Annotated in this window: 50 protein-coding genes and 1 tRNA gene (1 of these 51 only partly in view); 21 read left to right on the top strand and 30 right to left on the bottom strand. The window is 61.2% G+C overall.

From position 1 onward, the window contains the following. The 7 genes from trpC to pyk all read left to right on the top strand — a co-directional run. Positions 1–488 carry the 3' portion of an indole-3-glycerol phosphate synthase TrpC gene (gene trpC, locus GVL04_RS16785; RefSeq protein ID WP_200846880.1) on the top strand. The gene continues 331 nt to the left of window position 1, outside the view, so 488 of the gene's 819 nt are visible here — the last part of the coding sequence; the start codon falls outside the window, past its left edge; its stop codon occupies positions 486–488. 114 nt (positions 489–602) lie between these two features. After that, positions 603–1,979 carry a tryptophan synthase subunit beta gene (gene trpB / locus GVL04_RS16780; RefSeq protein ID WP_159706649.1) on the top strand — a complete coding sequence of 459 codons (1,377 nt, stop codon included), beginning with the start codon at positions 603–605 and terminating at the stop codon, positions 1,977–1,979. Continuing rightward, on the top strand, positions 1,979–2,791 hold the full coding sequence (trpA, locus tag GVL04_RS16775; RefSeq protein WP_159706647.1) for a tryptophan synthase subunit alpha: 813 nt from the start codon (positions 1,979–1,981) through the stop codon (positions 2,789–2,791). The genes trpB and trpA overlap by 1 nt, the downstream gene beginning before the upstream one ends. Positions 2,792–2,812: 21 nt before the next feature. Next, complete coding sequence (gene lgt / locus GVL04_RS16770) at positions 2,813–3,967, top strand: prolipoprotein diacylglyceryl transferase (RefSeq protein ID WP_159706645.1); 1,155 nt, start codon at positions 2,813–2,815, stop codon at positions 3,965–3,967. 259 nt (positions 3,968–4,226) lie between these two features. Continuing rightward, entirely contained in the window at positions 4,227–8,840 is a 4,614-nt protein-coding gene (gene gltB / locus GVL04_RS16765) for a glutamate synthase large subunit (RefSeq protein ID WP_159706643.1), read from the top strand. After that, on the top strand, positions 8,833–10,290 hold the full coding sequence (locus GVL04_RS16760; protein ID WP_159706641.1) for a glutamate synthase subunit beta: 1,458 nt from the start codon (positions 8,833–8,835) through the stop codon (positions 10,288–10,290). The genes gltB and GVL04_RS16760 overlap by 8 nt, the downstream gene beginning before the upstream one ends. 54 nt (positions 10,291–10,344) lie before the next feature. Next, positions 10,345–11,835, top strand: coding sequence for a pyruvate kinase (gene pyk, locus GVL04_RS16755; protein WP_159706639.1), 1,491 nt, complete (start codon positions 10,345–10,347; stop codon positions 11,833–11,835). 136 nt (positions 11,836–11,971) lie between these two features. Here pyk and GVL04_RS16750 read toward each other — a convergent pair whose 3' ends face one another. Beyond that, positions 11,972–12,577 (bottom strand): ANTAR domain-containing response regulator, encoded by a 606-nt coding sequence (locus GVL04_RS16750; protein WP_011774540.1) that lies wholly within the window; start codon positions 12,575–12,577, stop codon positions 11,972–11,974. Between the two features lie 198 nt (positions 12,578–12,775). Between GVL04_RS16750 and GVL04_RS16745 the strand changes: the two genes are divergently transcribed. Then, positions 12,776–12,857: transfer RNA gene (locus tag GVL04_RS16745), tRNA-Leu, on the top strand. 773 nt (positions 12,858–13,630) lie between these two features. After that, positions 13,631–14,428, top strand: coding sequence for a hypothetical protein (locus GVL04_RS16740; protein ID WP_159706637.1), 798 nt, complete (start codon positions 13,631–13,633; stop codon positions 14,426–14,428). Between the two features lie 388 nt (positions 14,429–14,816). Here GVL04_RS16740 and GVL04_RS16735 read toward each other — a convergent pair whose 3' ends face one another. From GVL04_RS16735 to GVL04_RS16725, 3 genes are all read right to left on the bottom strand, one after another. After that, positions 14,817–15,431 (bottom strand): DUF1097 domain-containing protein, encoded by a 615-nt coding sequence (locus GVL04_RS16735; protein ID WP_159706635.1) that lies wholly within the window; start codon positions 15,429–15,431, stop codon positions 14,817–14,819. 108 nt (positions 15,432–15,539) lie between these two features. Next, positions 15,540–16,034, bottom strand: coding sequence for a RidA family protein (locus GVL04_RS16730; RefSeq protein ID WP_159706633.1), 495 nt, complete (start codon positions 16,032–16,034; stop codon positions 15,540–15,542). 45 nt (positions 16,035–16,079) lie between these two features. Next, on the bottom strand, positions 16,080–17,420 hold the full coding sequence (locus GVL04_RS16725; protein WP_159706631.1) for an MFS transporter: 1,341 nt from the start codon (positions 17,418–17,420) through the stop codon (positions 16,080–16,082). 239 nt (positions 17,421–17,659) lie between these two features. Here GVL04_RS16725 and GVL04_RS16720 point away from each other — a divergent pair, with 239 nt between their 5' ends. The 3 genes from GVL04_RS16720 to GVL04_RS16710 all read left to right on the top strand — a co-directional run bounded on the left by GVL04_RS16720 (position 17,660) and on the right by GVL04_RS16710 (position 20,791). After that, a complete protein-coding gene (locus GVL04_RS16720; protein ID WP_159706629.1) occupies positions 17,660–18,370 on the top strand; it encodes a transcriptional regulator in 711 nt (236 codons plus the stop codon). Between the two features lie 67 nt (positions 18,371–18,437). Then, the gene (locus GVL04_RS16715; protein ID WP_159706627.1) at positions 18,438–19,652 is read left to right on the top strand and encodes a M20 family metallopeptidase; all 1,215 of its coding nucleotides are present in this window, start codon (positions 18,438–18,440) and stop codon (positions 19,650–19,652) included. Continuing rightward, positions 19,649–20,791 (top strand): aminotransferase class V-fold PLP-dependent enzyme, encoded by a 1,143-nt coding sequence (locus GVL04_RS16710; protein WP_159706625.1) that lies wholly within the window; start codon positions 19,649–19,651, stop codon positions 20,789–20,791. Before GVL04_RS16715 ends, GVL04_RS16710 begins: the two co-directional genes overlap by 4 nt. Positions 20,792–20,824: 33 nt before the next feature. Here the strand turns inward: GVL04_RS16710 and GVL04_RS24545 are convergent, their stop codons facing one another. Next, on the bottom strand, positions 20,825–21,187 hold the full coding sequence (locus GVL04_RS24545) for a hypothetical protein (RefSeq protein ID WP_200846879.1): 363 nt from the start codon (positions 21,185–21,187) through the stop codon (positions 20,825–20,827). Between the two features lie 250 nt (positions 21,188–21,437). After that, positions 21,438–22,067, bottom strand: a complete 630-nt coding sequence (locus tag GVL04_RS16700; RefSeq protein ID WP_159706623.1) for a PAS and ANTAR domain-containing protein — start codon at positions 22,065–22,067, stop codon at positions 21,438–21,440. Between the two features lie 1,098 nt (positions 22,068–23,165). Here GVL04_RS16700 and GVL04_RS16695 point away from each other — a divergent pair. Further along, positions 23,166–23,369, top strand: coding sequence for a hypothetical protein (locus GVL04_RS16695; RefSeq protein WP_159706621.1), 204 nt, complete (start codon positions 23,166–23,168; stop codon positions 23,367–23,369). Here the strand turns inward: GVL04_RS16695 and GVL04_RS16690 are convergent. From GVL04_RS16690 to GVL04_RS16675, 4 genes are all read right to left on the bottom strand, one after another. Continuing rightward, positions 23,334–23,711, bottom strand: coding sequence for a hypothetical protein (locus tag GVL04_RS16690; RefSeq protein WP_159706619.1), 378 nt, complete (start codon positions 23,709–23,711; stop codon positions 23,334–23,336). The two genes, GVL04_RS16695 and GVL04_RS16690, sit on opposite strands and share 36 nt — an antisense overlap. Positions 23,712–23,808: 97 nt before the next feature. Continuing rightward, on the bottom strand, positions 23,809–25,530 hold the full coding sequence (locus GVL04_RS16685) for a thiamine pyrophosphate-dependent enzyme (RefSeq protein ID WP_159706798.1): 1,722 nt from the start codon (positions 25,528–25,530) through the stop codon (positions 23,809–23,811). A gap of 181 nt (positions 25,531–25,711) precedes the next feature. Next, positions 25,712–25,975 carry a hypothetical protein gene (locus GVL04_RS16680; RefSeq protein ID WP_159706617.1) on the bottom strand — a complete coding sequence of 88 codons (264 nt, stop codon included), beginning with the start codon at positions 25,973–25,975 and terminating at the stop codon, positions 25,712–25,714. A 99-nt stretch (positions 25,976–26,074) separates the two neighbouring features. Further along, the gene (locus GVL04_RS16675; RefSeq protein WP_159706615.1) at positions 26,075–27,391 is read right to left on the bottom strand and encodes an NAD(P)/FAD-dependent oxidoreductase; all 1,317 of its coding nucleotides are present in this window, start codon (positions 27,389–27,391) and stop codon (positions 26,075–26,077) included. Positions 27,392–27,508: 117 nt separating this feature from the next. Here GVL04_RS16675 and GVL04_RS16670 point away from each other — a divergent pair, with 117 nt between their 5' ends. After that, positions 27,509–28,441 carry a LysR family transcriptional regulator gene (locus GVL04_RS16670; RefSeq protein WP_159706613.1) on the top strand — a complete coding sequence of 311 codons (933 nt, stop codon included), beginning with the start codon at positions 27,509–27,511 and terminating at the stop codon, positions 28,439–28,441. Between the two features lie 151 nt (positions 28,442–28,592). Here the strand turns inward: GVL04_RS16670 and GVL04_RS16665 are convergent, their stop codons facing one another. Together GVL04_RS16665 and GVL04_RS16660 are read right to left on the bottom strand one after the other, a co-directional pair. Beyond that, positions 28,593–29,360, bottom strand: a complete 768-nt coding sequence (locus GVL04_RS16665; RefSeq protein WP_159706611.1) for an SDR family NAD(P)-dependent oxidoreductase — start codon at positions 29,358–29,360, stop codon at positions 28,593–28,595. Between the two features lie 81 nt (positions 29,361–29,441). After that, positions 29,442–30,845, bottom strand: coding sequence for an MFS transporter (locus GVL04_RS16660; protein WP_159706609.1), 1,404 nt, complete (start codon positions 30,843–30,845; stop codon positions 29,442–29,444). 239 nt (positions 30,846–31,084) lie between these two features. Here GVL04_RS16660 and GVL04_RS16655 point away from each other — a divergent pair, with 239 nt between their 5' ends. Then, the gene (locus tag GVL04_RS16655) at positions 31,085–32,053 is read left to right on the top strand and encodes a LysR family transcriptional regulator (RefSeq protein WP_200846878.1); all 969 of its coding nucleotides are present in this window, start codon (positions 31,085–31,087) and stop codon (positions 32,051–32,053) included. 78 nt (positions 32,054–32,131) lie between these two features. Here the strand turns inward: GVL04_RS16655 and GVL04_RS16650 are convergent, their stop codons facing one another. From GVL04_RS16650 to GVL04_RS16630, 5 genes are all read right to left on the bottom strand, one after another. Next, on the bottom strand, positions 32,132–32,512 hold the full coding sequence (locus GVL04_RS16650; protein WP_159706607.1) for a cupin domain-containing protein: 381 nt from the start codon (positions 32,510–32,512) through the stop codon (positions 32,132–32,134). A 62-nt stretch (positions 32,513–32,574) separates the two neighbouring features. Continuing rightward, on the bottom strand, positions 32,575–33,399 hold the full coding sequence (locus GVL04_RS16645; RefSeq protein WP_159706605.1) for an aspartate/glutamate racemase family protein: 825 nt from the start codon (positions 33,397–33,399) through the stop codon (positions 32,575–32,577). 27 nt (positions 33,400–33,426) lie between these two features. Beyond that, on the bottom strand, positions 33,427–34,776 hold the full coding sequence (locus tag GVL04_RS16640; RefSeq protein ID WP_200846877.1) for an MFS transporter: 1,350 nt from the start codon (positions 34,774–34,776) through the stop codon (positions 33,427–33,429). A gap of 43 nt (positions 34,777–34,819) precedes the next feature. Continuing rightward, on the bottom strand, positions 34,820–36,118 hold the full coding sequence (locus GVL04_RS16635; protein ID WP_159706603.1) for an NAD(P)/FAD-dependent oxidoreductase: 1,299 nt from the start codon (positions 36,116–36,118) through the stop codon (positions 34,820–34,822). A 28-nt stretch (positions 36,119–36,146) separates the two neighbouring features. Further along, complete coding sequence (locus tag GVL04_RS16630; protein WP_200846876.1) at positions 36,147–36,860, bottom strand: SDR family NAD(P)-dependent oxidoreductase; 714 nt, start codon at positions 36,858–36,860, stop codon at positions 36,147–36,149. 226 nt (positions 36,861–37,086) lie between these two features. On the opposite strand from GVL04_RS16630, the gene GVL04_RS16625 reads away from it, so the two are divergent. The 5 genes from GVL04_RS16625 to GVL04_RS16605 all read left to right on the top strand — a co-directional run bounded on the left by GVL04_RS16625 (position 37,087) and on the right by GVL04_RS16605 (position 41,271). Continuing rightward, on the top strand, positions 37,087–38,016 hold the full coding sequence (locus GVL04_RS16625; protein ID WP_159706599.1) for a LysR family transcriptional regulator: 930 nt from the start codon (positions 37,087–37,089) through the stop codon (positions 38,014–38,016). 253 nt (positions 38,017–38,269) lie between these two features. Further along, complete coding sequence (locus GVL04_RS16620; protein WP_159706597.1) at positions 38,270–39,151, top strand: ABC transporter substrate-binding protein; 882 nt, start codon at positions 38,270–38,272, stop codon at positions 39,149–39,151. Between the two features lie 50 nt (positions 39,152–39,201). Then, on the top strand, positions 39,202–39,987 hold the full coding sequence (locus GVL04_RS16615) for an amino acid ABC transporter ATP-binding protein (RefSeq protein ID WP_200846884.1): 786 nt from the start codon (positions 39,202–39,204) through the stop codon (positions 39,985–39,987). 1 nt (position 39,988) lies between these two features. Next, positions 39,989–40,627 carry an amino acid ABC transporter permease gene (locus GVL04_RS16610; protein ID WP_159706595.1) on the top strand — a complete coding sequence of 213 codons (639 nt, stop codon included), beginning with the start codon at positions 39,989–39,991 and terminating at the stop codon, positions 40,625–40,627. Further along, the gene (locus GVL04_RS16605; RefSeq protein ID WP_159706593.1) at positions 40,627–41,271 is read left to right on the top strand and encodes an amino acid ABC transporter permease; all 645 of its coding nucleotides are present in this window, start codon (positions 40,627–40,629) and stop codon (positions 41,269–41,271) included. The genes GVL04_RS16610 and GVL04_RS16605 overlap by 1 nt, the downstream gene beginning before the upstream one ends. A 319-nt stretch (positions 41,272–41,590) precedes the next feature. Here GVL04_RS16605 and GVL04_RS16600 read toward each other — a convergent pair whose 3' ends face one another. The 11 genes from GVL04_RS16600 to GVL04_RS16550 form a co-directional block, all read right to left on the bottom strand. After that, entirely contained in the window at positions 41,591–42,052 is a 462-nt protein-coding gene (locus GVL04_RS16600) for a hypothetical protein (protein WP_159706591.1), read from the bottom strand. Then, positions 42,003–44,123 carry a family 78 glycoside hydrolase catalytic domain gene (locus GVL04_RS16595; protein ID WP_159706589.1) on the bottom strand — a complete coding sequence of 707 codons (2,121 nt, stop codon included), beginning with the start codon at positions 44,121–44,123 and terminating at the stop codon, positions 42,003–42,005. Before GVL04_RS16595 ends, GVL04_RS16600 begins: the two co-directional genes overlap by 50 nt. After that, complete coding sequence (locus tag GVL04_RS16590) at positions 44,120–45,430, bottom strand: MFS transporter (protein WP_159706587.1); 1,311 nt, start codon at positions 45,428–45,430, stop codon at positions 44,120–44,122. The genes GVL04_RS16595 and GVL04_RS16590 overlap by 4 nt, the downstream gene beginning before the upstream one ends. Before the next feature lie 91 nt (positions 45,431–45,521). Then, positions 45,522–46,139 carry a TetR/AcrR family transcriptional regulator gene (locus GVL04_RS16585; RefSeq protein ID WP_268825386.1) on the bottom strand — a complete coding sequence of 206 codons (618 nt, stop codon included), beginning with the start codon at positions 46,137–46,139 and terminating at the stop codon, positions 45,522–45,524. Between the two features lie 1,345 nt (positions 46,140–47,484). Beyond that, positions 47,485–48,501 carry an ester cyclase gene (locus GVL04_RS16580; RefSeq protein ID WP_159706583.1) on the bottom strand — a complete coding sequence of 339 codons (1,017 nt, stop codon included), beginning with the start codon at positions 48,499–48,501 and terminating at the stop codon, positions 47,485–47,487. Between the two features lie 114 nt (positions 48,502–48,615). Continuing rightward, positions 48,616–49,404 carry a FadR/GntR family transcriptional regulator gene (locus GVL04_RS16575; protein ID WP_159706581.1) on the bottom strand — a complete coding sequence of 263 codons (789 nt, stop codon included), beginning with the start codon at positions 49,402–49,404 and terminating at the stop codon, positions 48,616–48,618. A gap of 1 nt (position 49,405) precedes the next feature. Beyond that, positions 49,406–50,197, bottom strand: a complete 792-nt coding sequence (locus GVL04_RS16570) for an HpcH/HpaI aldolase/citrate lyase family protein (protein WP_159706579.1) — start codon at positions 50,195–50,197, stop codon at positions 49,406–49,408. Positions 50,198–50,232: 35 nt separating this feature from the next. Further along, a complete protein-coding gene (locus GVL04_RS16565; protein WP_159706577.1) occupies positions 50,233–51,393 on the bottom strand; it encodes a cupin domain-containing protein in 1,161 nt (386 codons plus the stop codon). Continuing rightward, entirely contained in the window at positions 51,393–52,106 is a 714-nt protein-coding gene (locus GVL04_RS16560; protein WP_159706575.1) for an alpha/beta fold hydrolase, read from the bottom strand. Before GVL04_RS16560 ends, GVL04_RS16565 begins: the two co-directional genes overlap by 1 nt. A gap of 53 nt (positions 52,107–52,159) precedes the next feature. Next, positions 52,160–53,149, bottom strand: a complete 990-nt coding sequence (locus GVL04_RS16555; protein ID WP_200846875.1) for an aldo/keto reductase — start codon at positions 53,147–53,149, stop codon at positions 52,160–52,162. Then, complete coding sequence (locus GVL04_RS16550) at positions 53,146–54,057, bottom strand: NAD(P)-dependent oxidoreductase (RefSeq protein WP_159706573.1); 912 nt, start codon at positions 54,055–54,057, stop codon at positions 53,146–53,148. Before GVL04_RS16550 ends, GVL04_RS16555 begins: the two co-directional genes overlap by 4 nt. A gap of 251 nt (positions 54,058–54,308) precedes the next feature. Between GVL04_RS16550 and GVL04_RS16545 the strand changes: the two genes are divergently transcribed. Next, a complete protein-coding gene (locus GVL04_RS16545) occupies positions 54,309–55,697 on the top strand; it encodes an MFS transporter (protein WP_200846874.1) in 1,389 nt (462 codons plus the stop codon). 802 nt (positions 55,698–56,499) lie between these two features. Here GVL04_RS16545 and GVL04_RS16540 read toward each other — a convergent pair. Both GVL04_RS16540 and GVL04_RS16535 read right to left on the bottom strand, forming a co-directional pair. Continuing rightward, positions 56,500–56,748: a hypothetical protein gene (locus tag GVL04_RS16540; RefSeq protein ID WP_159706571.1), complete on the bottom strand. Its 249-nt coding sequence runs from the start codon at positions 56,746–56,748 to the stop codon at positions 56,500–56,502. A 69-nt stretch (positions 56,749–56,817) separates the two neighbouring features. After that, positions 56,818–57,111 (bottom strand): YciI family protein, encoded by a 294-nt coding sequence (locus GVL04_RS16535; RefSeq protein ID WP_159706569.1) that lies wholly within the window; start codon positions 57,109–57,111, stop codon positions 56,818–56,820. Positions 57,112–57,219: the final 108 nt, after the last annotated feature.

Below are 57,219 nucleotides of genomic sequence, written 5' to 3'. Positions count from 1 at the left end.
GCGCCGCCGTCGAGACGCCCTTGCTGCGCAAGGACTTTACGGTTGACGAGTACCAGATCTGGGAAGCCCGGGCCCATGGCGCCGACCTCATCCTTCTCATCGTCGCCGCACTGTCCGACGCCGAGCTTGCGGAGTTCAGCGCCTTGAGCCACGAACTCGGCATGAACGTGCTGGTGGAAACACACACCGAAGAAGAGATTGAGCGCGCCGTTGCGGCGCAGGCCAAGATCATTGGCATCAATGTCCGCAACCTGAAGACGCTCGACGTCGACCGCTCGGTTTTCGGGTCCCTGGCCGGATTGATTCCGGCCGAGGCCGTCATCGTGGCCGAATCGGGCGTCCGGGGTGCCGACGACGTATCGCATTACGCAGCGGGTGGCGCCAACGCCATCCTGGTGGGGGAGGCGCTGGTCAGCGACTCCACGCCGCGCGAACGCATCACCGAATTCAAGGCAGCTGGAGCTGCCGCCATCGCCGTCAGGAACTGAGGAAGTAACTGAATCACGGCGAACAGCCGCAAGGCAGCCCGGGCTTGAGCCTGCGGCTGCCTTGTGGCAAGTGGAACTACCCAATGAACTAACTGGAACAGGACGGTGAGACTGATGGTCGACGCGCCAACAGCCGGCTCAGAAGAGAATGCGGCCGACGCATTCCTGCAAGGTGGCCCTTCGCTGCGCAACGCCTCCGGGCCATACTTCGGCAACTACGGCGGTCGTTGGATGCCCGAGTCTCTCATCGCCGCCCTCGACGAAGTCCAGGACACGTTTGAGAAGGCCAAAGCCGACCCCGAGTTCATCGCGCAGCTCAAGGACCTCAACAAGAACTACTCCGGCAGGCCTTCCTTGCTCACCGAAGCCAAGCGCTTCTCCGAGCACGCCGGCGGAGCACGCATCTTCCTTAAGCGCGAAGACCTGAACCACACCGGGTCCCACAAGATCAACAACGTCCTTGGCCAGGCCCTCCTCGCCAAGCGCATGGGCAAGACCCGCGTGATCGCAGAGACCGGAGCCGGACAGCACGGCGTTGCCAGTGCCACGGCCGCAGCCCTGTTGGGACTCGAGTGCGTGGTGTACATGGGCGCGGAGGATTGCCGGCGCCAGGCTTTGAACGTGGCCCGCATGCAGCTGCTCGGCGCCACTGTGGTGCCGGTGACCAACGGATCCCAGACACTCAAGGACGCCATCAACGATGCCCTTCGCGACTGGGTTTCGAACGTAGAGCACACCCACTACCTTCTGGGAACCGCAGCTGGTGCCCACCCGTTCCCCGCTATGGTCCGCTACTTCCACGAAGTCATCGGAGAGGAAGCCCGCGGCCAGATCCTGGACCAGACGGGCAAGCTCCCCGATGCCATCTGCGCCTGTATCGGTGGCGGCTCGAACGCCATTGGTTTGTTCCACGCTTTCCTCGATGATGCTTCCGTGAAGATCTACGGCTTCGAAGCCGGCGGCGAAGGTGTGGAGACCGGCCGCCACGCTGCAGCCATCTCCCTCGGCCGTCCCGGAGTCCTTCACGGCGCACGGTCCTACCTCATGCAGGACGAAGATGGCCAGACCATCGAATCCCACTCCATTTCGGCGGGCCTGGACTACCCCAGCGTGGGTCCGGAGCACTCGTACCTGGCCGACATCGGTCGGGTAACGTACGAGGCCGTTACCGATACCGAAGCGATGGACGCATTCAGCCTGTTGTGCCGGACCGAAGGCATCATCCCCGCCATCGAGTCCTCGCACGCCTTGGCTGGTGCCATCAAGATCGGCAAGCGGCTCACCGAAGGCAAGGAAACCCCTTCCGACGTCACCGTGATCGTCAACCTTTCCGGTCGTGGAGACAAGGACGTGGAGACTGCCGCGGCCTGGTTCAACATGTTGGATGAGGAAGGGCACGTCAAGGGCACTACGCTGTCCACGCGAAAGCCCAAGGGACCCGCAGAGCGCACCGCCGAAGCCGCCGTGGATGTCAACGAGGACCAGAACTGATGACTGAAGAATTCGCCAGCAAATCCGCTGCCGCCATTGATCGTGCCAAGGCGGAAGGCCGTTCCGCTTTGGTTGGCTACCTCCCCGCGGGATACCCCACGGTCAAGGAAAGCATCGAGGCGGGAATCGCCTTGGCCCGCAACGGAGCCGACCTTATCGAAATTGGAATCCCGTACTCCGATCCCGTGATGGACGGCCCGGTCATCCAGGCCGCTACCACCGAAGCGATCGCCAACGGATTCCGTGTCGCCAACGTTTTCGATGTCGTTGCCGGCATCACCGCAGCCACGGACGCGGCCGTACTGGTCATGACGTACTGGAACCCGGTGATGCGCATGGGCGTCGACGAATTCTCCCGTCGCCTCGCTGAAGCCGGGGGAGCCGGCCTCATCACCCCGGACCTCATCCCTGACGAGGCAGCCGAGTGGTTTGAAGCCTCCGATAAATATGGACTGGACAGGGTGTTCCTTGTGGCACCTTCATCCACGCCGGAACGCCTCGACATGACTGTGAAAGCCAGCCGTGGGTTCGTCTACGCTGTGTCCATCATGGGAGTGACAGGCACACGCCAATCCGTCAGCAGCAGCGCGGAAGAGGTCGTCGCCCGTGCCCACGGTGCCGGTGCCGAGCGCGTGTGCGTTGGCTTGGGTGTCTCCAACCCGGACCATGTCCGCGAAATTGCCGCCTACGCTGACGGCGTGATCGTCGGAACCGCCTTGGTGGCGGCCCTCCGCGATGGCGGCGTGGACGCCGTCGGGCAACTCACCAAGAACCTCAGCGCCGGCCTGGGCCGCGCAGCTGCAGAAGCCTAGGAAAAGGAAACAGCGAAGCGAATGCAGACCGTCCTTCACGCAGCGGCAATGGTCCCCATGAGTATCCCGAGCCCTTCGTGGTCCGGTTTCGACATTCCGCTGCCGTGGGGGACGTTGCGTATCCACGCTTACGCCCTCTGCATTCTGGCGGGCATTATCGTTGGCCTGTGGCTGACATCGGCCAGGTGGAAGCGCCGCGGTGCTCCCGAGGGAAGCCTGTGGGACATTGCCATCTGGGCGATTCCCTTCGGCATTATCGGCGGCCGCCTCTACCACGTGTTCTCTTCGCCTGACGCGTACTTTGGTCCGGGCTTTGACGGCACCGGCGACCTCTCGCTGATTCCACAGATCCAGCGCGGCGGTTTGGGCATTTGGGGTGCCGTCATCCTCGGTGCGGTAGGTGCATGGATTGGTTGCCGGCGTGCGGGCGTCAAGCTGACAGCCTTCCTGGACGCAGCGGCGCCCGGACTCCTGCTGGCCCAGGCAATCGGCCGTTTGGGGAACTGGTTCAACCAGGAACTCTTCGGGGCTCCGACCACCCTGCCGTGGGGACTTGAGATTGATCCCGCCAACGCTAATTTCCCGGCGGACATGGCTGCGGATACCCTCTTCCACCCCACGTTCCTTTACGAGATGCTGTGGAACCTCGCAGGCGTGGCCATCCTGCTGATGCTGGACAAGAAGTTCAACTTCCGGTGGGGACGGCTCTTCTGGCTCTACGCGGTGTACTACACCCTTGGCCGCGTATGGATCGAGGCCCTGCGCATCGATGATGCCGAACAGATCAATCTGTTTGGCATTACCACCAGGCTCAACGTTTGGACCAGCATCTTTGTCTTCATAGCGGCACTGGCCATCTTCTTCATCCTGGGCCGGCGAGGCCGGCCCGTGCCCGATACCCCTTATTTGGCGGGGCGGGAGCCGGAAGAGAAGAAGGAAAATGAGCCTGTTCCGGTGACGAGCGTCACCAGTCATGATGTGGACGCATCTGTCTCAGATACTGGTTCGCGTGGTAATCTCCCTGATAACCAAAGCGATTCGGGCCACGTTGACGAGCCGCAGGAAACAGCAGGGAAACCGGAGAAGGACACTGCGTCCACCACGGATTCCACACCTGCTGCAACTGCCGCAAGGAAGGCCCCCGGATCCACACCGGATGCAGGCGACACCAAGTAGTCGCATCCGGTAAAGGGGCAACAGAGTCACCGCTCGTAGGGCCCAGTCCACAGCGTCGTGGCACCCCGGAAACCGGACCTCAGCATACCGATGTTCACTGGTCAAGCCGGGGCCAGAGGTCTGCGTAACTGTTCGTTGCGCTGGATCGGCTGGCCTACAATTCCAATTACTAGCGCTTTGTTGTGCCCGTCACAGGGCAGGCAAGGTGGGGCCAACGTTGTCCCTTCCATACGCACGATCTCGAGGAAGGACGTCTCCCATGACCCATCTTCATAACCCCGGTTGGTCCGAAAATATCGAACCTCAGGGTGCCATGTCTCCGTTCAAGCGCTTTGCCGCGCTCCCGGAGGCCCAGGGTCTTTACAACCCTGATAAGGAGAAGGACGCCTGCGGCCTGGCTATTATTGCCACGCTCCGCGGGGAACCGGGATACGACATCGTGGAAGCGGCGCTGACTGCCCTCCGCAATCTCGAACACCGCGGCGCCGTGGGCGCCGATGAAGGCACTGGCGACGGTGCGGGCCTGCTCATGCAGGTTCCGGACGAGTTCTTCAGGGCCGTCACAGAATTCGAACTGCCCGCTCCCGGCCAGTACGTAGTGGGCACTGCATTCCTTCCGGCTGAGTCCCGCGAAGCAGAAACCGCCAAGGCCGGCATTGAAGCCCTTGCAGCTGATGAGGGCCTGACAGTCCTGGGCTGGCGCGAGGTTCCCGTGGTCGCTGACCTCGTGGGTGCCATGGCCCGGGCGTGTATGCCCTACTTCTCCCAGCCGTTCTTTGCCTCCGCCACCGGCGAGCAGCTCGAACACAACGAGCTGGACTCCCGCGCTTGGCGAATCCGCAAGCGTGCCCAGAACAAATTCGGCGTGTACTTCCCGTCGCTGTCCTCGCGCACCATTGTGTACAAGGGCATGCTGACCACTGCGCAGCTGGAGCCGTTCTATCCGGACCTCTCGGACAATCGCTTCAAGACCAAGCTTGCAATCGTCCACTCGCGCTTTTCCACCAACACGTTCCCTTCATGGCCTTTGGCGCAGCCTTTCCGCACCATCGCCCACAACGGCGAGATCAACACGGTCAAGGGCAACCGCAACTGGATGCGTGCCCGCCAGTCGCAGCTGGCCAGCCCACTGCTGGGCTCGGTCCCCGAAGAGCTGTACCCGATCTGCACCCCCGGTGCCTCGGACTCCGCGTCTTTCGATGAGGTAGCGGAACTGCTCTGGCTGTCGGGGCGTCCGATCACGCACTCGATCATGATGATGATCCCGGAAGCGTGGGAGAACCACGCCACCATGGATCCTGCCCGCCGTGCTTTTTACGAGTACCACTCGCTGCTCATGGAGCCGTGGGACGGTCCCGCTGCTGTCTCCTTCACCGACGGCAACCTCGTCGGAGCAACGCTGGACCGCAACGGCCTGCGCCCGGGACGCTACTGGATCACCGAAGACGGATTGATCATCTTCGCATCCGAAGTTGGCGTGATCGAAGTAGAGCCTTCCAACGTGGTCAAGAAGGGCCGCGTCGCCCCGGGCAAGATGTTCCTGGTGGACACCGAGGCCGGCCGCATCATCGACGACGCCGAGGTCAAGGCCGAGGTAGCTGCTGCCAACCCGTGGGCCGAATGGCTCAAGGACAACCTGATCGACATCAACGAGCTGCCTGAGCGCGAGCACGTGGTCCACACTGCTGCGTCGGTTAATATCCGCCAGCGCACGTTCGGGTACACCACCGAAGAATTGAAGATCCTGCTGGGACCGATGTCCCGCACGGGTGCCGAGCCCCTGGGCGCCATGGGTTCTGACACGCCGGTTGCAGTTCTCTCCAAGCGTCCGCGCCTGCTGTTCGACTACTTTGTGCAGTCCTTCGCCCAGGTCACCAACCCTCCGCTGGATGCCATCCGCGAGGAGCTGGTCACCTCCCTGAAGTGCGCCATCGGCCCCAACGGCAACCTCTTGGACGGCAAGCAGGTCCGCCAGCCGCAGATCTCCCTTCCGTTCCCCGTGATCAACAACGACCAGCTGGCCAAGATCGCGAACATTGAAAGCCCCGACGGCGACCGCATCGCCATGAAGGTCCGCGGCCTGTACCGCCCCGAGGGCGGAGAAGCGGCACTGCGGGCACGCCTGACCGAGATCTGCGAGCAGGTTTCGGGTGCGATCAACCGTGGCGTGCAGTACGTTGTGCTGTCCGACCGTGACTCGAACGCCCAGTGGGCGCCGATTCCTTCTCTGCTGCTGGTCAGCGCCGTGCACCACCACTTGCTCCGCAGCGCCAACCGCACCAAGACGGCACTTGTGGTTGAGGCCGGCGACGTCCGCGAGACGCACCACGTGGCAGTACTCATCGGCTACGGCGCTTCCGCAGTCAACCCGTACCTGGCCATGGAGTCGGTGGAACAGCTGATCTCCAACGGCGACGTCACAGGCGTCACGGCCGAGGACGGTGTCTACAACCTCATCAAGGGCCTCGGCAAGGGTGTCCTGAAGATCATGTCCAAGATGGGCATCTCCACGGTTGCTTCCTACACGGGCGCACAGACCTTCGAGGCACTGGGCCTGTCCCAGGAACTCGTTGACGAATTCTTCTCCGGCACGCACTCCCAGCTGGGCGGCGTCGGCTTGGATGTCATTGCTGCCGAAGTCTCTGCGCGCCACCAGATGGCGTACCCGGAAGGCGGCATTGAGCACCCGCACCAGCCGTTGCTCGGCGGTGGCGAGTACCAGTGGCGTCGCGACGGTGAACCGCACCTCTTCAACCCGGAGACGGTTTTCCGCCTGCAGCACGCTACCCGCGAACGCCGGTACGACATCTTCAAGTCCTACACCAAGGGCATTGACGATCAGTCCGAGAACCTGATGACTCTGCGTGGCCTCCTCAAGTTCAAAGACGGAGTACGCCCGGCAGTTCCGCTTGAGGAAGTGGAACCCGTCTCCAGCATCGTCAAGCGGTTCTCCACTGGCGCCATGAGCTATGGCTCCATCTCCAAGGAAGCCCACGAAACCCTGGCGATCGCCATGAACCGTTTGGGCGCCAAGTCCAACACAGGTGAGGGTGGCGAGGACGTTGATCGCCTGCTGGATCCGGAGCGCCGCTCTGCCATCAAGCAGATCGCCTCCGGCCGCTTTGGTGTGACCAGCCTGTACCTGACCAACGCCGATGACATCCAGATCAAGATGGCACAGGGCGCCAAGCCTGGTGAAGGCGGCCAGTTGATGGCCCAGAAGGTCTACCCCTGGGTTGCCCGAACGCGCCACTCGACTCCCGGCGTCGGGCTTATTTCCCCGCCCCCGCACCACGACATCTACTCGATCGAAGACCTCGCTCAGCTCATCTACGATGCCAAGCGCGCCAACCCTTCGGCCCGGGTCCACGTGAAGCTGGTTTCGGAAGTCGGGATCGGCACTGTGGCGTCCGGCGTCACCAAGGCGAAGGCCGACGTCGTGCTCGTTTCAGGTCACGACGGCGGTACCGGCGCCTCGCCGCTGAACTCGCTCAAGCACGCGGGTGTGCCGTGGGAACTCGGCCTCGCCGAGACCCAGCAGACCCTGATGCTCAACGGTCTCCGTGACCGCGTGGTGGTTCAGGTTGATGGCCAGCTCAAGACTGGCCGCGACGTGGTTATCGCTGCCCTGCTGGGTGGCGAGGAATACGGTTTCGCAACCGCCCCGTTGGTGGTGTCCGGCTGCATCATGATGCGCGTCTGCCACCTGGATACCTGCCCCGTTGGCGTTGCCACCCAGAACCCCGAGCTTCGTTCGCGGTTCAACGGCAAGCCCGAGTTCGTAGTCAACTTCTTCGAGTTCCTCGCAGAAGAAGTCCGGGAAATCCTTGCTGAGCTCGGTTTCCGTAGCCTGGAAGAGGCCATCGGCCACGCCGAGGTGCTGGACACCCGTGAAGCGATCGACCACTGGAAGGCCGAAGGGCTGGACCTGGACCCCATCCTGCACGGGCTGGAGTTCGACGACGACGTGCCGCTGCGCAACATGACCAGCCAGAACCATGAGCTGGACAAGCACTTTGACCAGCGACTGATCACCATGGCGCAGGAAGCACTCAGCGACCGGATGCCGGTCAAGATCACCCTGGACGTCATCAACACAGACCGTTCCGTCGGTACGATGCTTGGCCACGTGGTCACTAAGACCTTCGGCATCGATGTTCTGGCGACGGACACCATCGACGTGACGCTCCATGGCACCGCGGGCCAATCCCTCGGCGCGTTCCTGCCCGCGGGCATCACGCTGCGCATGTTCGGCGATTCCAACGACTACGTTGGCAAGGGACTCTCCGGCGGCCGCATTATCGTCCGTCCTGACCGCACCAACGTGTTCCAGGCTGAACGCAATGTCATTGCCGGCAACGTCATCGGCTACGGTGCCACCAGCGGCGAAATGTTCCTGCGTGGCCAGGTTGGCGAACGGTTCCTGGTCCGCAACTCCGGTGCGACCGCCGTCGTCGAAGGTATTGGCGATCATGGTTGCGAGTACATGACCGGTGGCCAGACCCTGATCATCGGCCGCACCGGCCGCAACTTCGGTGCCGGCATGTCCGGTGGAACCGCCTATGTGTTGGACCTGCAGCCCGAACGGGTCAACAAGATGGCCCTCGATACCGGCGAACTCCAGCTCCTGGAGCTCGACGCCGAGGACCGCGACATCGTTCACGGCCTGCTCACCAAGCATGTCGAGGAAACCGAATCCGTCCTGGCCGGCCGTCTGCTCGAGAACTTCGACGACACCGCCGCCCGCATCACCAAAGTACTGCCGCGCGACTACGCCGCAGTCCTGCAAACCCGTCTCGACGCCATCGAAGAGGGCCTTGACCCCGATGGCGAAGAAGTATGGTCTCGAATCCTGGAGGTAACCGGTGGCTGATCCACGCGGATTTCTGAAAGTCCGGCAGCGCGAGACGCAGCCACGCCGTCCCGTTCCGGTCCGCATCATGGACTGGAAAGAAGTGTACGAAGCGCAGGAGAAGGGCGTCCTGAAGAGCCAGGCCGGCCGCTGCATGGACTGCGGCGTTCCGTTCTGCCACCAGGGCTGCCCCTTGGGCAACCTCATTCCTGAGTGGAACGACCTCGTGTGGCGGGATAAGGGTGAAGAAGCGATTGAGCGCCTCCACGCCACGAACAACTTCCCCGAGTTCACGGGTCGCCTGTGTCCTGCACCCTGTGAAGCGTCCTGCGTACTGGGTATTAACCAGCCCGCCGTGACCATCAAGCAGGTGGAGGTCTCCATCATTGATCAGGCCTTCGACAACGACTGGGTCCAGCCCCTGCCGCCGACGCGCCTTACGGGCAAGACCGTTGCGGTGGTCGGCTCCGGCCCCGCCGGCCTTGCAGTGGCACAGCAGCTGACCCGCGTGGGCCACACTGTTGCTGTCTACGAACGCGACGACAAGATCGGCGGCCTGCTCCGCTACGGCATCCCCGACTTCAAAATGGAGAAGGAACAGGTTGACCGCCGCCTGGAGCAGATGAAGGCCGAAGGTACCCGCTTCCGCACCGGCGTCGCAGTTGGTACGGACGTGACGTGGGAACAGCTGCGCCGCCGTTACGACGCTGTGGTTGTTGCTACCGGTGCTACCGTTCCGCGCGACCTGCCCATCCCGGGCCGTGACTTTGAGGGTGTTCACTTCGCCATGGACTACTTGGTTCCTTCGAACCGCGTAGTGGCGGGGGAGAACCCCGAGAACCACATCGATGCCCGTGGCAAGCACGTTGTCATCCTGGGCGGCGGCGACACCGGAGCGGACTGCATCGGTACCGCCCACCGCCACCAGGCTGCGTCGGTGACCACGCTGGCGATCGGCAAGCAGCCGCCCGCCGAGCGTGCCGCCCACCAGCCGTGGCCGACGTTCCCTACCCTGTTCGAGGTCGCCAGCGCCCACGAAGAAGGCGGCGAACGTACGTACCTCGCTTCAACTGTTGAGTTCGTTGGAGAAGACGGCAAACTCACCGGCGTAAAAGTTGCTGAAACCGAGTTCGTGGACGGCCGACGCCTTCCCAAGGCCGGTACAGAACGGATCATCCCAGCTGACCTTGTCTTCCTGAGCCTTGGCTTTACCGGTGCTGAACCGGCGGGCATCACGGAGCAAGTCAGTGCAGAGTTCGACGGTCGGGGCAACGTTGCCCGCGACGGCTACTACATGACAAACACCGAGGGTGTGTTTGTTGCCGGCGATGCCGGTCGTGGCCAGTCACTGATTGTGTGGGCCATTGCGGAAGGCCGTGCATGTGCGGCCGCAGTGGACAAGTTCCTGATGGGAAGCACCATTCTCCCGGCACCGGTCGCCCCCACCGACCGGGCGATAGCGGTCTTATAGCGCCGGCAGGAACAATCTTTTACTCAATCAGCATGAACTACTTAGGGTAGGTATATGAGACGCGCGAAAATTGTGGCAACTTTCGGCCCGGCTATCTCCAGCTTCGACAACACCCTCGCGGTGCTGGAGGCCGGCGTCGACGTTGCTCGCATGAACATGAGCCACGGCGACTACTCCGTGCATGACATCACCTACGAAAACGTCCGCAAGGCTGCGGCGCAGCTGGGCAAGCCTGTTGCGATCATGGCTGACCTCCAGGGACCCAAGATCCGTCTTGGCCGTTTTGTTGACGGACCCCACGAGCTGGCCGTTGGCGACACCTTCACCATCACCACCGAAGACGTCCCCGGCACCAAGGACATCTGCTCCACCACGCTCAAGAGCCTCACCGAAGACGTCAACGTGGGCGACGCCCTGTTGATCGACGACGGAAAGGTGGCGCTGCGCGCCATCGAGGTTGACGACGTCAAGGTTGTCACCACCGTGACGGTTGGCGGCAAAGTGTCCAACAACAAGGGCATCAACCTGCCCGGTGTTGCCGTCAACGTCCCCGCCCTGAGCGAAAAGGACGAGGACGACCTCCGTTGGGCCCTCAAGCGCGGGGCCGACCTCATCGCCCTCTCGTTCGTGCGTGATGCCTCAGACATCAAGCGCGTCCACGAGATCATGGACGAAGAAGGCCGCCGGGTGCCGGTGATCGCCAAGATCGAAAAGCCGCAGGCCGTGGAGCAGCTCCACGAAATCATCGACGCATTCGACGCGATCATGGTTGCCCGTGGCGACCTCGGCGTCGAGCTGCCGCTCGAAGAGGTGCCGATCGTCCAGAAGCGCGCCATTGAACTGGCACGCCGTTGGGCCAAGCCCGTCATCGTGGCCACGCAGGTCCTGGAATCCATGATCGACAACCCGCGTCCGACGCGCGCCGAGGCTTCCGACTGCGCCAACGCAGTTCTCGACGGCGCCGACGCAGTCATGCTGTCCGGCGAAACTTCCGTGGGCCAGTACCCCATCGAAACCGTCAAGGTCATGGCCCGGATCATCGAGTCCACCGAAGTGCACGGCCTTGAGCGCGTACCCCCGCTGGGTACCAAGCCCAAGACCCGTGGTGGCGCCATCACGCGTGCCGCCGTCGAGATCGCCGACCAGCTGGACGCAAAGTACATCTGTACTTTCACCCAGTCCGGTGACTCCGCACGACGCCTCTCGCGCCTGCGCCCGGTCAAGCCGGTCTTCGCCTTCACCCCGGTGGAGCACGTCTGGAACCAGCTCGCCCTCACCTGGGGCATCCAGCCGGTACTGGTGCCCACAGTGGGCCACACCGACGAGATGACCGCACAGGTTGACCGCAGCCTCCTGGACATGAAGCTCGTGGACGAAGGTGACCTTGTGGTCATCGCCGCCGGTTCCCCTCCCGGACAGGCCGGTTCCACGAACTCCCTGAAGGTTCACAAGGTAGGCGACCTCGCCGACACGTCCACAGTGGACGCATCGCGCAAGGAGCCTGTTGGCCCGTGGCCTGAAAAGAAGTCCAAGGCCAAGGCCTAGTTCTTCGGATTTGCTTGGTGAAGTGGGTCCCGCCGGTTGGTGGGGCCCACTTTTCTTTGTTTAGGGTGCGTACGACGGCGGCCGCCCACCTCATGTGAGGTGCGCGGCCGCCGTCGTGCGTTTACTGCTTGTGGCGCTAGTTGACCTGGTTGATGATGGTTTCTGCAACCTCACGCATGCTGAGGCGACGGTCCATGGAGGTCTTCTGGATCCAACGGAACGCTTCCGGCTCCGTCAGGCCCATCTTGGTGGTCAGGAGGCTCTTGGCGCGCTCTACAAGCTTGCGCGTGGCGAACTGCTCCTGGAGGTCGGACACCTCGTTCTCAAGCGCCTTGATTTCCTCGTGGCGGGAAAGGGCGATCTCGATGGCAGGAATGAGGTCCGCGGGGGAGAACGGCTTCACGACATACGCCATGGCACCGGCGTCGCGTGCGCGCTCCACCAATTCCTTCTGGCTGAAAGCAGTCAAAAGGACAACCGGTGCAATGCGGGCCTTGACGATCTTCTCAGCCGCCGAGATGCCGTCCATGACGGGCATCTTCACATCCATGAGGACGAGGTCAGGCTTAAGTTCCTCGGCCAGCTGCACAGCTTTCTCGCCGTTGTCTGCCTCGCCGACGACGTCGTACCCCTCGCCCTTCAGAATCTCGATAATGTCCAGGCGGATGAGGGTCTCATCCTCGGCTACGACAACGCGTCGGGCCGGCTGGGCTGTGGACGTGGACTCCGTCTGTTCGGTCACGGGATCTCCTTGAAAAGGTTCGGCGGGTTCATGTCCATCTTAGTGTGGACCGTTGCGGAGCATGATTTTGTTGCACTCGCGCGCCCGGTTCTTTGAATCAGCCTATCTGCATGTAGAGTAGTTTCGCGTGCTGGGAAAGGATCGCGTTGCTCACAGAAATGAGAGCAGTCAGCGAGATTTAACTTCCCGGTAATCCGCGCCCGAGTGGCGGAATTGGCAGACGCGCTGCACTCAAAATGCAGTATCGAAAGGTGTGTGGGTTCGAGTCCCACCTCGGGCACGGCATACCCCCTCGTCAGAGGGGGTTTTTGCTTTAACGTGTGTACATTCTGGTCGGTCAGGTCCCTCTGACACTGGCCGCGGGGTGTGCCTGGCGCCGCGGGTCGCCTGTGAAGTTATGGGAGCGGGTTCAGGGTCTTGGCTGGTGGGCCCTCCGCTGGCTTTGATCTGGGGCTATGTGTGTCTCTTGGTTCGTCCGGTAGGTCGTGGTTGGCTTACGCCTCTTCATGGGTAGGTGTGCTGGGCACGACATGACTCCGAGAACCTGCGAAGATGCGGTCTCGCTTCGGCATGTTCTTGGCGTGACAAGTCGGGGCTGGCCGGTTCTTTGTCAGGCCAAAGGGTGTGTGGACATTGTCCACACTTAAATCTTCTTTATAGTGACTGATCGCAGCCATTGGCTTTTCCCTCCTTGGGCCTTCATCTACTCATGCCTGTGAGTGGCAGTACCGACATGACGCGGATCCGGAAGCGCTCTACATGTGCAGGGTGAGTCCGAGGTGAGAGTTCGGCGGTCACGGTCGGCCGAGTGCTATCAACTGGGTCCTGGCCGTGTCATCGAAGCGCACTGCGAAATCAAACGGGAAGCGGTCCCGACACGGATGACCGCTCCCAGTTGTGCCGCAGGAACACTGCACCTCACGCGAAAGTCGGCTGAGCACGTCGACCCGGACCAGTCTGCCGATGAGCGCCCATATGTCGTCCCTGCGGTTGTAAGCGAATCGCCGCTACAGGTCCAGGAATTCTGTCAGTGCCATCGAGAATACTTAGAACATGGATCTTTTCCGCGATTCCCACCCCGATCTGTCGCCATTTCGCGTGGAGCGCGACGGAACCTGCTGGTGGTGCGGTGCCGTAGCTGACAGCAGAGAACACAAGTACAAGCGAACGGACCTGGCACGTTTGCAGGGCGACGGTCCGAACCTTGTATGGGGTGGTGATGAAGGGAGACTTCACAACATCCAGAGCATAAGGAAATCGCCGGCCGTGAGGTTTGAGATGGACCTTTGCCGACGGTGCAACGATACCCGCAGTCAGCCTTTCGATCGGGCCTACGACACCTACTCCGCCTACATATGGGAGAACGCAGACAGTCTGTGGGGCGCACCAGGTCTGGACATGCAGGCCATATTTGGTATCGATTGGGAACGAAAGCAACTCGACCTCGGCCGGTACTTTGCCAAACACTTTGCATCACGCATGGTTCTCGACGGCCTTCCCGTCCCGGCGGGCTTGCTCGACTTTCTGAACGGCGCCGTCGTCGCCAAGAACGTAAGGTTCTGCTTTACCGTGGATGAAGGGTTGTGGCTCCTGCGCAAATATGGTGCCTCGCAAGGGTCACCAATTCACGGGCTTTGGCTCCGCCCAACCTTGGCTTGGGTTAGCTCAGATGGCAGGGAGTTGCGCGCGTATGAGACGCAGTCGTACCTAGGGTACGTAGGAGTCTCCTTACTCTGGTCTGCAGAGCAGGAGCACATGGATTCATTCTTCCCCCACGTTCGCCCGGTTCTGAACGTCGTGAAAGCCACGGAAGAGATGATGAAAATCATCGCCGACTTGGAGAGAAAATAGAGTCCCTCAGACTTCACGGGACCAAGGTTAGCGTCGTATCAACGGATCCTTTGATGGAACCGCGAGGCTGGGGCTGGTTGACGATTCTAAGGCGCGGATTTCCGGTACATCACCTGTCCCAACAATGTGTCTCACTAGCGTATTCTCGACATCGCGCATATTTGCCCTTAAATAAGATCAGGAGAAATGATGGCACGCCTTGGATACGTGTCATTTTCAGAAGTCGTCTGCACGGAATGGCCGAAGTTGTCTGCACGACTTCCGGCTGCCGCCAGGCGGACAACTCGGGCGCATTGCCCGAGGCTGATTTTGGCCTTCACGTTCCGCGCGGCGGTGTATGTCGAGGAGGAGTCCAATGAGCACGCTTCAGTTAGGGCAAGGTGTGGTTTCACATGTCGTCCTTGGAGAAGAGGCCTTGGCGTTGCTGCTTGGATGGGCGAGGAATCAGGACGGCGGGGTTGCTGGCCATCGCCTCTCTCAGCCGGGCCAGGGTGCCGCGCGGCCCGGTGAGGGGTTTCGAGATGGCCGCGGCCAGAGTCGCCAGGCACAGTCCGAGAAGGTTCGCGGCCAGGGAGCTGACGGCCGTTGCAAACAAAGCGGCATGACTGTGTTCGCCGGTGGCGGTGGGCAGTGTCGATGTGTACGTTGCGAAGCCTACGAACATGCCCGGTATGAGTGACAGGGAGGGCAGCCGTCCCAAAGCGATCATGCAGGGATTTATCAGGAGGATCGCCAGGACTGCCGAAACCCACGACGGTGATGAAAGGCCTGCGAAGGCAGTGAGCCACTGCCGGAGCGCTGTGGCCAGAAGTGCGAAACCGGTCCCCAGCGCCGTGGTGCGCCCGAGCATGCCCAACGTGGCGGAACTTGGTCCTCCAACGAAGAAAACGGAGGCCCACCCGAGAAACACACCCCAAACTGGGAGCCCGGTGCTAAGTCCGACGAAGACAGCCAGCCCCGCCACCACGGAGGCGGTAACTTCAAGGGGAAGACGTATGGCCATGAAGTCCTTCAAAGGTTGCGTATTGCGTTGGTCCGCGCATGTCACAGTCCGATCTGCCGACAGTGGGCGGGGCCGGCGCTCTCGTCCGGCCCCGCCCATCGTTGGAAACTAGTCCTTGACTGAGACGAACAGCTCAACTTCGACGGGGGCGTCCAGCGGGAGTACCGCTACGCCCACCGCGGAGCGTGCGTGTGTGCCGCGGTCCCCGAAGATGGACCCGAGCAGTTCGGACGCGCCGTTGAGTACAAGGTGCTGCTGTGTGAACGACGGGTCTGAGGCGACGAATCCCGTGACTTTCACGATTCGTTCAATCCGGTCCAGGGAACCAACGAGGGCCTTGATTGCAGCCAGGCCGTTCAGGACGCACTGGCGGGCCAAGGCGGCTGCTTCTTCGGTGGTCACGTAGCCAGCCTGGGCACCGACTTTTCCGGACTTTTCGAGTTTTCCCTCGATGAGAGGGAGCTGTCCGGACGTGTAGGCGTAGTCACCAGTCTGGACTGCCGGCACATAGGTGGCCAAGGCCGGCGCAACTGCGGGGAGATCCAGTCCCAGCTCGCGGAGTCGGTCCTCGACGGTGAGCAGGGCTTCTTGTTGTTCAAGCATTGGCTTTTCCTAGTCTCAGTGGTGGTTCAGGTTGAAAGGGTGTGTCTATTCGAGGTCTTTGCCCCGGGTTTCAGGAATGGTCCGGACGGTCAGTACCGAACACACCAGGAGCACAACGATGTAGATCGGGAAGAAGTTGAAGGTGTTCAACGATGCTGCAAGCTGCTGCAGGTAAGGCGCGGTTCCGCCGAAGATCGCGACGGCCAGGGCGTAAGGAACTCCAATGCCGGTTGCCCGGACTTCGGTGGGGAAAAGTTCGGCCAGGGTAGCCGGGAAGATGGCTGCGGGGCCGCCCATGAAGATTGAGAAGACCACCAACGCCCCGATCATGTGGTTGATCGACAGGGACATCAGTGCGACGCCCGGGATGTAGAGAACGGCCATGGAAATGAAGCTGATGTAGAGGACGGGCTTGCGGCCGATCTTGTCAGAGAGCTTGCCCCACAACGGGAGCGAAACAATCAGGACGAGGTTGCCGATGACGCTGGCCCACAGGGTGGCCTGCCGATCGTAGCCCAGGGCGACGCTTCCGTAAGTAGGGGTGTTGATGATGAGTGCGTAGTAGGAGGTGGTGAATCCAACGGTGAGGCCGACGACCATCAGGAGGGCTTTGCGGTGCTTGATGGCGTTGGCAAAGATCTTGGTCTTTCCGGCCTTGGCGTTCTCCGCGTAGACTTCCGGTTCTTTCATCGTGCGGCGCATCCAGAGCGTGTACAGGCCCAGTACGGCTGCGACGGCGAACGGGATGCGCCAGGCAAAGTCGTGCATTTGCTCGGCTGTGAAGAAGAAGTTCATGAGCACGTTGACCAGCACGGTTGCCAGCACTCCGATGGTTCCGGAAACGTATATCAGGCTCGACCACAGGCCGCGGCGCTCGGCCGGTGCGAGTTCTGCAAGGAATGCCTGCGAGGCCGGAGTTTCGCCGCCTTGGGAAACGCCCTGGATGATTCGTGCGAGGAGCAGGACGATGGGAGCCGCGAGGCCAATGGATTCATAGGTCGGGGTCAGTGCGATCATGGCCAAGCCCACCGACATCAGGGCAACTGCGAGGGTGAGGCCGAACTTGCGGCCGAAACGGTCCGTCAGCCAGCCGAAGAGGAATCCGCCGAACGGCCTGGCGAGGAATCCGACGGCAAAGACCGCCAGGGTGGCCAGCAGGCTGGCCGCAGGATTGCTTGAGTCGAAGTATGCGGCGGAGACGTAGACCGCGAGGGTGGCGTACAGGGTTCCGTCGAACCACTCCAGGCCGTTGCCCAGCCCGATTCCGAGGAGGCTCCGGCGGGTGTCCTTGTCGATCTTCTGCTTGGGGCGTCCGAGGAGCGGCGTTGCTCCTGCAGTGAACGGTGGTGGTTGGCTGGCCACGAGTTGGGGGTCCTGGGGTGACATTGGTGCTCCTACACGGTGGGGCGCGGTGGCCCGCGCTGAAAAGCGATGATGAAAACGTAACCCCCGCCACATCGTGACGTCAACCATAAGTTGAAATATTTTCAAATAATTCAACAAACGATGGTCAGTTTGGGAACTTTGAACTACAGTTGAAGACATTCCGCACAACGTGGCGTGTTCTTCAACACAACGTTGAGTAGACTGTTGAGGAGGACAACGACGATGCAGTGGAGTGGAGAATGAGCATGGAACAGCCGGACGAAGTAGCCGTGAACACCGTTGTGGAGCCGCGGAGATCGTTGGACGGCGAACGGCTGATTGCCTTGTTCACCGACATGGTGGATCTGCTGGCTTCGGTGTTGCCGCCGGACAGCGAAGTCATTCTTCACGACTTCAGCAAAATGCCGAACTCGATCGTGGCGATCAAGGGTGACGTCACTGGGCGGAGGCCTGGCGGGCCAGCAACGAACTACCTCATATCGAAGGTCCGTTCGGGGGATTTTGAGCACGAATTTGGCTACACCGGCAACACGTCCGATGGGCGCGCGCTGAAGTCCTCCACCATGATCATTCGGGATGTGGCCGGGACGCCGGTGGGTGCGCTGTGCATCAACGTCGATCTTTCGGCCTGGGATGCGATGAAGAAGATTGTCGACAGGATGACGTCATCAGCCCTGACCGCAGCCGGCCAGGAACAGGGTCCCAGTGAAAGATTTGCCGCAAGTGTTGATGAGCTCGCCACGGGCCTGATTGACCAGGCGCTTGTCGAGTGTCCCGTCCCCCTTGAAGACATGAAGAAGCGGCACAAGCTGAACGTCGTAAAGGCCCTCGACGAACGCGGCTTCTTCCTGATCAAGGACGGCGTGGAAATGATCGCGGCCAAACTCGGCGTCACGCGGTTCACCATCTACAACTACCTCAACGAAGCAACTGCCCATGATGCAGAATAATCCGGTGCGGTGAGCTAGCTCGCCCGGCCGCAGAGGCCTGCCAATACTTTCCTACCAAGGAGCCGAAGTGAACTATGTCGAAAAGTCCGATGCAATCGCGGACGAAATTGTCTCGTTGCGCCGGAGGCTGCACCAGGTCCCCGAAATCGGCCTCGTGCTGCCTGAGACGCTGAAGATCGTCGAAGAGAAACTGCAGGCCTTGGGGATTCCCTTGGAGCGCCACAAGAACTCCGATTCAGTCACCGCCGTGATCCGCGGCACCGGCACTCCGGAGGCCGGGCAGAAACAGTCCGTGCTGCTGCGGGGCGACATGGACGGCCTCCCCGTCACGGAAGCCACCGGCCTGCCCTTTGCTGCCCAGACCGGATCAATGCATGCCTGCGGCCACGACCTTCACACCGCCATGCTGCTGGGTGCGGCCGAGCTGCTGGTCAACGATCTGGAATCGCTTCAAGGTGACGTCATTTTGATGTTTCAGGCCGGCGAAGAAGGCTTCGACGGGGCGAAGCTCATGATCGAGGAAGGTGTCTTGAACGCCGCTGGCGTTCCCCTGGTCGGTGCCTACGCCCTGCACGTCTTCTCCGGGGGATTCCCGGCTGGACAGTTTGCCGTCAAGAGCGGCCCCATCATGTCCGCCTCAGACAGGCTCACGGTGACGGTCAACGGCAAGGGCGGGCACGGATCCACACCGCATCACGGTGTCGATCCGATCGTCATCGCGGCAGAAATGATTGTTGCCCTGCAAACCATGGTCACCCGACGCTTCGACATCTTCGATCCTGTCGTGCTGACCGTGACTCAATTCGCAGGCGGCCAGGCATCCAGCGTTCTGCCCGAAAACGCTACATTCCAGGCAACGGTCCGCAGCTTCAGCGAAGCGAGCCAGCAGCAGCTCGAGGTGGGCTGCCAACGGCTTCTGACAGGCATCGCCGAAGCACACGGGGCCACCGTGGACCTGGAGTACGAACGGCTGTACCCGGTAACGGTCAATGACGAACGCGAAACCGAACGCGTCCTGGCCACCGCGAGGCACATGTTCGGCGAGGACTCCATTGAGGAACTGTCCAACTCGCTCACGGCCTCCGAAGATTTCTCCCGGATTCTAGCGGAAGTTCCCGGTGCCTTCATCGCACTCGGCGCCACGCCGCGTTCCCTGGACCCACGGGAAGCGCCGTTCAACCACTCCGCCGAAGCCGTCTTCGACGAATCGTGCCTGACGCGGGGTGCCGCTCTCCTCGCCGAACTGGCCCGGGATCGACTCAGCGAGGGACCGCAGCAATGACAGACCTTTCAGCATCAGCCATGAAAGCCCTGTACCCGGGCACCGGGAAGCAGATCTATCTTGATGCGGCCGCGGTCGGCATCATCTCCGAACGTGTTTCCGAAGCCATGCGCCGCGTCGTTGACGAGCACCAGGAACTCGGCATAGCAGCAACCGGGCGCTGGAGGGCGGACATAGGTAAGACGCGCGAAAGCGTGGCCCGCCTGGTCGGCAGTGCACCCGAGCGCATTTCGTTTACTCAAAATACCAGTACAGGCATCGCCCTGGTCCGCAACGGGATCCAGTGGCGTGAAGGGGACAATGTTGTTCTTCCCCGGGGAGAGTTCCCCTCAAATTCCTACCCATGGCTGGAACTGCGCCAACGTGGCGTGGAAGTCCGCCAGGTGGACACCAAGGATCTTTCGGATCCCGAAACGGAACTCCTGCGGCACGTTGACCAGAATACCCGGGTCCTGGCCATCAGTGCCGTGCAGTATTCCACCGGCTACAGGTACAAGCTGGAGAAGCTCGGTTCCGCTTGCCGGTCCCGTGAAACGCTCTTGGTCGTCGATGGCACCCAGGCCGTCGGCGCCCTCGAAATCCGCTGTGACGAACTGGGAGTCGACGCCCTCTGCGTCAGCGCACACAAATGGCTGCTCGGACCATTCGGCATCGGTTTCGTGAGTTTCTCTGACAAGGCCATGAAATCCCTGCAGCCATCGGTGACTGGCTGGCTCAGCGTGGAAGACCCCTTCGCGTTCACACCCGAGCCACAGCTGGCCAACGACGGACGCCGCTTCGAATCCGGCACCGAGAACATCGTGGGAATCGCTGCCCTGGAGGCAACCATTTCAATCATCCACGAATACGGGACCGAAACCATCGAACGCGACGTGATCCAGAAAACCGAACGCCTCGATGCCGTCTGCCAAGCCAACGGGCTCCGGTCGCTTCGCTCGACCGACCGATCCACCTGGTCCGGGATACTCCTGGTAACAAGCGACAGGAATGATCAGGAGATCTTCGAGTATCTAAGCGGGTCCGGAGTGAAGTGTTCCCTGCGCAAGGGTGCCATCCGGCTGTCACCGCACTACTACAACTCATCGGACGACATCGACGAGTTCGGACGAATCCTGGCGAAGTTCACCGCCGGCCAGTAGCTGGACGGTGGCCGAGGTCAGCGCGGGTATATTTCATGTTGCGTAGCCTGCGGCATACTTTGAAGCCGTGCAGGTAATCGCGTACTCGCCCGCCTCGTCCGGGGCCTCGAAGATGACTGTGGCACCGGCGGGCACGTCCACATCGAACCCTCCTTTGTCTTTTGCCGTGAGGGTGTGCGGGGCGCTGTCCGTGTTCGTGACCGCGATCATCGCTCCCGGCCGTACCGAAGCCGGAACCTCAAACCCGAAGTTCTTGATGCCTATGCTTGCCTCCCACGCCGTCGGAGCGGATGCAGGGGCAGGAGACGACGACGGCCCGTTGGGTGCAGTGCAACCGGTGATGGCGGCCATTCCGGCTGCCGCGGCAAGGATCGTGATCCGATGGGTGTTTCTCATGACATGGCCCCTTCATCCAGGGATGTCCTTTACGTCGCCGGACGGCGCACGTCATCGGGAGCTACCCTGCACCCACTCTTCGTAGCGAAGAGGCAGAAGGACTGCCCACCACCAAAGTACGAGCAACGGGAGAGGGCAATGAGCGCCCGTCGGATTCTGGCTTTACGACGGTTTCAGGTGGATGCGAGGTCATAGGTGGTTCATGATTGACGTAGAAAGTCAGTCTGTGGCGGAGGGCGTGTTCCCGGTCTTAAGCGGATCTAGCTTGCCACTGCCGCAGCTTTGACAGTGTCTCACCGGCAACGACGGAGTCAATAAGTTCGGCAGCTACGACTGCCAGCTTGCTGTTGGTCCGCTGACTGCGATCGGTGAGAACTTTAAATGCCTGGTCACTGTCGGTCTGGAGACAACACATGATGACGCCTTTGGCCTGTTCAATGAGAGCTTTTGTTGCATAGGCGCCGCGGACAGCTGCAGCGGATTCCTGACGTGTCTGGACGGCTACGGTCTGGGTCAAATCCACCATGAGTCCTTGGAAACCAACAATTGTTCTGGAGTCGTCAGAAAGGGTCTCCACTATCGTCAAAACGCGATGTTCGCGGCCGGCGCTGTCCAGGATTCGATGGAACACCGCTCCATGACCGCCCTCCTTGCGGAGGCCATCCAAGAGACCGACGATGGGGCCGCGGTCCTCAGGGTGTTTATGGGCCAGGACGAGACCCAGGGTTGGAACTACCTCTCCTCGTACATAACCGTGAATCGTGAACATCCCATCCGACCATTGCGCCTGGTGTCTTTTGAAATCGATGCGGAAACTGCCGACCGTACACCGTTCTTGGGCACCTAGGGGATAGGAATAGCTTTCAAGCCTTTCCGTCATCGGGCCCGCTCCTAATCTTTCGTCGCCGCCGATCTGGCCAAGATGGCACTTGCCGAAGTCTCTCCCGGTAAGGTTAGGCGCCATCACCCTTGAAGCCGGCCAGGAACAAAGAGCAGCCCTACGCGACAAGCAGGCCGACGACATGTGTGAACTGTACCCAATTACCGATTCGGGCGGGAAGACGTGCAGCCGCTCAGGATGTTCCGGCGACTCTCATCCCGGATGCTTGGTTGTGTCCGCGTGAGTTCGCTTCAGGCTTTACCCACCTTTTCCAGGACCATGAACAGGCTCTTAGGGACTGAGGCGATCTGCAGAGTCTGCGGGCACCCGATTATTGGCATCGATCCCAGCGTGCAGAGATGCATCGGGTCCTTGTTCTTCGGTGGTTGATCGAGCAAAAGACAGTGTGGACAATGTCCACACTGTCCGCCTCGGACTGCTTCGTTCAGCCTCCGGACTACCCGGGATTTCGCATGTTTCCGCCGCTTCCCCGTGTTCACAAGGCCTGGAATCCCGTTTGAGTCCCACCTCGGGCACGGCATACCCCCTCGTCAGAGGGGGTTTTTGCTTTAACGTGTGTACATTCTGGGTGGTCAGGTCCCTCTGACACTGGCCGCGGGGTGCGCCTGGCGCCGCGAGTCGCCTGTTTGGTTGTGGGGGAGCGGATTCAGGGCCTTGACTGGTTGGCCCTCCGCTTGCTCTGAACTGGGGTTATGCGATTCTTTCCTGGTTCGTTCGGGGGGTCGTGATTGGCCTACACCTCTTTAAGGGTAGGAGCACTGAGTGCAACATGACTTCGAGATCCTGCGTCAAAGTTCTTGGTTTTGGCTCGTTCTTTAAGTGAGGAAGCAGGCCAGACGGATGCTTTGTCCGGCCAAAGGAGGTGTGGACTTTGTCCACACCTAAATCTTCTTTTTGACTGGGCAAATATGTTTCGGTTTTCTTACTCACATAGCTTCATTGCAAGCACGCGCTATCGTCATCGTTGTGCGGTCGAAAAGGCCGAGGTTCGCCGCCTGGTGCAGGCGCCATGGAAGCCATCCTCCCAAGAGGTGAACTCCCCGCGTAGTGTTTGCCCTAGCCGACAAAGGGGTCACCATGAGCTACAAATATCGAACTGTCCGGGTCCGCGGTACCGAGCTCGTTGGAACAATTGCCAGGAAGCACGCGGCTGCGGCTGAGATCTACGAAACATCCAAGGACCTCAGTACGTCGGTTGTTCCGGTGTTCTTCGAGGCAACGGGTGAGATCCGCTTCTTCGACAGGTCAGCGCTGGAGGACGTGGTGGCGCCAGTCAGTTGACCGCGAAGGCAGCACAAAATGACGCCGGCCATGGAGGTCTGCCCGGTGCAGCGGTCCCGGTGCAGGCTGCTCATTGCCTGACCTGTACCTGACGGACACCGCATACGGTTCGCTGCGGAAGAACCAAGAGTCGAAGATGAAGCCCGGCATGGGGCGCGGCCGGTTTGGAAAGACCGCCTCAAAGCAGGGAGCGTAGGTGTGATGGACTACGGCTACTGCCTGGGCGGTTGCGTCGAGCGCAGCCTTGCCGTCTGCGGCGCCGCCGTTGGAGATGCTCAGCAGAACCTCGCCGGTGGCGGGGTCCTCGACGTCGAACGTCTCCGGAAGCCGCCCGGCCGTCATTGCCCCTTGATGAGTAGATCGGCAGGCACTCTCACGGGCACTGGTTCCTGGCGTTGCAGTAAGAGCCACTGTCTTCTTCCGCTAAAGGAGGGCGGTTCTAGTAGGCCTTGACGCGTTGGTCGACCACCAAGTGGATCACGGCGAAAACGTTGTCTTCGTCGATCGCGCGGAGAGCCGCCTTGAGTGAGGCGGGAACGTCCTGGTCCTGTTCGACCTTGATTCCGAAACCGCCAAAGGCCTGGGCCATCAGCGCAAAATCCGGGTTTTTCAGCTGGGTACCCGAAACCCGGTCCGGGTAATGGCGTTCTTGGTGAGTGCGGATGGTGCCGTACTCCTGGTTGTCCATCACGACCACCAGCGGTGTGGCACCGTACTGTGCGGCAGTGGCCAGTTCCTGGCCGTTCATCAGGAACTCTCCGTCGCCGGCGATGGTGACCACGCGACGCCCTGGGGTGGCCAGGGAAGCGGCGATTGCCGAGGGTACTGAGTAGCCCATGGAGCCGTTCCTGGCGCTGATCATTGAGGCGTAGCCACGTGTGGGGAAGTATCGGTGGGCCCAGTTGGTGTGTTCGCCGGCCCCGAAGGTGACTATAGCGTCGTCGGGGAGCGTGGGAACGAGGTTGGCCATGAGGGTGTCCATTTTGGCTGGTCCCTGTGATGGCGTAGCGGAAGGCAGCGTCGCGAACTCGACCTGCTCGCGGCGCATTTGGGATGTCCACTGCCTCCATTCGTCCTTGACGGCCAGGTCGATTTCCACGAGGTCGCGGACAAAGACATCCGGCTTTGCCACAATCTGCCATGACACGGGGCCGGAGCGCCCCCGCAACGAGGGATCAATGGTGACCAGGAAATTCTTTTTGTTCCAGTCCTGGCGGCAGACAAAACCATCCGTGATGACGTCCCCGGGAACGGTGCCCACAAAGATCAGCAGGTCTGTCTCTTCAAGGAGGTCGTACGTTGGCCGGGGCCTGCCATAGCCGATCGGCCCCACGTAGGAAGGCGAATCAAACGGAACAGTTCCTTGGGTGCGCCATTCAGCGGCGGCTGGCAGATGGTGCTTTTCCAACCACGCCGTGAGTTGTTTCGCTGCGGCCGGAGACCAGTCGTTGCCGCCGGTCACGAAGAGCGGTTTTTCTGCGTGCATCAGCGCCGTGGAGATTGCACCTGCGTCTACAGACGTCATGCCGCCCGTCGCCACGGGAATGACCGGGTGCAGCGTGGCGTCGATTTCTTGCCGGATGATGTCCTCGGGGAGGCCGACGACGACGGGTCCCGGCCTGCCGCTCATGGCGGCGAACATGGCCTCGGCCACGATTTCGGACGCGCGTTCTGCATGGTCCAGGACCATGACGCGCTTCGCGCCGGTATCAAACCATGCCTTGATGTCGAACTCCTGAAAGGCTTCACGGTCACGGTGGGCGAACGGAATGAGGCCCACAAACAACACCATCGGTGTGGAATCCTGCCACGCTGTATGCAGTCCGACGTGGGCGTTGGCGGCCCCCGGACCCCGCGTCACCATGGCAATACCGGGGATTTGGTTCAGTTTGCCGTCTGCCTCGGCCATGTAGGCGGCGCCGCCCTCATGGCGGCACGCAATGGTCTCGACCGGCGAAGCGTGCAGCCCGTCGAGAACGTCCAGGAAACTTTCCCCGGGGACCACGTAGGACCGCTCCACTCCATGGGCCACCAGTGTGTCCACAATGACGTGCCCTGCGGACTTGGTAATTGGGATAGTGATTGCCCGGAATTGCTGGGGCGAAATCTCTTCAAGGGGGCTCGGCACGAATGGCAAGGTGGCGGTATCTGCTGACTTCATCGTCATGGTTGCTTGCTAGTCTCCTAGGTTGTTTCTTTGTAAGTCTGGGGTGTTGCCTGTACGGCTTTGTGCAACAAAGTGGAGGAGGTGCCTCTACACCCAGACTTCATTGCCTTCGGCAGCTTCATGGGCGGTTCTGCCGCCGCCTCGCGCCAGGATTACGGGGCTCATTGCGGGCTTTCTAAGCAAAGTCTGTGAAGGCCGCGGGCTCGGGGTAGTCATATTTGGGCTGGTGGCTGGAGAGCTCTGCGGCCATGAGGATCCATATTACGGATTCACCGGAGTGAGGGGGCATGATGCTCCCTTCCGCGATGAGCCGGACGCCGGAGGAGTTGTCGGCGCGCCCCCACCAGCCGTTCGACGGGCAGTGTTCTCCGGTCCTTGCCGCGTCGGCCAAAGGCCTTCTTGTGGTGGAGATGAGAGGGTGGGAACTGCGCTTTTTCATGATGCTTTCCGATCCGGTTGATCGTCGGGACGTGTGTTTGGGTGGGGGTTCCACCGGCTGGCTAACCGGAAATCCGGGTGCCAGCCGGTGTTAATGCCTTTAGACGCCAGCGGTGACGGGCTGGCCTGACGCGACCGCTTGGGCGGCGGCGGAAACGGATTCGTAGGCAGCGAGCAGGCGCTCGGTGTCTTCCATCTGGTCCACCCAGACATCGCGGACGATGTCGATGCGGTCCTCGGAGTCCTGCAGGTTTGACAGGTAGGCCGTAATTCCTGCCCCCCGCCCGCCGGCACGTTCGTGCAGGGCAATGATCCTGGCGACAACTTTTGCCTGCAGGCCATAGATGGGAAGCTGCGGTCCACGGGGAGCGATCATGCCTACGTAGAAGAGCTTCTCCAGACCTTCGGGCAGGATGCCCGCAGCGTAGCGGATGGGGGCTCCGGCGCGGCGGGTGACCAGCTTGTCGTCCAGGAACGGCATGCTGGAGTGGAAGCCGGTGGCCCACAGAATGGTGTCGTACTCGCGGGCGCTGCCGTCCGTGAAGTGAACTGTATTGCCCTCGAACCGATCGATTCCGGGAACGACATTAACGCGGCCGTGGTTGATCCAGTAAAGCAGGAGGTCGTTGACCACGGTGCGGCCCTCGGCCAAGGTGCGATGCTTCGGTTCGGGCATGCCGGGGTAGTTGTGCCATTCGCCGATGGATACCCGAGCCATCAGCCTGGCGATGAGGTCTTGTTCGGATGGGCTGAACTGGGCGAGGAATTCAAGCTGCTGGCGGGGTTTGCCAAAGTAGGTTTTGGGCTGGAAGTACACTCCGTCGCGGATGACGATGTCTGCCTCGAGCCGGTGCTGGGCGACGTCGACGGCGAGGTCGCAGCCGGAGTTGCCTGAACCGACCACCAAAACGCGGCTGCCTTCGATGTCCTTGACGTTGTTGTATTCGCTGGAGTGCAGTTGTTTGCCAGCGAATTCGCCCCGGACCTGCGGAACCTTCTTGTCCCAAAGGTGGCCGTTGGCAACGATGACGCCGTCGTAGATGTCAGTGCCCTTGGAAGTTGTGACCTTCCAGCCTGCGGTGCCCGGGGCGCCTTCGGCTGGCAGAGGTGTGACGGAGATGACCTCGGTGTTGAACTGGATGATGTCGTAGTGCCCGTTCTTACGGGCGTATGACTCGATATAGTCGCGAACCTGGTCGCGGCGGGGGAAGTGCGGGTAGTGCTTCGGCATGGGGAAGTCTTCGAACTGCGTCATATCGCGGGCGGTAATGAGGTGCAGGGCTTCGTAGTCGGTGTGCCAGTGGCCGCCGACGCGGTCGCTCTTTTCAAAGCAGACGACGTCGTACCCGGCCTGGCGGAGCTGTTGAATGGCGGAAAGACCGGCGGCGCCGGCTCCGATGATGCAATAGCGGGTCATGGTTTTTCCATTCTTGGACGAGGGATGCCGCAAGGCCGTGTGTGATGAAAACAACGCTACGGGCCGCACGACCTGAGGTGTAGACTCAATTAACTTCTCTTCCTCAAGGATTTCCCTATGGCAAAACCGACGCTCCAACAGCTCCGATATTTCCTCTCAGCTGCCCGGCACAAAACCCTTTCAGCAGCCGCCGAGGCCGAGCACATCGCCCAACCGAGCCTTTCCGAACAGATCCGCCGGCTGGAAGGCTCCCTGGGCGTGAGTCTGTTTACGCGGACCAACAGAGAACTGCAGCTGACGGAGGCGGCCCGGCTGCTGCTTCCCTTGGCGGAGCGTGCACTCGCCGAGGTGGATAACCTGGCCGAAGCCGTGCGTGAGGTGCGTACACTGCAGGGCGGCACGGTCTCATTCGGGACCTTTAACAGCGCGCACCTCTATCTCCTGACGGGCCTTATCCGCGATTTCCACTGGCAATACCCCAAGGTCAAGATCCGCGTTGTCGGCCTCAACTCCTCCGAAGTGGCCGACGCTGTCCGTTCAGGAGAACTGGAAGCCGGCCTCGTTCAGCTTCCCGTCGACGACCGAGGGCTCTCCATAGGACACCCAGTGCTGAAGGACGAGGTAGTGTACGTCAGCGCTGAGCCCAAGCGCCTGCAACGCCCCATCACCATCGAAGAACTGGCAGTGGCGCCGCTGATCCTTTCGGAAGCACGATGGTCCGACTCGGATCCCCTACGAAAAGTCATGACAGAGCGCGCCCAGCACGCAGGGGTCACCCTGGACCCGGTGGCTGAAGTCGAGTTCCAGACCCACGCGCTGGAACTGGCCGCCCAGGGGGTGGGGGATTCGCTCGTCTCCTACCACGTAGCGAAATCCATGCTGGAAACCCACGGCATGGGCTATGTCCCACTGGAGCCCCCCGTGGATGAATACTTTGCTTTCATCACGCGGCAGAACGGAGCCCTGTCACCGGCTACAAAAGAGTTCATGAAGCATGCCAACCGGCACATCTCCTTGCTGCGGGCCACATCCGGCCGCGAGCACCAATAAGACCACCGGCCCACAGGAGGTCACATGGCGGCCCGTATTGAGCTTGTCGAGGCAAAGCACATAGCCCTGCGGGCTCTTCGCAGCGACCTGCAAAACCATGGCTGCCGTCCCTCTCAGGACAGCAGCCATGGTGTTGTAGCGAAAGTCCTGATCAGCGGGCGCTGAAGCCTCCATCAACCACGAGTTCGGTACCGGTGACGAAACTGGAGTCGTCGCTGACAAGATAAGCCACCGAAGCTGCCAGTTCGGAAGCCTCAGCGCGCCGACGAAGCGGCGTCTCCGGCACCACGCCGCCGTCCGCTTCCTGGGCGTTGATCGGCGTGCTCACACCGCCGGGCACGAGTGCGTTAACCCGGATGCCGAAAGGTGCCAACTCCAGGGCTGCCGTACGGGTGAGCCCAAGAAGGCCGGCCTTACTCGCGGCGTACGACCCATAACCGACCGCTCCAGATGGACCGAAAATCGACGAGGTGTTAACGACGGCGCCGCGACGTCCGGCCTTGAGGAGCGGGATCATTGTCTTCAGGCCCAGGAAAGCGCCGGTGAGGTTTACGGCCAGGATCTTGTTCCAGGTTTCCAAGGACTCCTCAGCAATTTCCGTGACCTTCACAATGCCGGCGTTGTTGACCAGGATGTCCAGCCGACCAAAACGTGAGTCGACCTGTTCGTAGACCTGCTGCCAGTCCTCGGGGCTCGAAACGTCGAGATGAACATAAGTAGCGTCGAATCCCTTGGAACGCAGTTCTTCAGCGGTGCGCTCGCCGTCTTCGTCGAGGACATCGGCCAGGACGACAATCGCCCCTTCGCTGGCCAAACGGAAGGCGTGCGCGGCTCCCTGGCCACGCGAACCGCCTGTGATGAGGGCGACGCGGTCGGCCAGGCGCAGGCGGATCGGTTCGGCGATGGGGTTGGGTGACATTTATTGTCCCTTCTGGCGTTAATGGCGCCGGTAACGTGTTGTGTGGACCTGCGGCTCAGGGTGCAGTGATCTGGACGATTCCTAGAGGGAGGCCTTGCTGCCTGCTGCAGTCGGCGCTGGAAAAGCGGTTTCCGAGGCAACCTCCGCAGGGGAATCCGCAGCGGCCGAGAGGTTTCGGTTACGGGTCTCCTCAGCCCAGAAGATACTGATGACAAAGCCCAGGGCTGTTAGTCCGGCACCGATGAGCATGGTGGGGCCAACCCCCACCCCACTGAGCGAGACGGGCACCAAGTAAGTGCCAACGGCCGCACCAATGCGGCTGACTGCCGTGGCGAGCCCGACGGCGCTGGCACGCAACTGAGTGGGAAAGAGTTCGTTGGGGTAGATGAACACCAGGATGTTCCCGGCGCCGTTGATCAATGCGAACAAGAAGAAGAAGGTCATGACAAACCAGGTGGGGCCTTCCGGCCATAGACCCAGAGGCACCAGGGCGAGGGCGCCAAAGAGGAAGCTTCCGAGGATCAACGGACGGCGGCCACGGCTCTCGACCCACTTCATGCCAGGAAATGCCCCGAGAAGGAATCCCAGGTTAAGGATGATCTGTCCAAGCGTTGCGCCCGCGTGGTCATCTCCAAAGCCAAGGCCGGAGAGAATGATCGGTCCGTAGGTGAACAGCGCGAACTGGGGGATGGCAAAGCACATCCAGGTCAAACCGCAAAACAGGACACGGCGCATGTGTATGCCACGAAGAAGGTCGGTGAACCGGGACTGGCGCTTCGGCTTTTCCTGGGCGCTCATTTCCATGATTTCTTCAGTGGTTACTTCGCGGTCAAGGACCGATGAAATATCTCGGCGGGCCTGTTCGATGCGGCCCTTGGTGATCAGCCATCGGGGAGACTCGTGGGAACCCATTCGGAGCAACAGGACTACTACGCCAAACACGGCACCACTGGCCAGCATCCAACGCCATGAACCATCGCCGAACGTGCTCGTGAAGGCGAACCCGACAAGGTAGGCAACGATTGCTCCGGCAAGCCAGAAGACAGACAGCAGGCCGATGGTCGCGCCGCGGTACTTCCTGGGCATCCATTCAGTGAGCAATGCGGTGGCGATTGGATAGTCTGCTCCGACGGCGAGGCCAACCACAAACCGAAGGGCAATCAATTGCCAGCCGGCCTCGATCCACAGGCAGACAATCGATGCGGCGATCATGACCAGCAAGTCAGCTGTGTACATGACCCGTCGGCCGATCCTGTCTGTGATTGGGCCAAAGACCAAGCTGCCGACGAAGAGTCCGACGAGTGAAACCGCGCCGGCAATGCCGATGGTTGCGGCGTCCAAGGCCAGATCCATACTGGCGCCTGTCAGTGCAACACCGATGATGCTGAGAAGGAAGCCGTCAAGGAACGGTCCGCCCGAACAGGCTGCAATCAGCCTCTTGTGATACTTCGTGAGCGGTGCATCGTCTATGAGATGAGTCGTCATGGGTGGTCCTAATTCAAAAGTATTCGGGTGGAACGATGGTCTTGCCCGGGATCACCTCACCAGCTGGACTATCGGGGCCGAGGTGGTTGAGTGAGAGCCCAAGCAGTATAGAAAATTCCTTTGCGTGGTGACATTGAGCCAAGTGTGGGGCGTCACGTTTTCATGCGTTTTATCCAGTCTGATGTGCCATCTGGTGCGCGTCTACGGGATACTTGGAGTGGGAGCCAAAGGTTCCTCCTATGGAAGGAAGGCAGTTCATGGCCGAAGGCGCGACACTCCGGCAGTTGCGGTACTTCCTCCGGGCAGTCGAAGCGGGATCGTTCTCGGCGGCGGCCACGGCTGAGTTCGTAGCCCAACCGAGCCTCTCCGACCAGATCCGGCGCCTGGAGCGCACCCTCGGGGCACAGTTGTTCAGCCGGGGCAGCCGAAACCTGCAGGTGACGGACTTCGGCCGGCTCCTCATTCCCCTTGCGGAACAAACTGTCCGAAGTGCCGACACGCTCGCGAACACTGCCCGGGAAGCCAAGGAGCTGTCCAGTGGCGAGGTACTGTTTGGCATCTTCAGTAGCGCCCACCTTTACTTGCTCGTCCCGCTCATCGCTGAGTTTCGGGCCCTGCACCCACAAGTTCGTGTCCGCACTGTGGGCCTCAACTCATCCGAAGTTGCAGACAGCGTGCGTCGCGGCGACCTCGAAGCAGGTCTTGTTCAATTGCCCATCGACGACAGTGGGCTCACTGTTGGCCCTGAAGTGCTCGTCGATGAAGTCGTCTACGCCTCTGCTGACCCTTCACATACAGCCAAGCCGGTAAACATCACGGACTTGGCCTCATCGAGGCTCATCCTTTCCGAGGCGCATTGGCAGACCGAAGACCCGCTCCGTCGGGGTTTGCTTGAACGTGCCAGGGCGTTTGGCGTTGAAATCAAGCCTGAGGTTGAGGTGGAATTCCAGACAGCAGCACTTGAGCTTGCCGTGAAGGGCGTTGGCGACACACTCGTCTCATACTTCGTGGCGAGGCCGTATGAAACTTCGAACCGAATCTTCCTGGCCCCGCTCGACCCGCCCTATAAGGAGCGATTCGCCTTCATCACCCGTGCCAGTGGCGGGCTTTCGCCCTCCACTCGACGATTCATGAAACTCGCCCATCGCCACATCACCAACCTTCAGCGGCAAGACCCCAACTGGACTCGGATTAGTCCCGCCGACTGACCAATTGCCACGTTGATGATCAAGTGCGAAAGGGGTTTCGACGGCGGATCCGGCGAGAGTTCCGCCGTCGAAATCCCCTTAATCTTTTCCTGGGTTCCTCGTGGCCTTGTCGTGCGGTGCTGCCACCATGATGAAAACCTTCTCGATGGTTTCCTCGGTGGTCCACGTACCCCGCCACCCGTCCGGAAGCACCACGGTGGAACCGGCTTCGAAGCTTTGGGTGTCACCGTCCTCGGACGTGACTGATCCCTTGCCGCGAAGAATCACGCAGATTTCGTCCACGCCATGGCGCTCCAGTGCGAACGTTCCCGGCTGCGCACTCCAACGGCCGGCGCGGTGCTGATTCGCGTTCGCCCATACGGCTTCCTTACGCTCAAGGACACCAGGTGTACCGCTATCCGCGCGGACCGCCCACGGTCCAAACTTGACCTGGCCATTGGTTTGTACCAGTGCTTGCATGTGCTGCCTCCAGCTTTTTTGGGAGTGTGTCTTACTACTTACTTCATGCTTCACAACGAGAACTATCGTCCCTGCCAGCCGGCCGCGGTTGAATCCGCAGTGGGGCGAAGTCTCGCTGCCACCGCGGCCAGGGCCTCTGCTCTGGCTCCGCTGGGCCGCACATATCCCCGGGGGGTTGGGCCGATGCCGGAGTCGCTAAGCCTGAGGAGATGAAGGGCGTGCTCGAACGCCAGCCGGTTGCAATCGAGCACCGGGACATCGGGGTGCTTGCGGACACTTGAGTACCCGTTGGCCGCAAAGATTGGACCCAGGTATCCGCATCCGACGACGATGGCATCAGCGCCGTCGTCCACTGCTCGTTGGGCGGCCGCATCGAAATGGTCGATTATTGCCCCAGGTTGGGCGACTGCCCTAAGTACATCCAAATGGTTCGTTTCGGGATCGTACGCCCGTACCGGCCGCTCCCGGAGGAATTGACTGGCTCCATGTGCCGACAGGTCATCGACGAAAATCGGCACGAGAGACTGCGCGACTGTCACCAGCACCGCCCGCTTAGCCAGACTGCCGACGGCGCGGACACTGCCGTCCGGGAGGCTCGAGACGGGGACCCCGACCGCGGCCCGGACTGCCGCCGTCGGAGCGCCCCAGCAGCCCAACACCAAGGCGTCTGAGTCTGCTTCGGCCTCAAGACTGGCAGAGAGTATGGCTGCGTCGCTCATGAGGCGGTTAGCCATGGTGCGAATCCCACCGGCCGCCACCGGTGCGTGAATCATCTGGGTTTTGACGCGCCCGGCGGCCAATACTGCGACTTGTTCGCGCAGGAAGGACCATAAATCTGCGAGGGCGGGGTCGCCCTGTGTCGGTTCGATCCAGGTAATTGTTTGCATGGTACTCCGTCTGCGGTTGCCGATTGTCTAAGGTATTGCCGGGATCGCGGCGGCCGATGCCAAGTCGCGGTTACGGGTTTCTTCCGCCCAGAAGAGACTTATGACGAAGCCCAAGGCTGTCAGGCCTGCCCCGATGAGCATGGTGGGGCCGGTGCCGATCCCGGTGAGCGAGACCGGCACGAGGTAGGTGCCGATGACAGCGCCGATGCGGCTGACAGCGGTTGCCAGGCCCACTGCGCTGGCACGCAACTGGGTGGGGAAGAGCTCGTTCGGATAGATGAACACCAGGATGTTCCCTGCCCCGTTGATGAACGCGAAGAGGAAGAAGAAGACCATGACGAACCAGGCCGGGGCGTCGGGCCAGATTCCCAAGGGCAACAACGCCAGAGCACCAAAGAGGAAGCTGCCAAGGATCAATGGCCTGCGTCCCCGGGTTTCCACCCAGCGCATGCCAGGGAACGAGCCCGCCAGGAAGCCGAGGTTCAGGACGATCTGGCCGAGCGTAGCGGCAGCCGTGTTTTCACCAAATCCCAGGTGCGAGAGGATGATGGGGCCGTAGGTAAACAGGGCGAATTGCGGTATGGCAAAGCACATCCACGTCAGGCCGCAGAACAGCACGCGGCGCAGATGAATTCCCCGCAGGAGCTCGGAAAACCGTTGCTGGTTCCCTGAGTCTTCCTCGACGGCCAAGGCAGTGATTTCCTGGAGGGAGACCTCACGCCCCAACACCTTCGAGACGTCCAGCCGGGCTTCCTCCACCCTGCCCTTGATGATCAGCCAACGGGGAGACTCGTGTGTACCGAGGCGGAGCAGGAACACAATGACGCCAAAGATGGCGCCGCTGAACAGCATCCAGCGCCACGAGCCCTCGCCGTAGGCGCTGGTGAGCATAAAACCGACCAAGTACGCGATGACGGCACCCGCGAGCCAAAACACGGACAACAGCCCGATCATCGCCCCCCGGTACTTCTTCGGCATCCATTCGGCGAGCAGCGCCGTCGCAATCGGGTAGTCGGCACCCACAGCGAGCCCCACAACGAAGCGGAGGGCAAGCAATTGCCAACCGGTCTCCACCCATAGACATGCTGCCGATGCGACAATCATCGCCAGGAGGTCGACCGTGTACATCAAGCGCCGTCCGATTCGGTCCGTTATCGGTCCGAACACCAAGCTCCCAACGAAGAGGCCAACGAGCGAAACGGCGCCGACGAGGCCCACCTCACCGGGCGTCAGCGAGAGTTGGCTGGTTGCCCCGGTGAGCGCGACGCCGATGATGCTCAGGAGGTACCCGTCAAGGAACGGACCTCCGGCGCAGGCGGCGATCAGCCGTTTGTGGTATCCGGTGAGGGGGCTGTCATCTATCAAGTGCGAGCTCAAGGTTGGCTCCTGATTACTTCGTTTGCCCCCATCGAGGGGACGCTTAGTTAGCGAGACTCGTTTCTGCCGGCTTCGTGGTCGCGTTGAATGCGTCCAGCAGCCTTTCCGTGTCGGCGATCTGTTCGTTCCAGATGTGACGCGGGATGTCGATCCGATGTTCGGCGTCCTGCAGTTTGCCGAAATAGGCAGCCACGTCGGCTCCGTCCGGACCGGCCGCTTGGTGCGCCGCGAGGATCCGGAGTGCGATCCTTGCCTGGACGCCGTAGACAGGAATCTGTGGTCCACGAGGTGCTGAAAGTCCGATGTAGTAGAGCTTCTCCAAACCCTCTGGAATAATCCCACCGGCCAATCGCAGGGGGTTGCCGTGATGCCGTGAGATCAGTTCTTCGTCCAGGAACGGCAGGGTGGGGTGGAAACCTGTAGCCCAGAGGATGGTGTCATAGTCGTTGGTGGAGCCGTCCGAGAAGTGCACGGTGTGGCCTTCGAACCGCTCGATTCCATGCCCCTGCACGCCGACGCGACCATGATGGATCCAGTACAGCAGCAAATCATTGACGACGGCGGGTCCATCGGCCAGTGCGCGATGCTGAGGTACAGGCAGGCCGGGGTAGTCGGCATTTTCGCCGATCGACACCCGAGCCAGGAGCCGGGCAATGAGGTCCTGCTCGATGGGCGAAAACTCGGCCATGAAGCCCAGCTCCGCGCGGGGGCGGCCAAAATACATCTTCGGCTGGAAGTACGCACCATGGCGGATGGCGATGTCGACCTCGAGCCGGTGCTGGGCCACGTCCACCGCCAGGTCACAGCCCGAATTACCCGCTCCCACGACAAGGACGCGGCCGCCCTCGATATCGCCGACGTTCTTATAGGCGCCCGAATGGATCTGCTTTCCGGCGAAGCCACCCGGCACAGACGGTATTTTCGGATCCCACAAGTGTCCGTTCGCCACGAACACACCATCGTAGTGGTTGGTGCCGTTTGAGGTGGTGACGTTCCAGCCAGCAGAACCCACCGGCCCGTTGGTCTTTACAGGGGTCACTGACAGCACTTCGGTATTAAACGAGATGCGCTTGTCGTGGCCGCGGGCGTTCGCATAGGAAGCGATGTACTTTACGATCTGGTCGCGGCGCGGGAAATGGGGGTATTCCTCGGGCATCGGGAAGCCCTCAAAGGTTGTTTGGTTGCGCGAAGTGATCAGGTGGAGAGCGTCGTAGTCGGTGTTCCAATGCCCTCCAACAAGGCCGCTCTTCTCAAAGCAATCCACCTCATGGCCCTCTTCGCTCAGGGCGTTGAGGGCTGACAGGCCGGCGGCGCCGGCTCCAATGACGCAATACCTGGTCATCGTTGTTCCTTTCAATTCTTCGCGCTGGCTAGCGGATGACGTCGCCACCGGAGAGGACAATGGTTTCCCCGGTCATGTAAGCGGCATCCTGGCTGGCGAGGATGGAAACCCACCGGGCGATTTCCTCGGGCTGGCCTACCCGGCCCAGCGGAATCGACGCGGCTGCTGCCTCCATGCGGCCGGTGGCAGCATTACCCGGTGTGTTGACCCAGCCCGGGGCAATGGCGTTGACGCGGATCCTGCGGGGAGCCAGCTCCAACGCGAGTTCCTTGGTGAGCATGACAACGGCGGCCTTGGAAGCTCCGTAAAGCAGCTGACCGCGGGAAACCGCGAAAGCATCGACCGACGCGAAGTTGACGACGGATCCGCCCTCGGTCATGTACTGCACTGCCTCGGCGGTGACGTTGAGGACGCCAAGAACGTTCACATCGAACACCTTCCGGTACACGTCCTCCGTGAAATCATCAAGGGTGCTCGGCGGGTAGATGCCGGCGATGTTGGCGACGAGGCCGACGGTCCTGCCGGCGATGTTTGCGGTTATTGCGTCACGGACATCCTCGCGCCTGGTGACGTCGACGCCGATGGTCTGGATCGTTTGACCGGCGGCTTCAAAGGTGGTCGCCACCCGGTCCAACGCCAAGACGTCCCATCCATCCTTGACCAGGGCCTCAGCCGTGGACCGGCCCATGCCGCTTGCCGCGCCAGTAACAACGGCCGTCCTGCTATCCGAAACGTGTGTCATTGGAACTTCCTTCATCTGACAAATCCTGGGCGTGAGGTGCTTCACGCAAATTGGTGCTGAATCCAGTCTGGGACGCGTGGAGTAAGCCGTCTACGGGATACTTACGCCAGCAGATCAAGGATTTGCCTATGGATTTGACCCCTTGGAACCACCCACGGCTCCAAGGCTTAAGATTGCGCCAGCGGATCGATGCACCAGCTCGATCGGGACGCATGCGAGGACCCCAATGAATCTCAGCCAGCTTAGATACTTTGTTGAAGTAGCCAAGAGCGGCTCGGCTACAGCCGCCGCCAAGGCGCTGTACACGGCGCAGCCCACGATCTCCACGCAGATCAAACGTTTAGAGCGCGAACTCGGGTGCTCGCTCTTCGCTCGGACGGGCCGCAACCTGGCATTGACTCCCTCGGGCCGGAAGTTCCTCCCGTACGCAGAGAACATCCTCAACAGCGTTAGCGCGGCGGAAGAGGTGATGGATGCGCGGACATCAATGGAGAACGGCAGCCTCAGTTTCGGCTACCTCGGCACGGCCCACCGGTACCTGATTGCAGAGGTGGCGGGCCGGCTCAACGCGAAGTTTCCCAACACCAGGATGGATTTTCGCGGGCAGAACTCTGCCCAGGTCGCGGAGCTGGTTCGCGAGGGAGCCTGCGACGCGGGGCTGGTCATGCTTCCCATCGATGATCGTCAGCTGTCTGTCTCGGAGCCGGTTTCCGTTCAGGAGCACTACTACTGGACTGCGGCTCGGGAGCGCGTGGTGCCGCGCATCGATTTGGCCGAAATCAGCAGGCGCCGGATTGTGCTGGGCGACGCCTCATACCGTGACGTGGACCCGCTCCGACGACAGTTGTCGTTTGCCATGCAGGATCGGGGGCTGGATTTCCTTCCGTTCATCGAAGTGGAGCTTCTTGAGTCCGCCCTTGAGATTGCGGCGCGAGGGATCGCAGACATCATCGCAACGGAACTCTCAGTGAAGGCCCAGGGGGTGGAAGACGTCTTATTTCGCGTCCCGATCGAGGATCCCACCCATGAATCCCTTGCCGTTGTGAAGAGATCTGAGTTGTGGGGGCACCGTGCCATTGACGAATTCGAGGTGGCCGTGCGTGAGGCGTTCGCAGCACAATCCATAGCCAACAGCTATGGAACCAATAAAAAATAGAACTATTTTTATTGTTGCCGTGTGGTCCTAGTCTCATACCTACCCCCAAGTGCCGGGAACGCAGTCCGGTAAGGATTGCAGCGGCCCCCGCACCGCTCCCATTTCCGGCCCGCACCACGGGCCAAGCCCCAGCACAGTGCAGCCATCAGGCCATTCGTGGCCCAAGGCGCTATCTACCGACCTTCCCGCTCGCATCATTCCGACCTGCCCTTTTCGGCTCCGGGCTTCCCCCACCTCAAGATATGGATCCATAATGAATCGCTCACTCCGTTCGTCCCGTTTTCGCCACACTGTCGCAGTCCTCGCCACGGTTGGAACCGCGAGTCTTGCGTTGGCCGGCTGCACCGCTACCACGGCGGCTTCGACCGTTGCCGCCGATTGCGCTCCAGCCCATAAGGACCTGACGACGTACACGAAGGGGACCCTTACCGTCGGTGTACCTGAAAACCCGCCCTACACACAGACTTCCGGAAGCAGCGCATCCGGCCTGGAGATAGACGTTGTGGAGAAGCTGGCAGCTGCGGAATGCCTCAAGCTCGCCTATGTACCCATCACCTACGGCAACGGTATCCCGATGATCAGCGAGCAGAAGAAGACCGACATCATCACGGGCGGTTGGTACGTCACGCAAGCTCGGGCGGAGAAAGTCGGATTCACGACTCCCACCTACTTCGACTCGATGGCCATCGTGTCGAAGGAGGGCCTCACCACAGTCGAAGGACTTGAAGATGTCGGCGCCGTCGCCAGCGGTGCCGGGTTCTCATGGGAGGCCGACATGACAAAGGTCCTGAACGGTGATCTCAAAACGTACCCGGGTACCATCGAAATGAAGCAAGACCTCTCCAACGGCCGCGTCAAGGCTGCTCTGGACGGCTACGCCGTAGCTGTCGCCGCCTACAAGGGCACCGACTTCAAAGTCGAAATCGCCAAGCCGGACTCACGGGTGACCATCACCACCGACATGCCCAAGATTGCATTCCCCATCGCCAAGGAGAACACGGCGCTGTCCAACGCCTTCAGTGAACTCATCGACGGATATCGCACAGACGGCACGCTCGCGGGTCTGCTCGAAAAGCACGAGCTGACAAAAGACCTCGTGGTTCCTGCCGACGTCGCGGCGACCTCAATTCGCTAACCCCCAGGGCGCCGGCCCTGGCCGGCGCCCCAACATTTCGAGGAGCCATGATGTCCGTTCCCAGCTTAACCATGTCCACCGAAGTGCCCACCGCGGGTGTGGAGATCAGCAACATTTCCAAGAGTTTTGGCAATCACCTCGTCCTTGACGACATCTCAATGGCCGTCACGCCGGGCAGTGTCACAGCCCTGATTGGCCCATCCGGCTCCGGCAAGAGCACGCTGTTGCGCTGCGTTAACCTTCTCGAGAAGCCTGATCGCGGCACCATTACTGTAGGCTCTCAGACCATCGAGGCCGGCTCGCGCGTCAGTGACCGTGACCTTCTGGCTCTGCGCCGGCAGGTTGGCATGGTGTTCCAGTCATTCAACCTCTTTCCGCACTTTACGGTCCTGCGAAATATCGCGTTCCCGCAGGAACGGATTCTCGGCAGGAGCCGGGAGGAAGCCGAGGAACGCGCGATGGTCCTCTTGGATCGCGTTGGCCTCCGGGAAAAGGCGGGCCAGCATCCGGGGCGTTGTTCCGGCGGCCAACAGCAGCGCATCGCCATCGCCCGCGCCCTCGCACTGGATCCGCGGGCCATGCTCTTCGACGAGCCCACAAGCGCTTTGGACCCCGAAGTCGGCGTGGAAGTCATCGCGGTAATGCGCGAACTCGCGGAGACCGGAATGACCATGATCGTGGTGACTCATGAAATGCAGTTCGCCCGCGAGGTGGGCGACCACTTGGTTGTGATGGCGGACGGACACATTATCGAGGAAGGCATCCCCGCCGCTGTCATGGCCGATCCGCGGGAGGAACGAACCAGGCGCTTCCTCAGCGCAGTCCTGGATCGCTGACATGGAAGGATTTATCGCCGTCCTCGCGGCACTCCCACTAACCCTCATCGTCACCGCCGGGGCATTCGGCATCGGCATGATCGGCGGAATCCCCTTGATGCTGGGGCTACAGTCCCGCATTGGCCTTGTGCGCGGAGCCACCCGCCTGCTCGTTGACATTATCCGGGGCATCCCTACGATCGTCTGGCTGTTCCTGCTCTACTTCGGTGTTTCGTTCGGAGGCATGCGGCTCGAATCCCTGCCTGCGGCCGTGATTGGCCTCGGGGTCATTTCAAGTGCCTACCTAGCCGAGATCTATCGGGGAAGCTTCCAGATTGTTCCACGCGGTCAGTCCGAAGCCGCCAGCGCGTTGGGCCTTGGGAATAAGGTCACGTTCACCTGGATCCTCGCACCTCAGGCATTCCGAACTGCGATGCCGTCCATGGCCACCTTCCTCCTGGCGCTGATCAAGGACTCCTCGATTGCATCGACCATCGGTGTGGCTGAAATGGTCTTCGCGGCCACGACGTTCGCACGCCAAAACCCGTCCACTGCCGGCCTCGTTCCGTTCTTCCTCGCGGCGATCGTCTACGTTGCGATCAGCGTCCCGCTGGCTGTCGTATCTCGCCGTCTGGGAACCCGAATGATGGTGAATGCCTAATGGATCTGTCTCTCTACCTACCGCGTCTTGGCGATGGCTTGGTCCTGAGCCTGCAACTCACCGCCATCTCGGTGGTCCTCGGTTATGCGCTCGGTCTAGTGTTCGCACTCGGGGTCTCCTCGACGAACAAATTGGTGCGCTTCCCCACCCTGGTGGTGGTGGAAATTGGCCGCGGCATACCCGCGCTCGTCGTCCTTTACATCGTCTACTACGGATTTCCGGCGATCGGCATCCTGTTCGAAAACGTACTCGCTGCTGCCATCGGCTTGACTTTTACAGCGGCCGCCTACTCCTCAGAGATGATTCGGGCAGGTCTGCAATCTGTACCGAAGGGACAGCTTGAAGCGGCAGCGGCCCTTGGTCTCCATGGTCGTACGGCCTTCGGGCGGGTCATCTTCCCCCAAGGTATTCGCTCGGCGATTCCGGGACTCATGGGGTTGGCGATCCAGTCCTTCCAAGGAACGTCACTCGCGTATTCGATCTCAGTTAACGAACTCATGAGCCAGTCCTACCAAGTCAGTACGATCACTTTCGACTATCTTGCGGTCTATGCCATCACCGGTCTGATGTACGTAGCCATCGCTGTCCCGGCCACCTGGCTTTCGATGGGGGTCGAGAAGCGACTCGCCCGCGGCTATGCCTAGGTGACTATTCTGATTTCCGTCGCTAGTGGAAGGACCTGGTCCCTTGGGGCCGGGTCCTTCTGCCCGTTCACGGCAGCACGGATCAGTCCTTCAGTCGGAACAGTCCGGCCAAATTTGGTCACGGTCGAGAATGCTGGAGCCGGAGGTCCAGGCTTGCGGAGGGGGCTGCAGTCTGGTGCCCGGCGGTGGCGTGGCTGAATGCGTCAGCCGTGAACGCTGATGGGGCGGCTTCATGCCGCACCATCAGCGTCCCGGGGTCCTCCCTGTAGAAGGGCGACGGGTGGAATGCTAAGGCCTCTGCCTGCTAGTCCATCGAATTTCAGGTTGCCGTTGACTGCCGAATGAATGGAACGGCATGTTTCCCGGCAGAGAGCCGGGACGCGTCGCCGTCGGGCTCGAGGTCGAGAATTACGGGTACTGGCGAGTCGATACGGATTTCGTCGCCGTCGATTTCGACTGTGATGGGTCCGGAAGGTGTTGGTGCCACGCCCCGTACCCTGTTCAAGGACCCGAGTCGCGGGGCGATGCGGGCGATTTCAAAGCCGGGCGCGGCCGGGGTTATTCCGAGGACGTATTGGATCAGGTCCCGGGTCGGTGTCGCGCTCCAGCCGTGAACGGGCGTTCCCCATCCCCAGCATTCGCCGAAGGTGTCGTACCCGTCGTGGAGGAACTGTGTCCAGGACCGCATGACGGTGAGGAGCAGCTCTTCGCGTCCGGCCTGGGCTATGGCGTCATGGACGACGTAGCTGAAGAACGGTTCGGCGCGTACCACCTGTTCCATGGGGTCCCAGTCGATCCGCTGGATGCCGCGTGCCTGTTCCCGCATCTTCTCGATGTCGTACCCACCGTCGGCTCCGCCGATCCAAGAACGGACAACAACCCGCTGCTCGTCGGTGATGGCGTCGATAACGCGGGTCCACCGTTCCTGAGGTGCGAGGCCGGAGACAATTGCTGCGGCGCCCGCGGCCTGCGAGGCGGCCGGCTGGACAACGCCGTCGAGGATGTGGTCGGCGTAGGTTCCGCGATCGTCCACCCAAAACGCCTCGAAGCCAGTCCGGGCGTTTTCCCCAGAGCCCGTGGGCCCAGTCCGCAGAGGCAGTGTTGCCCAGGAACCTGCACATTTCCTCGTATTCCCGCAGGCCCCGTGCCCACAGCGCCGTGAGGATGCTGCTGCGTCCTGTGCTGAAAACGCTGGACCAGTCGACCAGATTCCATTCGGCCACGTTGCTGAGGGTGCCGTGCTCATCGATGTATTCCGCGTACCAGCGCAGGATCCGTTCCATGGTGGGAGCGGCGGCCAGGATCAAGTCCGTATCTGCCGTATACCGGAACATGTTGTGGACGCCGTGGAGCCAATGCAGCGACCAGTCGGGGATGGTGAACGCGCCGCTGGATTCGATTTCACCCACAACGCTCATCGGGAGAATTCCGTCCGGGCGTGGGGAGTTGCCCAGCGTGACGTAGTTGCGGGCGAGGCGCCAGTCGCTGTTGGTGGTCAGGTGCACCATTTGGTGGACGACGCCGTCGCCGACCCAGGAGCGCTGTTCGCGGGTTGGGCAGTCGGTGAACGCGTCGAATGAGTTGAGTTGTACCGTGCGTTTGCCTGCGCGGTACAGGGCGTCGATCTCGGGATCATCGGTCGCGAAGTCGGATTCCCCTTCCCAAACATAAGTGGACTCCCGAAGTGTGACAGCGTTGATCAGGATCTGCGCGTCCTGCGCGGAACGGGCAATGATGTGGACATAGCGGAGTCCGTGCAACTCCAGGGCCTCGTAGGAATCGCGAAGTCCGCGAGCGATGTACCGCATCCCCCCGCCAGGCGCCGTAGCGATCTCGTCAACGGTCGGATCGTGGGGAAACTCGCGGTAGTGCAGTTCGAGAATGGCACCGGGTGGCGCCGTGATGTCGAGTTGAAGATATCCGGCCACTACCCGGCCAAAGTCCAGAACGAGGTGTTGCCACGTGCTCCGGTCCAGCTGGGCAGCAAGCGGCAACTGGGCTGGACGGGCGGCTTGGGTGGCGCCGGCCAGTGCCTGGAGGACGACGGCGGTCGGCCGGTCCGGGAGCGAACCTGTCAGGGCCGGGACGGTCACCTCCGAGACTGCTACCGGCGAGATGATCGGGCCCCCAAGGGCCCCGATCGGGCGTGGAAGCAGGGGGCCGTACGGGTCCGTGGGTGGCTGGGACCGTGCGAAGCCGCCAATGTGTTCGGTGCGGAGGATTTCCGCCTGTGGCCAGGCAGTGTCATCGAATCCAGGGTGCTGCCAACCTTCGGGAATAAGGGCGGCGTCCACGCAGTCCACGGGCACACCGTCAAGGTGGTTGCGGGGAAACACTGCCCACGCGTTGGGCCGGAGCGCCCGCCAGTCCTCATCGGAAACATGGAGGACATCTCCGATCTGGGATTCGAAGACAAAAACGGCGTCGGTACCAAAGCACCCGGTCGCTGCTGCTGGCTGCCAGAAGGCGTTGGCGTCACCGTAATAGGTGACAATAGCGCTGATGACGTTGGTTCCCTCGCGAAGGTAGGGGGCCAGGTCATAGCTGTCGTAGCGCATGCGGCGGGGCTGGGAACGCACCGGCCCGCGGCCGATCTCGATGCCGTTGACGAAAAGGACGTAGCGGGAGTCGGCGGCCAGGCGGGCCGGGGCACTGTCCGGCACGGAATCAACGGTGATGCTTGACCGGAGCAGCGTACGTGAGAAGGAGAGCGGCGCCGTCGTTGTCCCCAGCGCGTTGACGCCGTCGGTATCCCGGGGACGCGCCACACCGATCCAGTGGCCTTGCCAGGCCCGGTTAACCGAGGATTTCAGGGCGGTCGAGGCAGTGGGAAGGTCCAGTGTGATGCTCATGCGTTGTTCTCCTGATCGATGGCAGCAGGAACAAGTCCTTCTGCCCGGGATGCGCCGGTCCCGGTCTCCGGCGTCTTTGCTTTGGGCAGCCGGGGTATCCAGAAGATCCCGATCAGGCCCGACACAACCGAGCTTGCGATGAGGATGCCGAATAGTGCCGTGACGTTGGTTGTCGCGATGATTGGGGTGAAGAGGGCGAATGCCGCCGCTACGTAGCGTGTGAACGCGATCGTGGCGCCCTGCGCCGTCGAACGGACAAGGGTCGGGAATAACTCCTGTGTCCAGACCTTGTAGATGGTTTCACCAGCCAGGCCAATCCCGAAACCACCCACGATGCCCATAGTGGCCAGTGTCGGCACGGACACGCCCAGGACGAGCGGCACGGCGAACCCGATGGACGAGAAGGCTACACCTGCCGCGAACCAGATCTGACGGGAAGGCCGGTCAACAATCCGCATGAAGACAAGCCCACTGACGAGGCCAATCGGTATGCCGAGCAGACCGATCGCCGATGCCGTCGGCACATCACTGCCGGCCACGTTCACATACAGGTACGTGGAAAACTGCCCGATGGTATTGGCTCCGAGATTCCAGACGGAGTAAAACAGCCCAGTGGCGAGGAGCGGCGCAAACAGCGGCCGTGCAAGAAGCCGGCGGAGTGTGCTCAGGTCAACGCGCTCGGAGGCCGGAGCCGCAATGGCCGCAGAGCGCGCCGTTGTCCATTCCGTAGATTCCTTCATCCTGCTGCGAAGGACAAGGACAACCAGGGATACGACCAGCAACTGCGCATACAGCAGCCGGGCGCCGAGCTCCCCGTAGGCGCCGACAATGATGCTCAGGACAACCACCACTCCGATGCCGACCATCCACAACACTCCGGAGAGAGCGACCATCCGTCCCTTGGCGCCTTCGGGCGCTTCCTCTGCGGCCAGCGCAAGCGACACGGGCAGGTCCGCCCCGATGGCGAACCCGACGATGACGACACCAACATAGAGCATGGGGGCGGAGACGGCGAAGGTCAGTACCGCGATTCCGGCCGCAAATAAAAGAAGCGTCGAGGTAAACACGCGGCGCCGTCCGAACTTGTCGCCAAGCCTGCCGCCGAAGAGGGCGCCGGTGGCGAAACACAGGGTCAGCAGCGCCGACAGGGCGCCGAAATCCCACTCGTTCAGTCCCAGCGCGGGGGCGTACAGGACAAGCGCAGTCGAGGTCGTTACGATTGCCCCGGCATCTAGGTAGGACGCCATGCCGGCAAGAAATGCGGTCCGCCATGGGCGGATCCCGGGCTTTGAAACAGGGTGTGACATGAAGTGCCCTCCTCATTGAAAGCGGGAAATGAATCGTTTCATAATTCCCTTGAGCACCATCATGGGGGAAAATCAGCTACCTACCAACTAGTCAGTAGGTAGTTTTTTTGGTTGGTTGTATCAGCCCGGCAGCGAGCACATCGCAGAAGACCCTCAGCGCGCCCCGTGCATCGAACCCGTCGGGGGAGACGAGCCATTGATTCTCGATGCCCTCGATTACGCCGAGTATTGCGCTCGCCAGCGCAGTGGGGTCAACGGGGAACGCAAGCTCACCAGTTTCCAGGGAATTCTCGATCGCTGTGCCCAGGCTCTGCCGTAGCAGGGTGTGCCTGCGGACCACCCAGGGGCGGGCGGGATGATCAGCCGATGCGGCTTCCGCGGTCAGAACGTGCGCCAGTTGCACAAGCTCCCGGTCCTTTAGGATCGCTGCAAAAACCTCATCAAGACCGGCCAGAAGCTCCCTCAAGGTCCAACGCTCCGTGTCCGGGAGTAATAGCTGCAGGCCCTGGTCCCGCTCCTCAAGCAGCGCCAGCAGTACCGCCTGCTTGCTGGGGTAGTGATGCAACACGCCGGGCCGCGTCATGTCGGCTCCACCGGCAATATCTGTCAGTGATCCGCCATTAAACCCCCGCGTTGCAAACACGGATGATGCAGAGGTGAGAATCCGGCTCCGGGGAGACCTCGCCGGCGAATCTTTCGTAGTGCCCATCAGGCAAGTTTAGAAGCGCTCGACGTCCGGTCTCGACCACCTGAGCCTCACCACAACATGAACACACCCGGTGGCAAACGCTCAACTGCTAACGGGGCAGGTATGCGTTCAACACTGATGGAGGTTTAGGTCTGGGTGCAGCGGCCGCCGGCGATGTTTCGTTGGCGGACGCTGTGGGGATGATTGGCTCGCACTTAGTGAATCGATGGCCGTGGATTCTTTGGACGCCGCGTTGGTGGTCCTGGGGTCACATGCCTCATGGCCGCCCCAGTCAATTGGCCGGTCATATGCGTGGTCGACCTGGTGCTCACGAGATAGGTGAGGTGTCGCCGCCAGGAGTTCTTTGCGATCGACTGCAGTCATAGGCATCGTCACCACACCAGACGACCAGAGGAACCAGCCCGGAGTCTCAGCGAAAAGACGAGCCGCGTTCCCACGATGGAGACGCGCTTCTCGGTTGTACCGCGCGGAAGGGCAAATTTGGGGGTGTGCACAATGTGCACACATTAGGCGTCGGACTGGGCCGTATAGGGGTCGGTTCGGGCCGGATTCCGCATGTTTCCGCCACTTCCCAGTGCTACCAGGGCTCGGAATCACGTTCGAGTCCCACCTCGGGCACGGCATACCCCCTCGTCAGAGGGGTTTTTGCTTTAACGTGTGTACATTCTGGGTGGTCGGGTCCCTCTGACTCTGGCCGCGGGGTGTGCCTGGCGCCGCGGGTCGCCTGTTTCGTTGTGGGGGAGCAGGTTCAGGGTCGTGGCTGGTGGGCCCTCCGCTGGCTTTGAACTGGGGTTATGTGTTCCTCTCTTGGTTCGTCGGGTAGGTCGTGGTTGGCCTACACCTCTTCATGGGTAGGGGGACTGAGCGCGACATGACTTCGTTATTTTGCGTCAAAGTTCCTGGGTCTGGCTCGTTCCCGGCTTAAGAGACTTCCCGGGCGGATGCTTTGTCCGGCCAAAGGGGCTGTGGACATTGTCCACACTTAAATCTCCTTCATGCGGTTGGCAGCGGCATATCAGATGGCCTTCTCCGGACTACGCTGACTCATCGCATGTGAGCCGTCCTAGCGACATGACGGCGATTCGTAAGCGCTCCAACTGCCGAGCCACTTCGGCATTCTTTGACCCACGGAGAAGCCCTCCAACCCTTTACGGCTGGAGGGCTTCGCGGTTGAGCTTGAACTCATTCCCAACGTCAGGTCGTGGACGCAAGGGGTTGAGCCCAGCGTCGGGATGGCTGCAGAAAAGAAGCCGGTTGGAAAGAAACGGTGAGGGTCAATTGCAACCTCGCTTCTATGGCTCTATGCCCAAGCCCCGTTCTTACCATTGATAATTCGTCCCTGACCTTAGTTGCCGATGTCGCCTTGGGCTTGTTTGATTTGGGCAAGGAGTGCCATTTCGTCGTAGATGCGCCATTCGCGGTAGATTTTGTCGCCGCGGAATTTGAAGTGGGATACGCCGAAGATCTCGACGGGTGTGTTCGTGACGGGTCCGTAGAGGGGGATGCCGGAGTAGGTTCCGTTGAGCACCCAGACTATGGAGACGCGGGTTCCGTGGAAGGGGTCTTCGTTGAAGGCGACGTCGTAGATGTCTACTCGTGCATCGGGGAATGGGGCGAAGAGGTGGTCCAGTTCGTCTTTGTATCCGTCGATTCTTGCTTCTGTGCGGTGGCGGGTGGTGTGGATGACGATGTCGCGGTGCAGGTAGTCGGGGGCGAGGTTGCCGAGGTGCTGGTTCCAGACTTCCTCAATCATTTGGACTGTTTTCTTGTCTTCTGTTCGTCCGTGGTCGGGCCGTTTCCCGGATACTCCTTCGAGCAGCGGGTTCGCGGGTACGGGGCCGAGGAGGGGACCCTTCTTTTCGCCGAGGAGTCCGAGGCTGGGGGATGAGGCGATTTGGCGCGCTACGGCGTGGACGTCGTGTCCGGATTGTTCGACGACGGCCCATTCGTCCCGTACGACCCATTCTTCTGCGATGAATGCGTCACGGACCAGGCACACGGCGATGTTGCGTGACACGGACTTTTTGAAGGTCGGGGGCCCGTATTGCCAGAAGCCTTCCTGGCGTCCGCTGTTGATGATGCGGTGTGAGCTGAGCCAACTGTTTTCCGTGCGGGCTTCCCACAGGACGTCCTCTCCGGTGAAGAGTCGGTGCGGGTAGGCTGCGTTCTTTTGGACGCAGGCTTTGATGATCTCTTCGTTGCCGGTGATGGTTCCGTAGGCGCCGTGTACGCGGATGTCCGGCATGTAGTGGTCGCGGATTTGGCCCATGCCGCGTGGTTCCCAGATCCTGTCTGTCCAGGACAGGATGTAGTGCTCTGGGTCGTCGTAAGGTGCGTAGGCTGCGGGGTTAAGAGTGGTCATGGAATGTCCTTGGGTTTGAGGAGAGGAGCCTGCTGCGTCGCTGCGAAGGCAGGCCGAAATGACTGTCCACTGGGCTTGTTGCTGCCGGGACTGTGGACATTGGAAAGGCGGAGGTTAGGCGGTCTCGGACATGGATGAGGTGGTCTTGCGCAGGTTTGCGATGGCTTCATCCATGTGGTGCTGCATGGCGGTGCGTGCAGCAGCAGGGTCTTCGTCGTTGATTGCGTTCATGATGGGTACGTGGAGGGCCAGGGATTCGTTGAGGTCCACATGGTTGAGTACTTTGTCGGTCCAGGTCTGCATGAGACTGCGGATATTGATGATGACGCCCTCGAGCACTGGGTTCCCGCTGGCTTTCGCGATCGCCAGGTGAAAAGCGATGTCGGCTTTGGCGTATCGTTCGAGGTCTCGGTCCTCGGCAGAGGACTGCATTTCAGCGAACACCGTGTTGATCCGGTCCTTGTCCACTTCGCTGGCCGCCCCTGCGGCCATCCCCGCCAGTGAGACTTCCAAGGTTGAGCGCGCCTCAATCAGTGCGTCTATGGAATGGTCTCCGAGAAAGAGTCCCCATTCAACGATGCGGGGTAGAAGGTTCGATGTCTTATTGGTGAGGTAGGTGCCATCGCCTTGACGGACTTCCAGGAAGCCGAGCACGGTCAGCAGTTTGAGCGCTTCGCGGATGACGCTGCGGCCAACGCCCATCTGTTCGGCGAGTTGGCGTTCCCCGGCCAGACGTTGTCCGGGGACTACATCGCTTTGGGCCAGGAACGCGAGCAGCTTCTGAGTGAGGTCAACCACCGGGGTCTGGCTGTTCTCTGCGGCTGCTTCCGCCTCGTCAGTCAATACCAGGTGCGCGTAGGACCCGGCGGTGAGTCGTCGTGTCTTGGCTGTTGGTGTACTCATGTCAGTACCCTCCTGTTGTCGCGGTGAGAGTCTTTGCCGGATCACGGATCGCAGCGATTCTCTGGGTCGCTGCTGACCGCAGCATGGAAACGTCGTTGCCGGGTGTGACGAGATCAAAGCCGGCATCAGCCCATTTTGTGGCTTCCTCCGCCCCGGAGCAAAACAATCCTGCGGCCAGGCCGTGCCGGTGTGCCCGTTCGACGATGCGGTGGGCAATGTCAGCCACTGGTCCGGCGATGTCGCCACCAGCTTTTAATCCAAGGTCCAGGGCGAGGTCGTTGGGGCCGAGATAGACGCCATAGAGTCCGGGGGTGGACATGATGGCGTCCATCTGTTCAACGGCATCGCCGGATTCGATCATTGCCCAAGGCACGATCGCGTGGTTCGCTTCCGTTGCGTAATCGGATCCGCCGTAGAGCAGGCCCCGGGAGGGGCCGAAAGAGCGGCGGCCCAGCGGTGGGTAGAAGCACGCGTCCACCAGTTCCCGGGCCAGTTCGGGGGAGTCAACGGAAGGGGCGATGATGCCGTAGGCGCCGGCATCGAGCAGCCAGCCAATCTCAGCGAGGTTGACAGAGGTGGGCCGCACCATGGGAGTTGCCGGGCTTGCCGATACTGCTTGCAGAAGCTTCACCACGGTGTCGGGGCCGAACATGCCGTGCTGTGCGTCGATGGTCACGCTGTCGAAGCCTGTGTTGGCTAGTACTTCTGCGCTGTAGCTGCTGTCCGTCGATATCCAGGCGTTGACCGCAGTGTTTCCGCTGCGGATGACATTGCATAGGCTGTTTTCGCGCATGTTTGGTCTCGTTCCTCTCAGGAAGTTCGGAGGTCCTAGTCGTCGTCGGTCATCATGGCCAGGAGGAACATGGGGGCGATGTACCCGTCAGCGTCCCGTGACAGTCCCTTGTCGTTGACCTCTTTCCAGACTTCAGGTGACCAGTGCAACCGTACCCGGGCATCTCCTCCGTTGATGACCAGCAGCTCCCCGAATTCGGAGTCGTCGGGTGCGGATGTGTTCCGGATGGTCCGCCATGCGTTTCGCGGCACTGACAGGGTGTCTTCAGGTTCCAAAGTGACCTGAACTTGTTCCGTGCCTTCGTTGAGGGTGACGGTCCAGGAGCCGCTCTTGACGATCAGTACTTGTGTTTCGGAGTGCCAGTGCTGGAGCATGCCTTCGCCTTCCCGGGCACGCAGCCAGGCGACGTTGAAGGAATGGGGGTTGGAGACCCTGGGGGCGATGTCACGGTCTTCGGCCATGCCGTAGCCGATGACCGCTGCGAGTTGGGCACCGCCTCCAGGGATGGAGGAGCAGAGGAACGGGTGCTCGAAGTACACCAGGTCATCCCGGGTGGTGATGCGGGCGCGCATTTCCTCGGGTGAGTAGGTACGGAGTGACTCAACGACGTCGGCGGGCATGGGCCTGATGAGTATGTTCTCGTCGTCGGGTAGTTGATCCCCGGCAACTGTGTCAATCAGTCGGTTATCGGATGTCAGGTACAGGCCGTGCCCTTCGGCTTCGTTCAGAACGGAGGGCCCCCAAATAATTCCTCCGGTGTCAGATTGCCCCAAGGCGGTGAACAGCCAGCCGTCGTCGGTTCCTTCGTTCGTGAAGCCGCGGAAGATCCATGTCGGCACGGTGATGATGTCTCCTTCCTGGGAGACGTAATCTCCGCCGTTGCCGTCCTTGCCCCAACGGAACCGCCAGGTTCCCCGGAAGTTGAAGAACACTTCGGCGGTGAAGTGCATGTGGAGGGAGTTGGTGACGCCGTTGGGCATGGCAGCGGCGCCGATGTTGTAGCCGTGGTCTTCTTGCAGGTTGATGACTTGCCCGGCGTTCTGGGACACGCCGCCGCCGATGAGCGCGTAGTTCTCTTTCTTGTCCGACCCCGGGGTGCGGCAGTCAATGAACGCGGCGTTGCAGGAAACCAGGTCCGTCCGGCGGATGGTGCGGCGTTCAAGCTCGCTGGCACTGATGACTGGGTTGTTAATCATTACTCTACTTTCTGGGTTTCTGTGGTGAAGGCGTTGATGCCCGGGTGGGAGAAGTTTTTATGGAGCCAGGACCCAATCGTGCTGGCTACAGTCCCCGGCATGGTCAGCGGTGCCATGTGGGTTGCCCGGGGGATGAGGGCGAATTCGCCCCTGGGCGTGGAGGCGCTGATTTCCCTGACCGCTGCTGACGGAACGAGGCAATCGTCGTCGGCTGCCATCGCGAGGAGCGGGCCGGCATAACTGCCGAGCGCAGGGCGTTCATCAACGCGGTCGAGCTGGATTCGCAGCTGACCGGCGAGGCCCGGCGCGCCGGTGTTCAGCGCCATACGCCGGCAGGTCTGGTAGTGGTTGGCCGCGTAGGCGGAGGCCGTGGTGCTTCCCACCAGCGAGGGGACAATCTCATCGACAATCCCCACCAGGTCACCGTCCTTGAGGCGGCGGAGAAGGCTGGTCCAATAGGTCAGCTGGGTAGGCCGCGGTGGCCGCGGGCTCGCGCAGACGAGGGCGAGGCCCGCGACTCGTTCCGGGAACCTTCGTGCCAGGGCCATGGCGACGGTGCCCCCGAGCGAGTGTCCCACCAGGATGGCCGGCTGATCGATCCTTGCCATCAGGGCCGACACGGCGGCGTCCAGCCCGGTCTGGTGTAGGAGGTGTACCTCCAGTCGGGCCTCAGGCATCAGCGTCCATAGCCGGTGGATGATTCCTTCAAACATGCTCTCGTCACATTGCATGCCTGGAATCAGAATGATCGGTGGCAGGACGGTCTTCATGAGGATTGCCCCGCCATAGCGTGCGCGGCCAGTCGTTCGCGGTCCTCAGCGGACAGATCCAGGTCCAGGGCCGCCCAGCTGCTGCGTAGTTGTTCCAAGGTTCTGCAGCCGATGACAGGCACCGTTGTCAGCGGTGTTTGCAATAGTCCGGCCAAGGCAACGGTGGATTTGTCGACGTCCAGCCTGTGAGCGATTTCCGTGACTGTCTTGAGCGCGGAAGCGTTGCGCACTGTGTCGTACCTGTGTACGGAGGCCGGGACGGGTTGATCGGGTAATGCTTTGTCAAAATACCCTCGGGCTTGAGATGAATATGGAATCGCTGTGAGCTTTTGTTCCTCGTGGAGGGTCAGGAGCTCCTCGTCCATCCACGTCAGGTCGGGCATTACTGCGTCATGCCTCGGCTGGGCCAGGCTCCATTCCAGCTGGTGCGCTACAAAACCCGGCACGTCGTTTGCGGTGGCCCAGGCCGCTGCTTCTGTAAGCCGCGCTGCCGAAAAGTTGCTGGCTGCGTAATGTCGGATCAGCCCGTCAGAGACCAGCTCCTCCAGCGTCTCCAGGATCTCGGCGATGGGACGGGTAGCGTCGTCCCGGTGCAGATAGTAGAGGTCCAAGGGGGTGCCGCCGAGGTTTTCGATGCTGCGGTGCGCATCGTCGCGCAGGTTTCCCCGGTCCAGTCGGGAAACGCCTGGATTATCCAAAGCAGGGTGGCCGCCTTTGGTAGCAATGACGAGTTTGCTGCGGTCCTGAGCTCCAAGCCAACGTCCGATGGTCCGCTCGCTGCAGCTGCGCTCAATACCTTGGTTCCAGTCCGCGTAGACCAGGGCTGTATCGATGAAGTTCCCGCCTAAGTCAAAGAACGTGTCGAGTAAGTCGAAGGACGCAGCCTGATCCAATTCGGAGCCCAGGCGATTGCCGCCGAGGCAGAGAGCGGACACAGTAAGGTCGGTGTTCGGGAGTTCCGTGAGCATCCCGGACCGGGTGGTCACGACTTTACTTTCGCGGCCGGTTCAACGGCTGACATGGCCTCGAAAGCCTCCAGGATCGACCAAATATCCCTCCGGCCAGCACCGGCCGCCTGTTGCTGGGTCATGACCTGGCGCACTGCCGACGTCAGGGGCATGCTGACGGCGCAATCCTTGGCCGCAGACAGCACGAGGTCCAGATCTTTGGCCGCGGTGTTGATGTCCGACGGAGGATTTTCGAAACGGCGCTCCTTGAGCATGGGAGCCTTCAGCGAAAGCTGGGTCGATCCGAGGGGACCGGATTCCAGGACATCCACCATTTGGTCGAAGTCCAGGCCGCCCTTCTCTCCGAACGCAAGGGCTTCCCCGATCAATGCTGCATAGACACCGACAATGGCGCTGTGTACCAGCTTGAGGTAGTGGGCCATTTCGCCGTCGCCGACATTGAGTACCCGCTCCCCGAGGAGCGAGAGTACCGGTTCGGCCTCGCGGGCATGAGCCTCCATGCCGGAGACAAAAATGGTCAGCTTGGCCGATTCGGCCAACGCTATGCTTCCGGCGACCTTGCCGCGAAGATACCCGACGCCAGCGGCTTCCATTGCCTGGGCGACTTTGGCTGATGCCGCAGGCGAAACCGTGCTCAAATCGCTGTAGAGGTGCCCGGGGGTGGCCCCGGACAGGACTCCCTCCGGGCCGAGCGCTACGTCAAGGAAGATGTCATCGTTCATGACAATCGAGAAGCTCAGCAGTGACCGTGCTGCCACGTCCGCCGGTGAGGAAGCAGCGATACCGCCGGATTCGGTGAGGTCTTTCATTTTTTGTGGGTCAATGTCGTATCCGACTACCGGGTGGCCGGCGCGCAGCAGATTCCTGACCATGGGGCCGCCCATACGGCCCAGTCCGATAAAGCCAATGACGGGTTTGGGGTTCATGACACTCACGCTACAGGCGGTTTCAGAAATGGTCAACCAATAGGTTGACCAATTTTTATTTGGGCCGTACAGTCGTTTTAGCGATGTGATCCAATCCACATCACAACCCGGTCCCGCACTGCAGTAACTGCGGTAGCGTCCGGGAATGTTCGTCTCCTGCCAGCTCGCACACAAGGTGCCGGGCGGCATATAGGAACCCAGGACCGCCCTGACAGGCTGGCCGCCTGAATGGCCCCAACGTGGAGGTAAGAGTGTCAACCACAAACCCAGCACCCCGGACGGCCGCTGCCGATGGAAGGGATCCCATCGTGATCGATGCCCCTACTGGCAAGGCTCTGAGAAAACCCATCCTGGCCGGCACCGTCGGCAACTTCATTGAACAATTCGACTACGGAATCTATGGCTACCTGGCTCCTTACATGGCCGCCTCCTTCTTTCCCGCAGAAGACCGGACAGCCGCGCTCCTGAGTGTCTACGCCGGGTTCGCCCTGTCCTTCCTGCTGCGCCCCTTCGGAGGCATGATCTTCGGCCGGTACGGCGACCGGCTCGGCCGCCGCAACGCACTCGCCGTGGCCATCATTTCGATGGGCCTCCTCACGACCTTGATCGGCGTTCTGCCCCCATATGCGGCAGTCGGCTTCGCCGCTCCTGTCATGCTGCTGCTCATCCGCGCAGCCCAAGGACTTGTCCAAGGCGGTGAATACGCAGGAGCCGTGGCATTCATCGTCGAATACGCCCCCGCAAAGAAGCGAGGCCTCTACACCAGCTTCCTCTCCGTCAGCGTCTTCGCCGGGCTGCTGACCGGCGCCGGAATCGCGGCACTAGTAGCAGCGTCCCTCTCTGACGCAGACATGGAAGCCTGGGGCTGGAGGATACCCTTCCTCATCACTCTGCCACTGACCTTGGTAGGTCTGATCCTGCGGCTCCGGATCGATGAAACCCCGGAGTTCCGGCGCATGCAAGAGGAACAAAAAGCCGCAGCAGCCGCGGGTGTGGCCGAAGAAGTCATCACCAAACGACCACTGACCGAGGCCCTGAAAACCCAGTGGAAGCCGATTCTTATCTTTGCCGGCTTCGCCATCACCAACGCGGTCCTATCCTTCACCTGGGTCACGTTCCTGCCCGGGTACCTGCGCAATAACCTTGGCATGGCGAAGGAACAGGCGCTGGCCTCGAACTTCATCGCCCTTGGTGTCCTGCTTCCCTTGCTTGTTGTCTCTGGGATCATGGTGGACAAAATCGGCAGAAAACCCATGCTCATCATGGCCTGCGTATCAGCCATCGTGCTCGTACCCGTGGCCTTCGCAGTCGTTCAGGCAGGCACCTTCGCAGCCGCCCTCACCGCACAGTTCATCTACCTCATCCCCATCATGTTCATCTCCGTTGCCCTGACCGTGAGCATGGCTGAACTCTTCCCGACCAAAGTTCGGTACTCCGCCAGCGCCATGGCCTACAACCTCGCATTCGGCATCTTCGGCGGCACCGCGCCACTGGTCGCGACGTTCCTGCTCTCCAGTACCGGCTCAATCTGGGCTGTGGCAGCGTACGTATGCGCCGTCGCCGTCGTCTCGCTGATCTGCGTCATCAAAGCATTCCGCGAAACCCGGGGAACCCGTCTCTCCGACAGCAAATACACCTAAAAAACTCGCGGCATTGCGGGCACGGTCAAGGCGCCGTTAATGAGGGCGGGCTGCTCCCCGGATGAGAAGACTGCTAAATTTCAGTTCTCGATCCGGGGAGCAGTTTTCCGAGTACCCGCGGCCCCGGATTCCGAAGTCCCGAGTCTGGCCCTTGAGATGCAGCCTGAATGGGCTGGGTGCGTTTCGAATATTGTGACCAACTAGAGTGGCAATTGTTTTTCGTGTCCCGAGGGGGTGCGGGGTGTCCGGGCGGGCACGTCGTGCGTTTCGAGTTCGGGGCACTGGCGGCTTGTCTGAGTGAAGGCCTGGGGCCCATCCGGCACTCGCTGACTTCCGCTTTTGCTTTTAATCCGTCCGAATCGCGGCGGTACGTTACCTGAAGTACAGCGTTGCCTCGTGACTGTTGCCCGCTGGTTGGCGAAGGGCGATAACGGACGATATCTCTACTCAAGTAGTTTCGTAGGACCGGTTCTGCTTTGAGTCTTTGCCGTTGGGGGGACAAGAGCCGGGAACTGTCCGGGTAGTCAGAGCATGCCAAGTATCTTTGGCCGGCTGCTCGGCAGTTTTGAGCGATGAGACCTGTACTGTCGTTCCCGCGACAGGAGTTCAGCAGTAGTCGCTGTCGTGCATGAGCCGGGCACTTCTCAAGCGCGTTCGCTGCAGCTGTTGAAACCTTCGTGGAAACTGGGAATCAGCCACATTGAACCAGGGAGTCTGACCTGTTTCTGAATCGACACCCCATGCGTGCCATTGAAGAGACGCTTAAGTGACTGCCTGCTCAATTCACAATGGTCCGTCGTGGCTACGCGCCTGTCTGGGCTTGGAAATCCGCTGTTTCGGGACGGTTCTGAAGTACGCGGGGGTCGACACGCCAGATATCGATGCCGTCGTGCAGGCGATCGATCATGGTTCGTCCCATGCCATCATTTCGGTGGATCCAGAGGATGGTGCCGTCCATTGCCAGTTCATCCACCCATCCCGCCCCAGTGACTACGCCGCCACGGCGCAGTTCCACGAACTCCCGCCGCCACAGGTATTTCCAGTGCGTCATGAGCGTCGGCTCGCAGCCTGTGTATGCAGTTGGCTGCTTTCTTTCATCCATATGAGGTTTGCTGGTCTTCTATTGCACGGAGTCCGGCCGGGGCCAACGCCGGGATGTCATGGTGGCGTCGAATTCCGTAATCGTGTGGGTTGCTACGTTATGGATCCGGTAAGGGTCCTGATCCAGTTCCGCTTCGAGCGATTCCCGGTCAGAGTGGGTCGTGAGAAGGAGACCCCTGTCCTTCGTGGACTTTGACCCTGCAAGATCCAGGCTTCCCCTGGCGAAGGCGGCTTTGAGCCATTCGACGTGGGCGGGCCGGTGGGAAGCGACCAGTTCCCCGGGTGACGTGTAAGTGATGGATACAACAAACATGCGTTCTCCTTTGCTTAGACCGGTTGTGAGTGGAGCCCGAGTGCGGTGGGGGCGTGGGTGCCGGTCATGAGGGCGGCGAGGTCGTCGGGTTCGAGGAAGGAGGGGGGT

This window comes from Arthrobacter sp. 18067 (assembly GCF_902706295.1).
Taxonomy (GTDB): Bacteria; Actinomycetota; Actinomycetes; order Actinomycetales; family Micrococcaceae; genus Arthrobacter.
Note: the sequence above shows the minus strand (reverse complement) of the source record. Positions and strands in the feature narration are given on the sequence as shown.

Bases quoted from the DNA above. Each gene is read 5' to 3' on its own strand.
- trpB (WP_159706649.1), top strand. From the start codon at position 603: ATGGTCGACGCGCCAACAGCCGGCTCAGAAGAGAATGCGGCCGACGCA.
- trpA (WP_159706647.1), top strand. From the start codon at position 1,979: ATGACTGAAGAATTCGCCAGCAAATCCGCTGCCGCCATTGATCGTGCC.
- lgt (WP_159706645.1), top strand. From the start codon at position 2,813: ATGCAGACCGTCCTTCACGCAGCGGCAATGGTCCCCATGAGTATCCCG.
- gltB (WP_159706643.1), top strand. From the start codon at position 4,227: ATGACCCATCTTCATAACCCCGGTTGGTCCGAAAATATCGAACCTCAG.
- pyk (WP_159706639.1), top strand. From the start codon at position 10,345: ATGAGACGCGCGAAAATTGTGGCAACTTTCGGCCCGGCTATCTCCAGC.
- GVL04_RS16740 (WP_159706637.1), top strand. From the start codon at position 13,631: ATGGATCTTTTCCGCGATTCCCACCCCGATCTGTCGCCATTTCGCGTG.
- GVL04_RS16735 (WP_159706635.1), bottom strand. From the start codon at position 15,431: ATGGCCATACGTCTTCCCCTTGAAGTTACCGCCTCCGTGGTGGCGGGG.
- GVL04_RS16730 (WP_159706633.1), bottom strand. From the start codon at position 16,034: ATGCTTGAACAACAAGAAGCCCTGCTCACCGTCGAGGACCGACTCCGC.
- GVL04_RS16725 (WP_159706631.1), bottom strand. From the start codon at position 17,420: ATGTCACCCCAGGACCCCCAACTCGTGGCCAGCCAACCACCACCGTTC.
- GVL04_RS16720 (WP_159706629.1), top strand. From the start codon at position 17,660: ATGAGCATGGAACAGCCGGACGAAGTAGCCGTGAACACCGTTGTGGAG.
- GVL04_RS16710 (WP_159706625.1), top strand. From the start codon at position 19,649: ATGACAGACCTTTCAGCATCAGCCATGAAAGCCCTGTACCCGGGCACC.
- GVL04_RS24545 (WP_200846879.1), bottom strand. From the start codon at position 21,187: ATGAGAAACACCCATCGGATCACGATCCTTGCCGCGGCAGCCGGAATG.
- GVL04_RS16700 (WP_159706623.1), bottom strand. From the start codon at position 22,067: ATGACGGAAAGGCTTGAAAGCTATTCCTATCCCCTAGGTGCCCAAGAA.
- GVL04_RS16695 (WP_159706621.1), top strand. From the start codon at position 23,166: ATGAGCTACAAATATCGAACTGTCCGGGTCCGCGGTACCGAGCTCGTT.
- GVL04_RS16690 (WP_159706619.1), bottom strand. From the start codon at position 23,711: ATGACGGCCGGGCGGCTTCCGGAGACGTTCGACGTCGAGGACCCCGCC.
- GVL04_RS16685 (WP_159706798.1), bottom strand. From the start codon at position 25,530: ATGAAGTCAGCAGATACCGCCACCTTGCCATTCGTGCCGAGCCCCCTT.
- GVL04_RS16680 (WP_159706617.1), bottom strand. From the start codon at position 25,975: ATGAAAAAGCGCAGTTCCCACCCTCTCATCTCCACCACAAGAAGGCCT.
- GVL04_RS16675 (WP_159706615.1), bottom strand. From the start codon at position 27,391: ATGACCCGCTATTGCATCATCGGAGCCGGCGCCGCCGGTCTTTCCGCC.
- GVL04_RS16670 (WP_159706613.1), top strand. From the start codon at position 27,509: ATGGCAAAACCGACGCTCCAACAGCTCCGATATTTCCTCTCAGCTGCC.
- GVL04_RS16665 (WP_159706611.1), bottom strand. From the start codon at position 29,360: ATGTCACCCAACCCCATCGCCGAACCGATCCGCCTGCGCCTGGCCGAC.
- GVL04_RS16660 (WP_159706609.1), bottom strand. From the start codon at position 30,845: ATGACGACTCATCTCATAGACGATGCACCGCTCACGAAGTATCACAAG.
- GVL04_RS16655 (WP_200846878.1), top strand. From the start codon at position 31,085: ATGGAAGGAAGGCAGTTCATGGCCGAAGGCGCGACACTCCGGCAGTTG.
- GVL04_RS16650 (WP_159706607.1), bottom strand. From the start codon at position 32,512: ATGCAAGCACTGGTACAAACCAATGGCCAGGTCAAGTTTGGACCGTGG.
- GVL04_RS16645 (WP_159706605.1), bottom strand. From the start codon at position 33,399: ATGCAAACAATTACCTGGATCGAACCGACACAGGGCGACCCCGCCCTC.
- GVL04_RS16635 (WP_159706603.1), bottom strand. From the start codon at position 36,118: ATGACCAGGTATTGCGTCATTGGAGCCGGCGCCGCCGGCCTGTCAGCC.
- GVL04_RS16630 (WP_200846876.1), bottom strand. From the start codon at position 36,860: ATGACACACGTTTCGGATAGCAGGACGGCCGTTGTTACTGGCGCGGCA.
- GVL04_RS16625 (WP_159706599.1), top strand. From the start codon at position 37,087: ATGAATCTCAGCCAGCTTAGATACTTTGTTGAAGTAGCCAAGAGCGGC.
- GVL04_RS16620 (WP_159706597.1), top strand. From the start codon at position 38,270: ATGAATCGCTCACTCCGTTCGTCCCGTTTTCGCCACACTGTCGCAGTC.
- GVL04_RS16615 (WP_200846884.1), top strand. From the start codon at position 39,202: ATGTCCGTTCCCAGCTTAACCATGTCCACCGAAGTGCCCACCGCGGGT.
- GVL04_RS16610 (WP_159706595.1), top strand. From the start codon at position 39,989: ATGGAAGGATTTATCGCCGTCCTCGCGGCACTCCCACTAACCCTCATC.
- GVL04_RS16605 (WP_159706593.1), top strand. From the start codon at position 40,627: ATGGATCTGTCTCTCTACCTACCGCGTCTTGGCGATGGCTTGGTCCTG.
- GVL04_RS16600 (WP_159706591.1), bottom strand. From the start codon at position 42,052: ATGGAACAGGTGGTACGCGCCGAACCGTTCTTCAGCTACGTCGTCCAT.
- GVL04_RS16595 (WP_159706589.1), bottom strand. From the start codon at position 44,123: ATGAGCATCACACTGGACCTTCCCACTGCCTCGACCGCCCTGAAATCC.
- GVL04_RS16590 (WP_159706587.1), bottom strand. From the start codon at position 45,430: ATGTCACACCCTGTTTCAAAGCCCGGGATCCGCCCATGGCGGACCGCA.
- GVL04_RS16585 (WP_268825386.1), bottom strand. From the start codon at position 46,139: ATGGGCACTACGAAAGATTCGCCGGCGAGGTCTCCCCGGAGCCGGATT.
- GVL04_RS16580 (WP_159706583.1), bottom strand. From the start codon at position 48,501: ATGACCACTCTTAACCCCGCAGCCTACGCACCTTACGACGACCCAGAG.
- GVL04_RS16575 (WP_159706581.1), bottom strand. From the start codon at position 49,404: ATGAGTACACCAACAGCCAAGACACGACGACTCACCGCCGGGTCCTAC.
- GVL04_RS16570 (WP_159706579.1), bottom strand. From the start codon at position 50,197: ATGCGCGAAAACAGCCTATGCAATGTCATCCGCAGCGGAAACACTGCG.
- GVL04_RS16565 (WP_159706577.1), bottom strand. From the start codon at position 51,393: ATGATTAACAACCCAGTCATCAGTGCCAGCGAGCTTGAACGCCGCACC.
- GVL04_RS16560 (WP_159706575.1), bottom strand. From the start codon at position 52,106: ATGTTTGAAGGAATCATCCACCGGCTATGGACGCTGATGCCTGAGGCC.
- GVL04_RS16550 (WP_159706573.1), bottom strand. From the start codon at position 54,057: ATGAACCCCAAACCCGTCATTGGCTTTATCGGACTGGGCCGTATGGGC.
- GVL04_RS16540 (WP_159706571.1), bottom strand. From the start codon at position 56,748: ATGACGCACTGGAAATACCTGTGGCGGCGGGAGTTCGTGGAACTGCGC.
- GVL04_RS16535 (WP_159706569.1), bottom strand. From the start codon at position 57,111: ATGTTTGTTGTATCCATCACTTACACGTCACCCGGGGAACTGGTCGCT.